This window comes from Succiniclasticum sp. (assembly GCF_056977735.1).
In genome coordinates, this window is sequence record NZ_DBMCWA010000002.1 from 172,397 (window position 1) to 230,067 (window position 57,671).

The window sequence follows — 57,671 nt, forward strand, 5'->3', positions numbered from 1 at the left end:
GCGTCCCGCAGTTCCTTCAGCTGCTGTTCATACTGCAGGCTTTTTACCGGATCCAGATCGTAGATCCAGGAATCCAGCACGCTCAGTCCGTAGATCAGTCCTTTCGGATAGGTTCCGAAATCCGCTTCCCGCAGTTTGAATTCCGCACTGTTCAGGGCGGCTTCCAGCAGTTCCTTGTCAATGCCTTCCATGGAAATCTTCTGCAGGTTATGGTACAGCGCTTTTACAAAAGCATCTTTCTGCCCCGGTTCGCTGCCACTGGCACGGACGGAGAAAATATTCTGTAACATGCTGCCGCTCATACTGCCGGAAATATCCTTGGCCACGCCTGCGTCCAGCAACGCACGACGCAACGGCGCCCCTTCCGATTCCAGCAGCACGTTTTCCAGCAGGCGCAGGGCCATGATGGTCTTCTGGTCCCGCATGTCCCCCGCCACGATCTGCACTTCATGGAACGTCATGGCTTCTGTGGGAGACCCTTCCGGCACCGGATAGGTCCCCTCAAACTCTGCCGTTTTGGCCAAAGGCTGCTGCAGCGGGATTTCGGAATGTACGTTTCCTGTTTTGGGGAAATCTTTGAGGTAGCTGTCCAGATGGGCCAGCGTTTCCTCGATATTCATATCGCCGTACAAATAAATATAGGAATTTTCCGGACTGTAATACGTCTTGTGGAAGTTGATAAAGCCTTCCTGGGTCAGTTCCGGGATGGCGGACGGCAGCCCGCCGGATTCAAACCGGTAGGTGGTATCCGGGAACAGGATCTTCTTCCCGTAGTATTCAAGATAAGAATCCGGAGCGGAATACACGCCTTTCATCTCATTGTAGACAACGCCGTTGTACTGTAGCGGGTCGCCGGCATTTTCCAGTTCGTAATGCCAGCCTTCCTGCTTCAGGGTAAATCTGTTTTCATAGATCAGCGGATAGAATACTGCGTCCAGATAAACGTCCATCAGGTTATGGAAATCTTTGTCGTTGCGGCTGGCCACCGGGTACACGGTCTTGTCCGGGTATGTCATGGCGTTCAGGAACGTATTGAGTGAACCTTTCACCAGTTCCACAAACGGCTCCTTCAGATGATACTTCCGGGAACCGCACAGGACGGAATGCTCCAGGATGTGGGCCACGCCGCTGTCATCGGAAGGCGGCGTGCGGAAGCCGATGGTAAATACCTTGTTATCGTCGTCATTCGCCAGATAGAAAAGACGGGCGCCGCTCACTACATGCTCCATGAGGTACGCCGTAGAGTTTACTTCTTTTATAAATTCTTTTTTACAAACGCGGAATCCGCTGTATTGTTTTCCTGTTTCCACTGTTCTTTGCTCCTAACTTTACAATTCATTTTTAAGGAAACACTGCTTAATCATTACCTGTCATGGACAATTGTTTCTGACTGATCAGTTCCTTCTATAACAATAACTAAATAAAATTCGAGTACCATTGTACCACACTTTGTACCGCAAAAACAAAAGGAAAACCATTCCCGCACACATTTTTTCAAAGAGTTCACAAAGAAGGCAGTTTTTCTGTTCTTTCTATTGATTTAACGCTGTTTCTCGTTTATAATAACAGTAAAAGTTGACATTGAACTGATGTCAGATTTATCAGGAGGTATCTGTTATGTCCGCTATGGAACAATATCGTTTTACGCTGCGCATCCACCCGCTGATCATGGAAAAGATGAAATATATTGCAGAAACAAACGGGCGCTCTGTGAATAAAGAAATTGAACAGATCCTGAAGTGGGTCATCGACGACTTTGAAAACAAACGGGGCCGCATCCATATCGATGAAGTGGACCAGCCCGGTTTCCGCGGCACCCGCACCAACCGGGAGGAGCTCCGCCGTCTGGAAGAGCAGGCCAAGATGCGGAACCGTCCCATCAGTTCGGCGTTGTTCAAGATAAAATAGCAGGGACTGACCCAGATTTTGGTATGAAAAAAGGCACACGTTGTGTGCCTTTTTTATTTGGCTTTCAGTCCGCAGGATTATTATCAGACCCCCACAGACAAAAATTAAGGGAAACCGCGGCTGCGCAGTTTCCCTTTTGTTTGCGAGGTGAGTGTTCAATAAGCCGAGTTCTGTTCCGACAAGCGGTGGCAATCATTTATCTATTCCTGCGATTACTCGCAAGATACAGCGACACAACCCGGAAGGTTCAGCGGGCCGCTTCATCCCTTCCCTATTTGGTCTTACTCCGAATGGGGTTTACCAAGCCAAGTAATTACTTACTTGCTGGTGCGCTCTTACCGCACCGTTCCACCCTTACCAGATAAATCTGGCGGTACACTTTTCTGTGGCACTATCCCTAAGGTTTCCCTCGCCGGACGTTATCCGGCATTCCGCCCTATGGAGCTCGGACTTTCCTCACCGTCTTAATTTCTTGCGAAATAGACGCCGCGATTGCCTTTCACACTCACGTGAGTATCGTAGCACAAGGTATTTTGCTTGTCAAGGCTGTTTGAATGATTTCAAAGTTTCGCCATTATTTTATTTCAGCATCAGGTAACGTTTCATCATGTTGTTATATTCCCAGGCCGACTTGCTGTCTTTCACATCAAACTGGTTCATGATGGAGTTCACTTCATCCGCATAATGAACGATGAACGCTTCTTTGGTAGCGCAGGCCATGGGCGATCCTTTTTCCTGATCCCCGTGGTGGGACAGGATCACATGCTCCAGCTGCTGCAGTGCCGTGGAGGGAATCTTTAATTCCAGAGCCGCTTCCCGTACCATCAGCACCGACATGGTGATGTGTCCCAGCAACCGGCCTTCCGTGGTATAGGGAAAGCCCAGGCCGGACGAAATCTCCTTCACCTTGCCGATGTCATGGAGCAAGGCCCCCGCCGCGATCAGGTCTCTGTCGGCGCCTCCGATTACGTCCGCCATGGCAATGGCCAGTTCGGTCACGTCCACAGAATGCTGCAACAGGCCGCCCAGATACGCATGGTGCATCTTCATCCCCGCCGGGTTTTTGCAGAATTCCTCATAAAACTTACCGCTGAAGATCTTTTTCAGCAATGTGCGAAGGCTGGGAGTCTTCACTCCGTTGACCAGCGTATCCAGTTTATTTTTGTACACTTCCATGTCAAACCCGCCCGTGGGCACCAGGTTGGATATGTCGTCCTCCGGCATGATGTTGTCCAGTTTCTGGATCACCACCTGCAGGGCCAGCGTGGAAGAATATTTCACAATATCCACCGGGCCGGAGATCATGAACGCTTTGGGCGCGTCCAAATCGCGCAGCCGGTTCACGATATCCCGTTCAAACGCGATGAACTGGATCTTGCCGCTGTTATCTTCAACCGTGCCTCGGGCGAACACGCCGCCGTTGGAAGAATTACCTACCTTTTGCAGGCGTAGCAGCACCGCCTGGGTGATCCGTTCCCCTGCCTTTATATTCTCAATCATTGGTATCGCCTCTTTACCTTTATAAAGTTAACGGCTTACGCAGGACGTTAAAGCCGGTTCTTGCAGATGTATCTTTGTATTCCCTTACCGCGAACGGTTCAATCAGATTAAACGATACTGATTAAAATATCTGCAGCAGCTTTGTTTCTTTCGCTACCAGCACCTTCGCGGTATACCCGTCCCGGCTCAGGCGCAGAGCCAGCCGATCGGCCAGTTCGTTCACCACAGGAAGTTCCGTTGCCTGGTGGGTCGCGTCAATCACGTTGATGCCTTTTCCCCGGGCATCCTGCGCGTCGTGATATTTTACATCGCCTGTCACGTACGTATCCGCCCCGGCCCGGACCGCATAATCCAGAAAATCCATGCCGCTGCCGCCACAGACGGCGACTTTCTGTACCGGACGCCCTGCCGGGATCACGGTAACATGCTGCAGTTTCAGTACACGCTTCACGGTTTCGGCAAACGCCTCCAACTCCATTTCTTCACTTAATACACCGATCCGGCCGATGCCTTCCAGTGTTTCTGCATCAGCAAGCCCTTCCACGTTTTCCAGCTCCAGCAGGTTTGCCAGCACATCGTTCACCCCGCCGGCCGCGCTGTCCAGATTGGTATGGGCGCTGTACACTGCAATGTCATGCCGGGCGGCTTCCAGCAGCAGTGCCGTACGCCAGTCCCGGTCAGTGAGCTGTTTCACACCGTGGAAGATAGCCGGATGGTGTGTTACGATAATATCCGCGTGAAGCTGCACCGCCTGTTCCAGCACTTCGGCGGAAAAGTCCAGCGCGCATAAAATAATCTTTACTTCTTTATCGTTATGCCCTACCTGCAGCCCCACGTTATCCCAGTCTTCCGCCAGCCGCGGAGGGGCCATTTCATTCAGTATCCTGACAATATCCTTAATCGCAATAAACATGGTTTCCCTTTCAAATTCCAGTCACGGGTCCCCGGCATCCGGCTCCGGGTTTTCCATCATTCCGAGAAGTTTTTCCAGTGTTTTATATTTTTCACTTTCCATGGCTGCCGGGCTGCGTCTCATCTGTTGTAAGAGAAAACGGTAACGGGATACTTTTTCCATGTAATATTCCTGCCAAAGCGCCGGCTTTTCATTTATCAGGCAGGGCCCCAGTTCCCGTTCCGGCAACGAAAGCGTCTGCTTCTCAACAGCATGCAGCGCTTTTATGATAACATAAATATGACCGTTCTCCTTGCAGAGGCGCTCCTCCGCAATCCGATAACCGTGGTCACACAACCACTGGCGCAACAGCCCTGCCGCGTTCATGGGCTGCAGGATAAAAGCATTTACCGTTTTGCAGATATCCGGGCTTTCATCCAGAATCGCAGCAATGGTTGCCCCGCCCATCCCGGCAATGACAATGGCCTCCGCTTCGTTGGCATTCAGTCCCTGCAACCCCGGCGCAGTGCGGACATCCATGACCTGCTGCAGTCCGTATTTATCTCTGGTTTCCCTTGCGGCCTCACAGGGGCCCTCAGCAATGTCCGAAGCAATCACGTATTTACACTGTTCTGTCAATAGCAGATACGCCGGCACATAGCCGTGGTCCGTACCGATATCTGCTGCCGTATGGCAGGGGGGCACCATGGACGCAACGGTTTTCAGGCGTTCACTGATCTGTAACATTTCTATCTCCATCTACCCTGCACTCAGTCATATAAATAATTATACCTGCATTCGTTTTGTGAGGCAAGGCTTATGCAAAGGCTTCACAAAGAATTTTCAGGTACGCTCTTTCCTGTTGTAAGCAGTGAAGGGTACGGTAAAAAAGGCAAAATTAAAACGGTCTGCCTGTATGGCAGACCGTTAAGGGCACAGAACTTATTTTTTCGCTTTTTTAGCTTTTGCTTTTTTAGCCGGTTTAACATTAACAGCATCTTTGAACGCTTTGCCAGCTTTGAAAGCAGGAACCGTAGCGGCAGCAATCTTGATTGCAGCGCCGGTACGCGGGTTTTTGCCGGTACGGGCAGCACGGTCGCGGGCTTCAAACGTACCAAAACCGATTAACTGTACTTTGCCTTTTTTGGCAACTTCTGCTACAACAGATTCTGTAATAGCCTTTAATGCTTTTTCAACATCTTTCTGAGATAATCCGGATGCTGCAGCAGCTGCTACGATAAGTTCTTTTTTGTTCATCGTAAAAACTCCTTTGCAAAAATATTTTTCAGATGCCGGATTTCTTTGCATCTATGTTAATAATAACAGTGTTTATCAGTGTTTGCAAGCCTTTAGACAAAAAAAATCCCATTTTTTAACATTTTTTCAAGATTTTTTTAGAAAAGACCTGTTATCAGGACGGATTCACCGGAAAAGGAAGCTTTTCGGATAAGAAAAAAAGCTAAAATCAGGATTATTATCATAATTTCTTGACACTGCCCTTAAGTTCGGGTAAAATAAATATTGTTGAAAAACAGGGGCCCGTAGCTCAGCTGGTCAGAGCCGGCGGCTCATAACCGCTTGGTCGGGGGTTCGAATCCCTCCGGGCCCACCAATCCGGATAACAAAACCCGCTTCCGAATCACTTCGGAAGCGGGTTGTTTTTTTATGCTGTTTATTCTGTTACGGCAACGGCCGGAATCAGTCTGCCACAAAATCACGCAGCTGGGTACAACGCTTGCTGCTGCTGCGCAGTCTGCGCAGGGCTTTGGCTTCGATCTGGCGGATGCGTTCGCGTGTTACGCCAAAATGCTGGCCTACCTCTTCCAGTGTCCGCTGCCGGCCGTCCTTCAGGCCGAACCGCAGTTCCAGCACTTCCCGTTCGCGGCTGCTTAACGTGCTTAACACTTCGTTCAGCTTTTCACGCAACAGGGCAAAGGACGCGGCGTCAGCCGGGGCCGGGGCGTCATGGTCTTCGATGAAGTCGCCCAGATGGGAATCTTCTTCTTCGCCGATGGGTGTCTCCAGGGAAACCGGTTCCTGGGCAATCTTCATGATTTCCCGTACCCGGTCTTCCGTGGTCTCCATCAGTTCCGCGATCTCCCGCGGAGTCGGTTCCCGTCCCAGTTCCTGCAGCAGCTGCCGGGATACACGGATCAGTTTGTTAATGGTCTCAACCATATGCACCGGAATGCGGATCGTCCGTGCCTGGTCCGCAATCGCGCGGGTGATCGCCTGACGGATCCACCAGGTTGCGTAGGTACTGAATTTAAAACCTTTATTATAATCAAATTTTTCAACCGCTTTAATCAGGCCCAGGTTTCCTTCCTGGATCAGATCCAGGAACAGCATGCCGCGGCCAACATAGCGTTTGGCAATACTCACCACCAGACGGAGGTTTGCTTCTGACAGGCACTTCTTCGCTTCATCTCCCTGGCGTTTGACCTCTTTCAGCAATTCAGCGAAAACGGTTTTGATTTCTTCCAGACGCTGCGCATTCTTTTTATCTGAACGGTACACTTTGCTTTTGGGACTGATCGTTTCCAGGCGTACTTTCAGCCACGCGGAAGACGCTTCGATCAGCTGGCTGATTTCTGCCAGGTTATGCGGTTCGGGTCCGTTGTCCTCTTCCCGTTCGGGGCATTCTTTATCCCAGTCTGTGCACTTCAGTTTTTCTTCTTCCAACAGACCCATCAGGCGGAGCCGTTCATTTTTTGTGAACTGGACAGTATCCGCTGCAAAATCGGCGACAGTATATTTTTCCCCGTTGTCGCGTTTATCCTCAAACTTCCGGAACGCAACAGGGATCGAACGCATGTCGGTAATCGCCTGTTCAGCAGCCAGCAGACCGTTCAGCTTTTCAAAGGACTCTTCAAATTCCTTTTTGGTCTTGAATCTTAACGGCTCCTCCGTATTTTTCCGGGCCGCTTCCATCCGTTCGATCTGTTTGCTCTTGTCCATACGCTTGGCAAGTTCCACTTCGTCTTCGCTCTGCAGCAGGGGAACACGCCCGATCTCTTTCAGGTACATGCGCACCGGGTCGTCGATGCTGATGCCGTCCGGTACGGTCATGGAAGAAGCAATCTCGGCTTCGGTAATTTCTTCGGATTCCTTTTCTACGTCTTCGTCTTCCGCCGGAGGCAGCAGATCGTCCTCTTCTTCATCCTGCGGATACAGAATGGTGATGCCTTTATTCTGCAAATACTCCATCATAAAGTCGATGGCTTCCGGGGTATTGACCGAAGCAGGCAATATATCATTCACTTCACTGTCCTGCAGGAAGTTCCCGTTGGCTTTGCCCCTGTTTTCCAGCTCCAGCAGTTTTTCCACAGGGAAACCCGCCGGCATCATGGCCAGCAGTTCTTCTCCGGCTTCTAATACCAGCTGCGACGTTTCCGGCGTCTCTTCTTTCGGTTTATCGCTCTTTGCCGCTTCTTTTTTTGTCTTATTTTTTGGCGTGCTCTTTTTGGACGTGCTTTTATCTTCCGAAGCACTCGTTTCGGGCGCACGAATCCCTGTATCGGCGTTAACCGTTTCTTTTGCAGAAGACTTCTTTGCGGCTTTCTTCTTTTCCGGCTTAGGTTCTGCAGCCTTCTCTTCCGGTTTCACTTCCGGCTCCGGCTCTTCGGCTTTCTTTTTCGCCTTTGCCTTCGGCTTGGGTTCTGCAGGCTTCTCTTCCGGTTTCACTTCCGGCTCAGGCTCTTCAGCTTTCTTTTTCGCCTTTGCCTTCGGCTTGGGTTCTGCGGCCTTCACTTCCGGTTTTACTTCCGGCTCCGGCTCTTCGGCTTTCTTTTTCGCCTTTGCCTTCGGCTTGGGTTCTGCAGCCTTTTCTTCCTGTTTTACTTCCTGCTCAGGCTCTTCGGCTTTCTTTTTCGCCTTTGCCTTCGGCTTAGGCTCTGCAGATTTTTTTTCAGGTTTTTCCTTCGGTTCAGGTTCTGCAGCCTTCACTTTTGGCTTTGCGTCCGCCTTTTCCTTGGTCTTTTTACCCTCTTCTTTTACAGCCGTCTTCTTACTGTCCTGTCTTTTCTTCTCCGGTACTGCGGTTTCTTTCTTCGCTGCTTTTTCCGGCTTCTTTTTGGATTTTACATCCGCTGCAGCGTTCTCAACAGCTGCCTTTTTCTTTTTGCCATCCTTCTTTACAGCGGTTTTCGGTTCCGCGGCCACCGTTTCTTCTGCCAGTTCCATATTCAGTTTTTTGTTTGATTTCTTTTTGTCAGCTGCCATACAGATTAGTAATCTTCCCTCTTAATTCATTACATATTTTCAACTCTTCCACGTACCTCGGATCGTTCATGCCTGCATAGGTTTCTGCAAGCCGCCGGTGGTCCTCATAGGCACGCTGCAGAAAACTCTGCTGCATCAAACGGACACAGTCATCCGCAATCCGCGTCCGGCTTTCTTCATCCGGTGCAAAATCTTCCCCGGATAAAATCCTTGCGGTTTCCGCATTGATCTCCGCATCCCCTGCTGCAAACAAGCTTTCTTTGACAGTGGAAAAATCTACATTTCCCAACTCGCAAATTTTTTCATAAATGCTCTGACGGACAGGTGATGCAAAACCAATCTCCTGTAGAACTTCCCTATAGGAATCTATCATGCCCGGATACCGGAAGAATAACAATAACAATTTACTTTCTGCCTGTTCTAATGCGCCGGACAGTTTCCGGACAGGCTGCTCAGGAATCCGGGGGGCCTCACCGTTACGGGAAAAGCGGTTTGCTCTTTTTCGGTATTCCCCCATGATCAGGCCTTCGTCGATGACCAGCTGTTGTGCCAGGAACCGGATATATCCGGCGGCCTCGATCTCGGTCCTGCATTCCTGCAGGTACGGGATTATATTCGACACACATTGTACTTTTCCTGCCAGCTCTGCAACATTATTTTTAGAAATCGTATAACGGATCTGGAATTCCGTACCGTCCCACGCGTTTGCAACAAGGTTTTCAAAAGCGTCCCTGCCAAACTTCCGGACAAAGGCATCCGGGTCCTTTCCCTCCGGTACATTCAGCACCCTGACGGAGAGACCTGCTTTTTTGGCAATGCTGACAGCCCGGACGGCATTGCGCCGGCCCGCGTCGTCGCTGTCGTAGGCGAACACTACGTTTTCCGTTATACGGTGGAGCAGTTTCGCGTGCTGCTCGCTGAAGGCGGTCCCCAAAGAAGCCACCGCCCGGTTGATTCCCGCAGCGTGAAGGCTGATGGCGTCCATATATCCTTCTACTATAATAGCTTCTTTCGCTTCCCGGATTGGTTTGATCGCCACATCCAGGCCGAACAGCGTTTCCCGTTTCTGGAACACGTCGGTTTCCCCGGTATTCAGATACTTGGGCAGGCCGTCGTCCATCACGCGGCCGCCAAACGCAATCACTTTACCCCGCGGATCCTTGATCGGTATCATCACCCGGTTAATGAACACGTCCCTGTATGTACCGTTCTTCACCTTGATCAGCCCGGCCGCTGCAAGCTGCTCCCTGGCACATCCCTTTTTGCTTAAATTGAACTCCAGCGCATGAAAAGACGGCAGGGCAAACCCAAGGGAAAAACGCTCAATGATGGCATCGGTAATACCCCGGTTATGAAAGTAGTCCAGCGCCACGGCGCCGGGCCGGGTCTTATGCAGGCAGGCGGAAAAATAACGGCAGGCCAGGTCATTGACCCGGTACATCTCCCTGCGTTGTTCTTCCCTTTGCACATCCGCCGCCGTCCGGTGCGATTCCGGAACCGGGATATTGGCCCGTCCGGCCAGTGTCTTTACGGCTTCCGGGAAGGTGCTGTTTTCCATCTTCTGTACAAAGGTAAACACATCCCCGCCGGTATGGCAGCCGTAACAGTAGAAGAACTGACGCTCCTTATCTACGCAGAAAGAAGGAGTCTTCTCCCCGTGGAACGGGCAGCATGCCCAGTAATATCGCCCCTTCTTTTGCAGTGATATATAACCGCCAATCACATCGACGATATCGGAGCTGTCTTTTACCTGTCTTTTAAAATCTTCATACTGCTGTTCCATCTCCGGCTCCTTATCATCGAACTTCATTAACTTATTCTCTGTTTCCGAAAAAAATCCTCTTTTTTGTAAAAAAAATACTTGACACTTTAGTTTGTAAAAAAACGGAAGCGACTGAACCTGTTCAGCCGCTTACTTTTTCACGTCCGTTGTCAAGTTACATTGAAGCAATCATGTCGCGCCGGAAACTGTATATGTTCCCTTACTCGCTTATCTTTGGCACAAAATGCTGGTTGAACATCCTGACGGCACTGAGATCTGTCAGGCCTGCCACATAATCCACAATCGCAGTCATTTTCCCGAACCGTTCAAAATTCAGCTTTACCGCCTCCGGCAGCAGATTAGGCTGCGTATCGTACAGATCCAGCAGGCTCAGGATCACATGTTCTGCTTTCTGGTGTTCCTTTTCCAGCGCCGGGCATTCATACACGTACGCAAACATGAAGTCACGGAATTCCTCCACCGCTTCGTCATAGTACGGGTCCAGCATGATCTTATCTTTTCCCGCGGAGCATTCCACGATATTATGCACCAGGATATCCAGGATCTGGGTGGGTTCCGTACCCAGACGCATAGCCACCATGCCCGGCAGCTTGTCCGGCCCCACAAGGCCAACCCGGATCCCGTCATCCAGATCGGAACACAAATAGCAGATACGGTCACACCGCCTGACAATGGCTCCTTCCGGCGTATCCGGCAGTTTTTCACCGGTATGGCATAAGATGGCGTCCTGTACTTCCGTGGTCAGGTTCAGGCCGCGCCCCTGCCGACCGTAATAGGTTACGACCCGGATGCTCTGCTCGTTATGGGCAAAGTGGCCCGTATACTTATTGATGGCCCGCTCCCCTGCATGGCCGAAGGGTGTATGTCCCAGATCATGCCCCAGCGCCGCGGCTTCAATCATGTCTTCATTCAGGCGCAGCGCCCTGCCGATGGTGCGGGAAAGCTGCGAAACTTCCATGCTGTGGGTCAGGCGGGTACGGTAATGATCCCCCGGCGACAGGTAGACCTGAGTCTTATGCTTCAGGGCCCGGAACGCCTTACTGTGGATGATACGGTCCCGGTCCCGCTGGAACGCGGTACGCAGATCATCCTGCGGTTCTTCAGTGAGACGGTGGGACGCTGCGCTCTTGCAGGCCCAGGGCATCAGGTTCTTCTGCTCCAGCCCTTCTGTATATTCACGAACATTCATAATCGGTATTTCTTTGCTCCTTACCGGCGGGCCGCATTGTTTTTATAATAATAGTCCAGAATGATGCCGGCGGTTTCTTCAATGGCACGGTTGGATACATTGATGATCATGCAGTGCACCCGCCGCATGATCCCTTTGGCATAATCCAGTTCTTCGTTGATGCGGTCCACATCCGCGTACTCGGCATCTTCGGAAAGCCCCATGGTCTTCAGGCGGGTCATGCGGATATCTGTCAGCTTGTACGGGTCAATGAGAAGCCCGATGATCTTATGGTGCGGAACCTTGAACAGTTCCGCCGGCGGAACGATCTCCGGCACCAGCGGAACGTTGGCCACCTTCAGCTGCTTATGGGCCAGGTACATGGACAGGGGCGTTTTAGAAGTGCGGGATACGCCGATGATCACAATATCCGCTTTCAGAAGTCCCAGCGGATTCTTGCCATCGTCATACTTAACGGCAAATTCAACTGCCTCCACACGTTTGAAATATTCATGGTCCAGCGCATGGATCAGTCCGGCCTGGTTCTTGGGAAGCAGACCGGAATTCTTCTGGATGGCGCGCAGCATGGGCCCCAGAACGTCAACCACCTGGATCTGCAGTTCCACAGCCCGGTCGGCCAGGTGTTCCCGCAGGCGGGGGTTCACAATGGTATAGCACACCACGGCCCGGTGCCGCGCCGCTTCTTCCAGTGCTTCGTCGATCTGGTCCTTGTTATTGATGTATGGAACCCGGACTATATCAAACTTCGTTTCCGTAAACTGGCTGGTTGTTGCTTTGATCACAGACTCTGCCGTTCCGCCGATAGAATCTGATAACGCATAGATAATCGGATTCGTGCTATCTATGATGACCCACTTCCCTTCCTTCTGCAATGTCTACAAACAGTTTTGTAAAGTTTGTTTTGGTAATACGGCCTACCACTTCATAGTCTTTTTTCTTTTCATCCACACATCTGACAACGGGAAGACTGTCGATCTGATTGTCAATGACTTTGCGTGCGGCGGCAGCGACTGTTGTATCCCCGAACACCATCACCATTTTCGACAGCGGTGTCATGGCCATGACCACAGGTATCGTCTTCATGTCGCCGTTATTATTGGTCGCCAGCTTCAGCAGGTCCTTACGGGAGACCACCCCCACCAGCAGGTTATTCTCATCCACTACGTATACGGAGCCTACATCTGCCACAAACATACTGATAACGGCTTCATATGCGCTTTTCGTGTTCTGGATCACGACCGGCTGGGACTGGATATCGGAAACCACAATATTAGTGACCTCTTCCGTCAGTAAGCCCAGCGTACTTTTGCCGGTAAAGTAATACCCCACTTTCGGACGGGCGTCAATCATACCGCTCATGATCAGGATCGCCAGATCGGAACGCAGCGCCGCCCGCGTTACACTTAACTTATCCGCAATACGCTGTCCGGTGATAGGTCCTTCAACCCGGACGATTTCTGCAATCTGTTTCTGTCTTGACGTTAAGCCCATTTCTTTGTCCTTTCAAGCGTAAACGCTACCCGGTCACTGTACTTCTGAAAACGTGGAATACTGTATATTTTTTGCGTTTCAGGCTACACCTGAAACAATATAGCTGTAATACATCAGACAATTATTATACACTGATTATATTTCTTTTTCCTAATTTTGTAAACTATTAAGATTCATTTCATCCTATATAGAGGATACGTCTAATAGATACGTCAAAACCAAAAACAGTCTGTCTTTAGATTCCCGCCTGTTCCCGTAATGCGGCGGCCTTGTCCGTATGTTCCCAGGGAACGTCAATATCCGTACGGCCCATGTGCCCGTATGCCGCCGTCTGTTTATAAATCGGACGGCGCAGATCCATGCTGCGGATGATGCCGGTGGGGCTCAGGGAGAAGTTTTTCCGTACCAGCTCCGCGATCCTGTCGTCCGCGATCACACCGGTACCAAATGTATCGACTAAAATGGAGACAGGCTGGGCCACGCCGATCGCATATGCCAGCTGGATCTCACAGCGTTTTGCCAGTCCTGCTGCCACAATATTTTTGGCTACATAACGGGCCGCATAGGCTGCAGAACGGTCTACCTTGGAAGGATCCTTACCGCTGAAGGCGCCGCCTCCGTGGCGGGCCATGCCGCCATACGTATCCACGATGATCTTGCGTCCGGTCAGGCCGCTGTCGCCCTGGGGCCCGCCGATTACAAAACGGCCGGTCGGATTAATGAAATATTTGGTGTTCTCGTCCAGCAGTTCCGCAGGCACAACTTCTTTGATAACTTTCTCGATCATGTCCTTGCGGATCTGCTCCTGGGTCGCATCGGGATCGTGCTGTGTGGAAATTACAATGGTATCCACCCGTACCGGTTTTTCATCTTCATACTCTACCGTAACCTGGGTTTTCCCGTCAGGACGGAGATAGGTCAGGGTTTTATTTTTGCGGACTTCGGTCAGACGGCGGGCCAGCTTATGGGCCAGTGAGATCGGAAGCGGCATCAGTTCCGGTGTTTCATCGCAGGCGTACCCGAACATCATGCCCTGGTCGCCGGCGCCGGTTTCATCTTCCGCAGCGGAGCCTTCTTTGGCTTCCAGTGATTTGTTCACACCCATGGCAATATCACCGGACTGTTCGTCAATGGAAATCAGGACGCCGCAGGTGGATCCGTCAAAACCGTATTTCGCCCGGTCATACCCGATGCCCAGCACGGTATCCCTGGCAATTTTGGGAATGTCTACAAAACAGGTAGTGGAAATTTCCCCTACAATATGGATCTGGCCGGTAGCTACTACCGTTTCACAGGCAACCCGCCCTTCCGGGTCTTTTTCTAAAATCGCATCCAGGATCGCGTCAGAGATCTGATCGGCAATCTTATCCGGATGTCCTTCCGTAACAGATTCAGAGGTAAATAATTTGCGCATGTTCGCTTCTCCTTTCAGGCTGTACCCCGGACTACTGGCCTGCCCGGGTATAAATCAACATTCTTTTCATCATTTTTTCTGTTAACAAAAAAAGATGCCCTCGCACACGTGAGAGCATCTGAATCTGCAGAACAGTTCTCATCTTGCGATTTCTCGTAAGGATTTAGCACCGTTTGACAAAGCAATGGTTGCTGCGGCTTCACTGGGCCAGTTCCCTCCGCCGCTCGTGATGAGCTTTATTCAATTATCGGTATTATTATAACAGAAAAATCCTGTAATGCAACCGGTTCACACGAATTTCACACCGTCAGCGGTTCCGTTTTTCCATAACCCGGTCTAACAGGATGGACGCCACTTCATCCTTGGAAAGGATCTGCAGCGCTTCCACCGTTCCATCCGGATATAAAAACTTGACAATGTTGGTGTCCGTATTAAAGCCGGCGCCTTTCAGGGATACATCATTGGCGACGATCATATCCAGATTCTTCTTTTTTACTTTATTGGCCGCATTTTCCAGCAGGTTTTGTGTTTCTGCCGCAAAGCCTACCAGGAACTGCTGTTTCTTCATACCGCCAAGGGTCTTTAAAATATCCGGATTCTGGTCCATCACAATGGTCATCCCGTCTTCCGGATGGATCTTCTTGATTTTCTGGTCCGCTACCGAGCGGGGTTTGAAATCGGCAACCGCCGCCGCTTTGATAACGATATCCGTATCCGGATACACGGCGAGACAGGCATCCAGCATCTGCTTCGTGGTTTCCACGCGCACCACCTTTGCATAGGGCGGCGGCGTCAAGGCGGAAGGCCCGGTGATCAGGGTCACGTCCGCGCCCCGCAGCAACGCCTGCCTGGCAATGGAATATCCCATCTTCCCGCTGCTCCGGTTTCCCACAAAGCGCACCGGGTCAATGGGCTCCCGCGTACCTGCTGCGGTGACCATCACCTTAAGGCCGCGCATATCTCCTTCACGCTGTGCAAGAAAACGTTCCAGATAGGCAATGATCTCCGGCACTTCCGGGAGCCTTCCCGCGCCAGTTGTGCCGCAGGCCAGTTCCCCGCTGCCCGGTTCCATGACCGCTATACCGCGGCCTGCCAGGGTCTTCAGGTTTTCCTGTGTCGCCACGTTTTCATACATACCTGTGTTCATAGCGGGACATACGATTTTCGGACACGGGGCTGCAAGGATCACCGTACTCAGCAGGTCATCCGCCAGCCCGCAGGCCATTTTGGCAAGAATGTTTGCCGTCGCCGGCGCTACCAGCAGCAAATCTCCCCAGTTGGCCAGCGCAATATGCTCTACATTAAATTCATCCCGGCCGTCCCACATGGAAACAGCGCATTTATGTCCGCTGATTTCGGCAAAAAGAAGAGGGGAAACAAATTTTGCCGCATGCTCTGTCATCACGACACGGACCTCTGCCCCCTGTTTACGCAGTTTGCTGACAAGATCGACCGCTTTATAGATAGCGATACCGCCGGTTACCCCAAGTACAATCTTTTTTCCTTTAAGCATATTATTTCTCCGTTATTTTTTGCGGGTGTAGGTTATTTTTCTCTCACCGACTTCTTTCAGCGCGATGCTGACTTCCTTTTCCCCGACTTCTTTTTCTCCCTGGGACTTCCCCGGCTTTGTCAGCTCACGTGCCCGTTTGGCTGCCAGAATCGCCAGGGTGTATTTACTGTCTACCATTTCCGCCAACTTATCGATAGAAGGATCTACCATGCTCATTGTTATCTGCCTCCTGTAAATAATTACTCCGCTTTACCCGGATTGATGATCTCGTCCACAATAAAATATGTCCGGCCGGCACGGTACCGTTCTGCTTCCAGCAGGGTCAGTACACGGGCAGCCGCTTTTTCCGCCACATCGTTTACGATAATATAATCATACTTGCTGGCATATTTCAGTTCGCTGCCTGCTTCTTTCAGCCGTTTCTCTATAACAGCCGGTTCGTCTTTGCCCCGCTTATAGATCCGCGCCCGCAGCTCCTCCAGCGACGGGGGCGTAACAAACACAAACACCCCGTCCGGGAACACTTTTTTGATCTGGAGCGCGCCCTGGATATCTATCTCCAGCAAAACGTCCCTGCCTTCGTTCAGTAAATTCATCACGTAAGGTTTCGGCGTCCCGTAATAATTCCCGTATACCTGGGCATACTCAAGCAATTCGCCCCGGAAGATCATGTTCTTGACTTCTTCAACGGTTTTAAAGAAATAGTCCCTGCCATCCACTTCCCCTTCCCGGGGCGCACGCGTCGTAACGGAAACCGAGTAGGCAAGTTCCGGCAGTTTTTCCCTTAATATACCGCAGATGGTCCCCTTCCCTGCACCGCTGGGACCGGACACCACCAGCAGCAGTCCCTGGGGCACTCTTGGCTTCTTCTCCGTCATGGCTCTGTTTCCTCCGTTTCGGAATCAAAACGATTCGCAACTGTTTCCGGCTGTATCGCAGACAATATTACATGGCTGCTGTCTGCTATGATAACGGCCCGGGTCTTTCTTCCGTATGTCGCATCGATCAGCAGCCCCCTGTCCCTCGCCTCGGAAATAATGCGTTTGACCGGCGCCGATTCCGGGCTGATCACCGCGACGATGCGATTGGCAGAAACGATATTGCCAAAACCGATATTGATCATCTTAATACCCATAACTGCTCCTGTTCATTATCATTCAATATTCTGGACCTGTTCCCGGACTTTTTCAATCTCGGCTTTCACATCCACCACGGTTTTTGCCAGTTCAAAGTCATTGGCTTTGGACGCAATCGTATTGGCTTCCCTGTTGAATTCCTGCACAAGGAAGTCAAGCTTGCGCCCCACCGGCTGTCCGCTTTCCAGAATCACACGGAACTGCCGGATATGGCTTTTCAGCCGTACGATTTCCTCTGTGATGGCTGTCCGGTCCGCAAAAATGGCAACCTCCTGCAGCACACGGTCCGGATCGGCTGTGATCTTTTTGTCAGCCAGCAATGCATCCAGCCTTTCGCTCAGTTTTGCCTGATATTCCGCCACTACCTGCGGAGAACGCTTTTCGATTTCCAATACGTTATTTTCAATTAACTCCAGCCGTTTGCGGAAGTCTGCTGCAATATGATTGCCTTCTGCCTCCCGCATGGCTACCAGCGCTTCCACCGCCTGATCCACAGCCTGTTTGATTTTGGGCCAGTAAGCGTCGCAGTCAAACAGCCCTTCTTTGGCTGTAATCACTTCCGGGCAACGGGCCAGATACAGGATCTCTGCCTGCTCGCTGATGGAAGGAGAAGCGATGCCGATCGCCTGCCCCACTTCCTGCAGCGCTGCATGGTACGCAGCGGCCAGCGATTTATCCACGGTAACATTCACTGCGCCCTGATCCGTATATCTGGCTGTTACGAAAACATCAATACGGCCTCTGGATACAGAAGACAGAATCGTTTTGCGGATCCTGTCTTCCAGCGGGTTCAGAAAATGGGGTAAACGGATTGCCGTTTCATTGTAACGGTGGTTGACAGATTTGATCTCCACCGTAACAGAAAAGTTTTCTTCTTCATAACATCCCCGGCCAAAACCGGTCATGCTTTTGAGCATTCTATTGGCCTCCTGTCTTAACGGATCGCCGCCGGGTCCACATCAAAGCGGCGCTCTCCGCAATATTTATCCGCAATCAGCACCGTATACGGCTGTGCCGGATTGAACTGGGAACTGTCGAAATAATACTGCATTTCAAGAACCGCGACCTTTTCCGTCTTTGCATCATTCCCCGGTTTCTTTTCGTTTACCGTCAGCTGCTTCCCGTCGTCCGGTTTCGCTGCCGGGCTTTCCTTTTTCTCGTACCGGTTGATCATTTCATGGTGCAGATAAATGGACGCGTAGGGCGCAAGGTTCGTTTGCCCCTGTACAAGCCTTACGGTATATTCGCCTTCCTGCAGTACAACGGGGGTATTCAGCCTGGCTCCGATCAGCGTGATACCGTCATATTCCTGAATTGCTTTCTTTATGTCTGCCAGTTCCGGGACACGTGATTCTTCCACCTTGTCCCTGGTATGGATTACGGCTAAAAGATACGGGGTATAGACAAAAATGCTTTCTTTTTGCCGGTAGGGGTTCTTCTGGTTCTTTTCCGCTACCAGCCAGGGATCTACCAGCTGGTACAGCGTACGGTTTTCCTGTTTGCCGTTTATTCCATACTGGATCGCCTGCTTCATATTTTCATCCGTCATGGGAGTGAGCGCAAAACATTGGGACAGAAAACAGCAAAACAGTATTGTTAAGAAAACTTTTTTCATTCTGATTCCTCCGAAAGATATTTTGTATGAAATATGATATACTTGAAAAGAAATACAGAAACCGTACCGATATTATAAACCATTGTGAAAGCGAAAGCAACCAAACCCCTTAAGAAAATAAGAGAAAAAGGAAGATAAACCATGAATCTGGAAGGTATAACCTTATATGCGCTGACAGAGTATCTGAAACAGGAAATTACCGGAAGCCGGATTTACAAAATCGGTATGCCTTCCGGCCGCTCCCTGTATTTTTCGCTGAAGCGGGAATATGATACGCTCCACCTGATCATTGACGTAAATGCCGCCGCCCCCTCAATCCGCCTTGCAGACAAAGCGCCAGACAATCCACCGGAACCGCCGGCTTTCTGTATGCTGTTGCGGAAACATCTGGAAGAAGGGATCATAACCCAGGTCCGCCAATACGGCCTGGACCGTGTCATCGAACTGGAAATCAGCCTGCTGGGACGGAACAGCCAGATTATCACAAAACAGGTCATCGTTGAACTCGCAGGCAAAAATTCCAATCTGGTTTTTGCGGAAAACGGGAAAATCCTGGACAGCATAAAACATGTCAGCCCTGTCATGAATTCCGTTCGCGTCATCCAGCCCGGATATGACTATAACCCGCCGCCGCCTCAGGCAGGCCTGGATATCCTGACCGCCTCAGCAGAAGCAATCGTGGCAGCCATTCCCGATGAAGTGACCTCTTCCCTGTGGAAACCACTGGTCAAAGAAACCACCGGGATCGGCAAAGCTTCGGCTTTACAACTGCTCTGTGCGGCAGAGATCCCGTTAAACGCCACCTACCTCACCCCCATGGACCGGAACCGTCTGGCCTCTGTGATTGGCGCGCTGCAAAAGATTGTATCAGAAGAACGGGCAGCACGTTCTTTTACTGCCATCATCGCCGCAGACAACCAGTGCCAGACTATCTTCCCCTATCCGGCCGCCTATGTACCGGAAGGATGCCGCAGCGAAACGTTTCCCGGTATTAATGAAGCCCTGGGTTACGCTGCCCGCTTACAGCCGGCAAAGCTCCCCGAGCAGGATCAGTTACGGAAGGCCGTGCAGTCTGAAATTCGAAAAACAGAAAAAAAGATCGGCGCGCTTACACAGGATCTGGCTCTGTCCAACGACGCGGACGCCTGCCGCATAATTGCCGACAGCCTGATGGCGGCCCTGTACCAGATCCAAAAGGGAGCGGTTTCCTGCACCGTATCCAATATTTATGACGGAACGCCCCTGCAGGTCACGTTGTCCCCTGTGCTGACCCCTGCCGAAAATGCGCAAAAATACTATAAAAAATATAATAAACTGAAACGGGCCCAGGAAGAAGTGGCCCATCAGTTAACGGAAGCGACAGATATGAAGACCTATCTGGAAAGCATAGAAGAAAGCCTGCATTTCGCCACCACCCGGCAGGAGACAGAAGAGATTAAAGAAGAACTGCAACATGCGGGTGTCCTTCCGGTTCCCAGACGGAAAATGAGACCCTCAGGGAAATCTTCTCCCCTTCATATTGTTTTCTCCGAATCTACTGAGATTTATATTGGTAAAAACAACCGACAGAATGACGAAGTGACTTTTAAAACCGGTACGGGAAATGACCTCTGGCTGCACGTGCAGAAAATCCCCGGCAGCCATGTTTTACTGAAAACCTCCCTGCCTGAACCCGAGCCGGAAGCATTGGATGCTGCGGTACAGCTGGCCGCCTGGTTCAGCAAAGCCCGTGGCGGCAGCCAGATACCCGTAGACTGCGTTCCCCGCCGGTTTGTTAAAAAGCCTTCCGGCGCCAAACCGGGTTTTGTCATTTTTACAAACCAGAAAACCTTTTATGCAACGCCTGATGAAGAATATATTAACAACCTCTTACAAAATTGCTCATCAAAATGACCGTAAAGGCGAATTGTCATAAGCGTATCTCACGGTTATGCAACTACAAGCCGGTCGTCTGGGCCCGTATGCAAAAGCCGCAGTATTCAGAATAAGCTCCCTGAATACTGCGGTTTTATTTATAAAAATACAACAATTAATGTTTGGCCACTATCAGCCGGCTCAGTTTTCCGTCCGTCAGTTGCATGAACTGATTGTAGGCATGTTTATGGTCCGGCGTAGGATCGAACCGCATGATGATGAACCGCGGATCGGTGTGATCGTCTAACGAAGCAAGCTTGCCTTTGTAGCATTCCAGCAATTCCGCTTTTGTCATGCCGATTTGTATGCCACTGGCCGTCTTATATCCGTTCCCTGTCATGTAATACGCGTCCGGTCCGTAGGAAGGAGGCAAAGGCTTCCCATACGTTTCCCCGTGGTCCCGGATCTCATTAAATACAAGGCCCGAATATTTAAACTCTTTTAACCCGGCTGTCTGTTTCCTTTCGATAGGCTCGCCCAGTATTTCTTCAATTTCTTCCCAGCGGCAGCCGATGCCGACCCCCATCACCGGATCTCCTTTGATTTTCGGGGCCACCGCGGCTTTCAGCCATTCGACATGGTCCTTGTTCAGCGTCTTCCGTATTTCTTCCGTATCTGCCTTAAATTTGGCATCTGCCTTTCCATACTTCTCGCCCAGTTCTTTCAGCTTCGCATCTACCTGTTGTATCGCCGCTTTGTGCCGGGGGGACAGTTCGGAAATAGCTTTATCCAGCGCTTCCCCTTCCAGCCCTTCCGGGATCCGGATCTGCTGCGCCAGCTTCAGTTCTTCCAATATCGCCGCTTTTTCTTTATTAAACTTTTCTTCTTCCCCGCAGCCTGCCGAAAGGAACGCTGCCAACAGTAAGAGTAACACGACCGGGAACAGCAGCCTGCGCCGGAATCTGATCGAACACTTCATGCGATCCAACCTTTCAAGGTGTTTTGAGAATTACAAACCGGAACCCTGTTCCCGGTTATACTTCTTCTCCTGACGGAGCCGCTTTATGAGGCATCAGGTTTACCCATTTCACAAACTCATCCTGGTCCAGCTGGACGACAAAGCGCAACCCGTTTTCCAATTGGGCGGCAACGACGTGTTTCGTCTTGCTGTCCCCACCGAGGATGGCGCCGGCCAACGCGCCTAATGGACCAAAGATCGCAAGTCCCACAATGCCCCAGCCAATGCTGAATTTCTTTTCGTTTTCCTGTGTCACTTCTTCATAAAACGAAATATTGTCTTTGATACCGATTTTTTCCGAAGAGAAAATACCGGTAGAAACATTTAACACAAAATCATTGCACAATAAACCCGGAGCAATCAGTTCCGCCTTCACTTCTTCCTGCTGGTTGTCGGTACCGCCTAAATATTTTGCCATATTGAGATATCCTCCTTTACTGCCTTACATTGTCAGGTTCATTAGTACGCTCTTTTATTATACGCCTGCTGTAACATGATTATTATAGCATCATCAGCCGTTTTATTTCTTGACTTTTATGTGAAAGATTTTTACGAACCGGATATTACACGCTGACATCTTCGTTATGCGAGAGGCGGAAGAATATTAACAGGGACACGATGGAAGTCAGGGTCAGGATCGTAGAGTATGCCGCGGCATTGCCGAAATTACTGCGGATGACCTCTGCGTAAATCGCAACTGTCAACGTACTGGTGCTGCTGGTATATAAAATGATGCTGGAACTTAATTCGCTGATCAGGGTGATCCAACTCATAATAGCGCCGGCCAGTACGCCCGGAAGCATCATGGGCACCATGATTTTACGGAAGGACTTAAACTCACTGGCGCCAAGGCTGATCGCCGCTTCTTCCACACTGGGCGAAATCTGTGAAATGATCGCCGTGCTGGACCGGATCGTATAAGGCATACGCCGGATCGTCAGGGAAATGATGATAATCAGAGCTGTACCGGACAAAACCAACACCCCTGAGTTAAAGCCGGACAGCAGCGCAATACCTAACACAGAGCCCGGAATAATATACGGGAACATGGTCAGCGTATCCAGGATGTTTGTCAGCAGGGACGGTTTCCGGGCTGTAAGATACGAGATCAGGATACCCAGAACTACCACGATGCCGATTGCGCACAACCCAAAAGCATAGGTATTGAAAATCGATATGTTATCCTTTGAGAACAGCGTGTTCTCGTAGTTCATCAACGAGAACTTCCCGGTATATACCGCGCCTCCCACTGTTTCCAGGAAAGATGTAAAGATAACGGTCAGCTGGGGAAGCATGGCGATAAACGCTACGCCGAACACAAACAGATAGGCAAAGAATTTCTGGCTGCCTTTCGCCTGTACCGGCTGCATGGGCTTTAATGCCGTCATCGCATAGGAATAACGTTTTGCTACCATGCGCTGCAGGAAGAACAGGAACAGGGTAATTACAACGACGATTACGCACAGGGCCGCCGCAAAATGGTCGTCCGTACTGACTTCGCCCATGAACTGGGTATAAATCAATACAGGGAACGTCTTAAACCCTTCCCCGATCAGCATGGGCGTACCGAAATCCGAGAACACCCGCATAAACACCAGCAGGGAACCTGCCAGCAGGGACGGCATGACCAGCGGAAGGATGATCTGCGTCACACGCTGGAACGCATTGCAGCCCAGGCTTTCCGCCGCTTCATTCAGGGAGCTGTCAAGATTCTTTAACGCGCCGGAAACATACATGTAAATCAAAGGAAATGACTGCAGCGAAAAGACAAGGACGATACCTGCAAACCCGTAAATGCCTCCGAACTGGATGCCGAACAGGCTGTTGATCAGCTGCGTGATAAACCCGTTGCGCCCCAGCAGCTGGATCCATGCATAAGCGCCGATGAAAGGAGGCGACAAATAAGAGATTACAATTAAAATATTGACATATTTGCTGTAAGGGATTTTAAAACTGCGCAACACATATGCCATGGGCAGACCGATAATGGCCGCCAGCAATGTCGCGCAAACGGTTACCTTGAAACTGTTGACCAATGTGCTCCAGTAGAATTTGCGCCCGAAAAACTTTGTAAAGTAATCAAAGGTCAGCGCGTGGGTCTCGGGATCGACCACACTCTGATACATGATCAGAAACAGCGGGTACACTACAAACAAAAGGAAAAAGCACAGTATCGCCAGCGTAAACCCGGTCCAGATGTTCGGCTTCTTCATGCGTCCTCACCACCAATTCGCCTGCCGTTTATATCTTCTGTCTGAATGATCAGCGACTGCATCCCGTCTTCCGTAAATACATTGATACGTTCCGGTTCAACCCGCAGTTTAACAGCTGTATGATTGGGAATGATCCGTCCCACATCCGAAGGTGTGATCACTTCCACCTCATGCCCGTCGGACATGGTCAGGAAGTAATGGGTCGATATCCCCAGGAATACGCTGTAATTGACCACTGCGTCCAGACCTTCCCCGTCCAAATGTACGGTAAATTCTTCCGGGCGGACGGCAACCGTTACTGGGATGTCTGCTGTTCCGGAGGCACCGGCATATTTTGCAACAGCAGCTGCGTCCAGCGTTTGCATGGGAACCTGGTATTTCCCAAAGGAAAGGATATGCTGCGCGCCGCTTTTCCTGACAACAGCCTTAAAAATATTTGACAGACCGATAAACGTCGAAACGAAACGGTTGGCAGGCCGCTGATAGATGTACTGGGGAGACCCTACCTGCTGGATGACGCCATCGTTCATGACGGCAATACGGTCGGAAACCGCCAGGGCTTCCTCCTGGTCATGGGTCACATATACGGTTGTGATCCCCACCTGCTGCTGGATGTTTTTAATGGCATTACGCATTTCCACCCGTAATTTCGCATCCAGATTGGATAACGGTTCGTCCATAAGCAGCACCTGGGGATGGATTACGATAGCCCTGGCCAGTGCAACGCGCTGCTGCTGGCCGCCGGACAGCTGTGTAGGCATCCGGTCTTTCAAATGCCCAATCTTGACTACATCCAAAATCTCAACAACAGACTTTTCAATTTCTGCTGCAGGAACATTCCGCTGCTTTAAACCAAAGGCCACATTATCGAAAACAGACATGTGGGGGAAGATTGCATAATTCTGAAACACCATGCCCATATTGCGTTTGTTGACCGGGATGTTGTTAATTACCTTATTGTCAACCTTTATCGCCCCGCCCTCAATGGAGTTAAAGCCGATGATCATACGCAGCAATGTAGTTTTGCCACAGCCGGACGGACCCAATAACGTAAAGAACTCCCCCGGATGGATTTTCAGGGACAGACCGTTGATAACCGTGGTATCCTCATATTTTTTTATGACATTATCTATATCAATGGAAACACTCATCAGAACTCTCCTTTGTATAACAAAATGGCGCCAATTCATCTATTGGCGCCATTCATAGCTTCAGCACAAATTGATTACGGAATGACCCCGCACTTCCTTATGCCGTTTTACAGTTACATAGATTTTTCCAGATGTTTGGTGAATTCTTTGGTAAATTTTTCTTTGTTTTCGGAAACCCATTTTTCGTTGAACTTCGGGGCAATTTTGATCTTGCTGGCCGGAGTCATATAATCCGCCAGTTTGGCATTTTTACGCAGCGGACGAACCGTTAACGTGGTGCCAACCAGGTTCTGGATCTTTTCGCTCAGCATATAATCCACAAACTTTTTCGCGTTTTCGGGATGCTTGCAGTTTTTGATGATCTGCACGGATTGCGGTGCATACAGAGCGCCTTCTTTCGGGAACACAACTTCAACCGGAGCACCGCTCTTGACCAGTGTCGCAGCCGGATCTTCCCAGGTCAGGCCGACAATATATTCGCCGCCTGCCACGCCTTTATAAACCTGGCTGGAGCTGTTCATCATCTTGCCGTTCAGCTGTTTCAGGAACTTGTCACAATAATCCCAGGCCTCTTCACTGAAGGGATCACCGTTACCCATATCATACAGCATAACAACCAGGGACTGGAATGCCGAAGAGGAGTTTACCGGATCGCCGAACGCGATTTTATCTTTCAGTGCCGGATTCAGCAGATCGCCAAAGCCTTCAATCTTCATATCGCCCTTCATCTTCTTATTTACGACCATAACCGTCGGATCGGAAAATGCAGGTGTGAAGAATTTTGTTGTGTTTCTGAATTCATCCATCATGTTCGGATCTTCTTTGGAAACATATTCCTGGAAGAGTTCTTTTTTAGATGCCAGCATGGCTTCGCTGCCAGCCCATAAAATATCGCCCAGCGGATTTGCTTTTTCCGATGCGACACGTTTCACAACTTCCCCTGTGCCTGCCACTACAACATTAACTTTTATGCCTGTATCTTTTTCGAAATTCTTGATTACCGCGTTGTTCAGGCTTTCACTGCGGGCAGTATATACAGTCAGTTCTTTGGCCGCATTATCTGCTTTCGGAGCCTCAGCCTTTTTGTCTCCGCCGCCGCAGCCGCTGAACAACATGGACAAGGACAATAATGCTGTTGCTAAAAATGCTACTGATTTTTTCATACTCTCTTCCTCCCATTTTTAACAAACATTGTAACTTGCATCTGTTACGAACCGCAAGTCCTGTATAATTCGATTATAACACTTCAACGCCAATATCTCAATTACTCATTCAAATAAAAAGCAGCCCGTATCTATGTAAAAGTACAGGCTGTTTTATATATTCTCTATTTTATTTATTCTTTGAACTCGCATTTCAGGTGCTGGCGTTCCGGCATCAGCTTATACTTAACCCGGGGGTATCCTACCATCATGCAGCCAACCAGTTTCTGTTTCGACGGGATCCCCACCAGATCCAGCAGCGGTTTGTATCCGGCAATACCGCAGGCCTGGATGAACCCGGCAATTGTCGTTCCCAGACCAATGGCCGGTGCAAACAGTTCCGCGTAGGCAAGGCACTGCTCGCTGTTGCTCACCCCTGTCACATTCAGGCGCCTCGTTGATACAAAAATGAGCATCGGCGCATTGCGACCAATAATATCAACGTTTTTTTCATGAAATGTATGCAATACGGCTTTGAAGTACCGTTTGTTTACCGTTTCCTTTTCCACTTCTTCCGCCATCCACTCCGCAGTCGTCCTGCGGATCGCAGCCAGCGTATCCGGATTGGAAATTACCGTAAAATACATGCTCTGACTGTTGCCCGCGGTGGGTGCGTACCGGCAGATATCCAACAGTTTTAACACCTCTTCCTGCTTCGGCGGCTGCGGTTTGAACAGGCGCACGCTGCGGCGGGACCGCAGAAAGTCATAGGCCTGCTTTTCCGAAATAATCGATTCAGGAGCCGGAACCATTTCTTCCCGCGGTGTATATTTATTATCCATAGCTCCCGTGGGACAGATGGCAACGCAATGACCGCAGCTCATGCAACCGCGGTCTACATTACATTCCGGGCCATTTTCCCCCATATCCAATATACATGCCGGGCAGTCTGCTACACACAGACCGCATTTTATGCACTTATCCCGGTCAACACGAAGTAAATCCAAAACAGGCACCTGAAAGAACCCCCAATACTGTTTGATAGTTTTCTGCTATCCAATAAAAGGCACAGTTGTAATTGACAATCGTTCCTATCGTAATTGTCCAAAAACAATACAGCGAAAAATATATTTTACATTATACCACAAATCAAAAGAAAAGATAGTCTTGAATTCTAATTTAAATATTATAATCGGGAACAGATTGCATCTGCAACCCCAACAGACCGGATTCGCCATTTCCTCTTCAGCAAAAAACTCAGGATTTCCGGTGAAAAATCCTGAGTTTTTAACCATGTTTAAACCTAAATTACCGCCTATTTGCCTGCTCGCTGGTCAGCTTGTACATCAGCGCATTGCAGATGGCCGCCGCAACATTGCTGCCGCCTTTGCGGCCCACAGCTACAATATACGGCACACCGCTGGCCATAATGATTTCTTTGGACTGGACCACGTTGACAAATCCTACCGGCACGCCGATGACCAACGCCGGTCTGATCTTGCCTTCCCTGACCAGTTCGTCCAGGCGTACCAGCGCCGTCGGCGCGTTGCCTACTGCAATGATTACCGGTCCTTCCAGCGTAGCTGCTTTCTCCATGCAGGCAGCCGCCCGTGTGCTTCCCGCCTCTTTTGCGCGGGCCGCCACATCCGGGTCGCTCATGAAGCAGACAGCATTGCCGTTCAGTTTGGCCAGCGCGGCTTTATTGATACCCGTCTGGGCCATCTTGGTATCTGTAACAATCGTAAAGCCGCCCTTCTTCATGATTGCCAGCGTATCTTCCACCACATTGTCACTGAACCGTAACGTACGCGCATAGTCAAAATCCGCTGCGGTGTGGATGCAGCGCTTGATAATGCTTTCCTTGTCCGGATCCAGTTTTAATTCGCCTAATTCTTCAGAAATAATTTCAAAACTGCGTTTTTCAATATCCATCGGTAGCACATTTTCCAGATTCATAACGATTCCTCCTTTACCTTACTTTTCAATGCCTTCCCGGGCCGGTATTCCTTTATCGAACGGATGCTTACGCTTGCAGACTTCGGAGACATAGTCAGCCAGTTCCAACAACTCCGGCGAAGGGTTACGGCCTGTCATGACCACTTCCAGATGTTCCGGTTTGTGTTTCAGAAAATCAATGAGCAACGCTTCATCCAGCAGGCGGGTACCGCAGGCGCCGATCACTTCATCCAGCACCAGAAGATCGGTTTCTTCTTTACTGCAGTATGATGCCAGTTCCCGGATAAAATCGTTATGGCTTTGCAGCACTTCTGCTTTTTCCTTCTCATTCATTTGGAACGAAAACTTTGTCAGCGGCTTGCCCCGGAACACTTTCACACCCGGCAGCAAAGCAAGGGTGTGCAGTTCTCCTGTTTCCCGGCCCTTCAGGAACTGTCCCAGAACGACCTTCAACCCTCTTCCGCTGGCCCGCAGGATCAGCCCAAGCGCAGCCGTAGTCTTTCCCTTTCCGTTGCCTGTATAAATATGGATCAGTCCCAGTTTACTTTTATCCATAGTAAACCTCTCTTTATTATACCATCAGGCGCGAAACTGCCAAAATGCTCACGCCTCTTATCCGTCAAGTCCGTTCTCCACAATCTCGTAAACTTTTTTCATATCCAGATGCTCACGTACGCTCTGTGCCAGCAGGTCGTACTGCTGTTGTTTATACTTCTGATAGTCGATCACTTTCACATCATCCATGCTCAGGCCTTTTCTGGCCAACAGGGCTTCCACAATTTTGGCAGCAATGCCTTCCCCATCGAATATACCGTGGATGTAGGTGCCATACACCTGCAGACCGCCGCGCACCGTCTGGCTTCCTTCGGCAAAAGCTTCTGCCTTTTCGTTGATCGGTTCTACGGTATTCAACGCTTTGACTGCTTCCAGCGAGGTTATGCCGCTGTGGATCTCATAGCCGTAGAATTCCATGCCGCTTAGGCCGGAAAATATGCCTTCCACCCTGTTAAAATGACCCTTCATCTGGATCGTGCGTTTGTTTTCAACAAATTCCGTTTCTGTGTTCAGCAGCCCCATGCCGGTCGTAACGCTTCCGGCATGACCGCTGTCATACCCAAAGGGGTCGGACAGGCTCCGGCCCAGCATCTGATACCCGCCGCAGATACCAAAGACAACCGTTCCGTTATTGGCCTTATGCAGTACCGCGGTTTCCAGTCCGTTTTGCCGCATCCATTTCAGGTCATCAATGGTATTTTTTGTTCCGGGCAGGATGATCATGTCCGGGTTGCCAAGCTCTTCCGTAGATTTGACATACCGCAACGATACGCCGTCAATCAGTTCAAACACATTGAAATCCGTAAAATTAGACATACGGGGCATCTTGATTACAGCAATATCAATCAGCGCATTTTTACTTTTCACCTGGGTCAGGCGTTCCGACAGGCTGTCCTCATCTTCTATGTCAACATGCAGCATGGGCAGTACACCGATCACCGGTATACCGGTTTTTTCTTCCAGCATATCCAGACCGGGTTTCAAGATGCTGACATCGCCGCGGAATTTATTGATGATGACACCCTTTACCATGGCACGTTCATCCGGTTCCAGCAGCATAAGGGTTCCGTAAATCGAGGCAAATACCCCGCCGCGGTCAATATCGGCAACCAGCAGTACCGGGGATTTTGCCATCCGGGCCATACCCATATTCACGATATCCTGTGCCTTCAGGTTGATTTCGGCAGGACTGCCTGCGCCTTCTATGACCATGATATCACTTTTGTCAGCCAGTGTATTGTAAGCCTTCATGATATCCGGGATAAGCTTGGTCTTAAATTTGTAATACTCTACTGCCGGCATCGTGCCGATGGCCACGCCGTTGACAATGACCTGGGAGCCGCTGTCGCTGGTAGGTTTCAGGAGGATCGGATTCATCAGTACGCTGGGTTTCACTCCCGCAGCTTCAGCCTGAACTACCTGCGCCCGTCCCATCTCGGCGCCTTCTTCCGTAATAAAAGAGTTTAAGGCCATGTTCTGGGATTTAAACGGATTCACCCGTTTCCCATCCTGATGGAAAATGCGGCATAACGCTGCCGTAACCAGACTTTTGCCGGCATTCGACATGGTCCCCTGTATCATGATTGCTTTAGCCATTATACTCACTCTCTTTCATTAAATAGTTAACTATATCTTTGTACGTCGCGATGCCGGAACTTGGCCGGTGCCCGGTTCTTGTTTCCGCGGCAATCACCGGTCCCCTGCCACGGGTATGTTTGCCCGTAACACTGCTTGTCACATGGTCACCGCAGATCACAATGCGTAACGGTTCTTCCGCCGTATCCAGCAGCGGTTCCAGAAATTCTTTATCAATACGGGCGATAAATTCGGCCTTTCCTTCATAATCATGACGGTGCGCCGCTTCGTCCGTCCCGTTAAAATGCGTCATCACAAACGGATATCGGTTGATCATCTTACGGGTAACCGCCAGTTTCTCCCTTATATTTGTGTCCGTATCCGCTGTACAGTAGGAAAGTTCTGGGACTTCCATCTTCAGTGCTTTGCCGATGCCCCGGACGATTTCCGTCTGGCATACCAGTGCGCCTTTCATCCCGTTCAGGGCCTCAAAGGAAGGCATCTCTGTCCGGCATGATGCGCCCCAGGGATACAGCTTATATGTCAGCTCATTACGGTTATACTGTTGCAGAATCTGATCCGTTTCCTGCATGAACACCTTCATGGCAAGGGAAGACTCTTTCAGTTCGGCCAGCAGTTCTTCCACCGGCAGTCCCATGCTTTCATGCGGCGGTGCAGTCTGGGTCCGCAATACATTTTCATTTCGGTCCATAACCAGCAAATTGCGGTAATCAGATAAATGGATAAATTCTATATCCGTCGTCAAAGAACTGAACTGCCGGGCCATAGCCACGATTTCCCTGGCTGACAGCCCCATTCCGTTGAACGAAACCAGACGGCCGCCGCTGTCCTGGGATACCACATTACAGCGCAATACCATCTCATATTCCGAGACATCCCGGTTTTGGGCCAGCAGTTCAAGATAAGCCCGGTTTGTGGGAAAAACTTCTTTGGGAACACCCAGAAGCCGCAGGATACAGGTCAGGCTTCCCGGCACCACATCCTCTTCACAGATGCTGACCTGCGAAAGACTCCCTTCCCTGATCAGTCTGTCCATCTGCGGATGCAAAGCACGGGAAAAAGGCGTCTGCCCATTCCAGGCAGGAATCGGATCGTCGCCCAGTCCGTCAATTAATATAATCAAAGAAGTCATGCTTTACCAGTTCCTTCATTATTTTTATCAGCCTGCGGTTATCACGGCGTGTCTTCACCGCTATCCTGTAAAATCCGGAAGACAGACCACGGTAATTGGAACAGTCCCGGATCAGGATATGGTGTTTCCTCAGCTTTTCCGGCCAGGGATAATTATGAAGCGATTTTATCAGAAGGTAATTGGCCGCACCTTCAAACACTTTCAGCCCGATTATGCGCAGCTGCGCTGCCAGATAGGCTTTTTCTGTGTCAATCAATTCACGGGTCTCAACCAGATAGTCCGTTTCCTCCAGGGCGGCAACGCCGGCAGCCTGTGCCAGCACGGAAACATTCCAGTCCTGTCCGCACGCATACAGCTTATCGATCAAAACCGTATCAGAAGTCAGGCAAAAACCAAGCCGCACTCCCGGTATGGCAAAGATTTTCGTAAAGGCTTTCAGGATGACCAGCCCGGGATGTGCAGCCAGCTGATCCTTCAGACTGTATTCTTCCTCATTCTGTACAAAATCCATGAAACATTCATCGATCAGTAACGGAATATGCAGCTCTTCACAATGTTTTAACACCGCTAAGAGCAATTCTTTATCCATCAGCTTACCGGTAGGATTATTAGGGTTGCAAAGCACAACCATCTGTGTCCGTTTGGTAATCGCTTTCAGGATCTCCGGGGTAACCGCAAAACCGTTTTCTTCATGTAATATAAAATAATCAATCTTACTGTCAACCGTCAGGGCAGCCTTTTCATAATCAGCAAAGGCAGGCGCTAATAACAGCGTACGTTTCGGCTGCAGTGCTGTCATGATCCGGAATAAAACATCAGCCGCCCCATTCCCGCAGTAAACCATCTCCGCAGGGACAGAAAATCTCCGGCCGATCCGGGCGCGTAGCTCCCTGCAAAAGGGATCCGGATAATTCACGCTGTCCGCAACCGCGGCCTTTATAGCGCTGCGGACACCGGAAGGTATGCCCAGGGGATTGATATTTGCGGAATAATCCAGCATCTCTTTGTTCTGTTTTAATGTCGGATCACTGTAAATGTCTCCGCCATGAACATATTGATACATATAAAACTCCTTATCCTGCCGTAAACAGGTAGACGGCCCGTAAGAGGCTGAAGCCGAGCAGGCCGGTAATGGATGTAAAGTACATCAGCAGGTTCATCTGCTTAATATGTTTGGAAGCAGGCTTCTGCAGATCATCCCCTATGGTCTCCTTGTGTACCAGCTTGCCAAAATAATAATGGTCCCCTCCCAGCATCAGATGGAGGGCGCCCGCCGCCACAGATTCCGTCTGGGCAGAATTGGGGCTCAGATGGTGATACCGGTCGCGCAAGAATATTTTCCACGCATTTTTAGTATCCAGCCCGGTAAAAAAACTGGCTGCCATCATACAGAAGGCACAGATACGGGCCGGAATAAAATTAGCTATGTCATCCAGTTTCGCAGCATACCGGCCAATATAGAGGAATTTCTCATCCTTATAGCCGATCATGCTGTCCATGGTATTGATGCCTTTATACAAAAACGCCAGCGGGGCGCCTCCAATGAACATATACAGCATCGGGGCGATAATACCGTCGGCAGTATTTTCTGCGACCGTTTCCACCGCGCCCTTGATCACTTCTTCTTCCGAAAGTTCAGCCGTGTCACGGCCCACGATCCAGGAAAGCATCTTCCGGCCCAGCGGCAGGTCCTGAGCCTCCAGCGCATCATAGACCTTCATGCTTTCATCCCGCAGGGAACGGGTACAGAAAATCTGGTAACACATCACCGTTTCCAGGGCAAACCGCAGCCAGGGATCCACTTTCCCTGCCGCAAACAAAATGAGATACGGCACGGAAAACGATAACAGGCATACAACAAGTACAATGACGAAACCGCCCCGCAGCAATTTATCTGGATCGGTACCGCAAACAGACCGGACCCGTTTTTCAAGCCAGCTGATCAGATTACCGATCAAAATAATCGGATGCGGCCAGCCGTGGGGATCGCCAATCGCCAGGTCTAACAGGAAACCGCAGACGATGGCTCCTAACAACATCATATAACATACACCTCTTCAAAAGGTATAACGAAACGTCAACTCATGTCAATTTAAAAACCACAACAGAAAACTTATTTCTCAGAATTATGTTTATGATACCGGATACAGGCCTGCACAAAGTTTTCAGCAAACCCGATATTGCCCCAAAGGTGCAGGTGCGGATACCCGGCATACAGTGTTCCGTTGGCCTGGGCTGCAGGCCAGGCAGTCGTTTTTCCCGCTTTCTGTACCGTAAAGGCAGTTCCGTTCTCATCGCTGTCCGAATAGTGGAACTCATGGGCGTGGATCGAATCACCGGCTTTGCACAGTACATTATCTGTATTCGCTGTCATATTCACATAGCCAAAACGAACCAGCTTGTCCGTCATCCAGCAGTGACCTTTTACAGCACCTACCCAGGGATATACAGTACCCTCTTCCCTGTAGCCTTCCATCAAATACATAAAACCGCCGCATTCCGCGTAACAGGGAAGCCCGGCTTCCAGTTTTTCACGCAGTTCCGTTAACAATAACGTGTTCTCACTTAACTGTCCGGCATATAATTCCGGGTAACCCCCGCCTAAAAACACGCCGTCACAGTCCGGCAGTTTCGTGTCCTGCAAAGGGCTGAAGGATACAATTTCTGCCCCCAGCATAGCCAGCAGGTCCAGCGAATCCTGATAATAAAAACAGAAGGCCTTATCCTGCGCAACCGCAATCGTAACTTTACCTGACGGTTTGATTTCCAGAGGTTCAAATTCCAGCGGTCCGGCATTCCCGGCCAGCGTCATCAGGCCTTCCAGATCCAAAGACTCATCCGCCTGTTTCGCCAGACGTTCCACGATGGTTTCCAGCGTTCCGATTTCTCCTGCAGTCACAAGTCCCAGATGACGGCTTTCCAGATTGCATTCCGGCAAATGCGGAAAATAACCGTAAACTTTAACGCCGGTCTCCTTTTCGATCACGTCTTTATAAAACTGGTATGTCATCTTTTTAACATTATTCAAGATCACACCCTGAACATTACTGTCTGCCCGAAATTCTTTAAAACCCTTCACAAGGGCTGCCATGGAAACGGCCGCGCCTTTCCCGTTTATTATCAGTACGACAGGCGCTTTAACCGTCCGCGCCAGATCGTAAGCGCTTGCTTCCGTGGTCTTTCCCATCCCGTCATAAAAGCCCATAGCGCCTTCCAGAACAGCTATATCACAGGACGAACTGTTTTTAGCCAGCAGACGTTTTACATTTTCCCGGCCTGTCAGAAACAGATCCAGGTTACGGGACTTTGCACCGATCACTTTTGAATGGAACATGGGGTCAATATAGTCAGGCCCGCTTTTGAAAGCCGCTACCTTCAGCTTTTTATTCAGCAGGGCCCGCAATACGCCACAAACCACCGTAGTCTTGCCGCTACCGCTCTGGGGCGCCGCAAAAAGCAGCCGGGGAATATCCATTGTTACCGTTTCAGCCATCCTGTTCACCCAATCTTTTTTACTGCCGTAATGATATAAATCGGATTCTGTGCCATCATCAGGTTGTATCGGCCCAGCTTTTTATTGTAAGCGGATGCAATATTCACCACATCGAGTACATAATCCGTTTTTTCCTTATAATATTCTACCACCGCGCACAGCGTTTCCAGCGCGATCACATTGATCACGATACGGCACGCAGGATTACGTGCATACAGGCTGTCCAGCATCTTGGCCATGTTGCCGCTGCTGCCGCCAATAAAGACGCAGTCAGGTACCGGGGTCTTTTCCATTTCTTCCGAGGCTTCCCCCGGCACGATTTCCATATTGTCACAATGGAACCGTTCCCTGTTCAGACGCAGCAGCTCCAGCGCCTCCTCTTTCATTTCAAAGGCATACAGTTTTCCCTGCGGCGCCTGCAAGGCAAGTTCTACGGAACAGGATCCCGTCCCGGCCCCGATGTCGTAAATGATGTCATCCGGACGGGGCTGCAATTTGGAAATGGAAACCGCGCGGATCTCCTGTTTGGTCATGGGCGCCTTCCCCCGCAGGAACAGGCTGTCGTCCAGACCGTGGACACACTGCCGCAGCGGATTTCCGGCATTTTCATTCAAGATCATCATAACCGAAAGAGAAGGAAATTCTCCCTGCGCGATTTCCGAAGCGGTCCCGGTTACTATTTTTTCTTCCGGATAGGACAGATCCGAACCCACATGTACCAGCACATCTTCCAGTCCCTGCCTGCACAGCTGCCGGCATAATACCTGCGGGGAATTCTCTCCGCCGGTCAGGGAAAAAACTTTTTTATATTGTAAAACAGCAGAAACCAGATTCTGCTGTCTTCCATGCATACTGATAATTTTAGCGTCATCCCAGGACATCTGCAGCCGGGAAGCAAAATAAACCAGGCTGCTAATCCCACAGTACCGCTTTACCTCACACTGAGGCAGCTTCCCTGCAATGGTTTTGGCCAGACTGAAAAAGCCCACATCACCGGATACGAGGATACCCAGAACATCTTTTTCCGCATCTGCGTTCGCCGCAATTTCCGCCAGCTCAGCCAGTTTTATCGTGGGATATACTTTCTTCCCTTCCCCAAACTGGCCTACCATCCGCCGGTCTCCTGCCAGAACCGTACTTTCGGCGATTGCCTGTCTTGCCGCTCCGGTCAGAAGATCGGGATTTCCCGGACCGATTCCGATCACATTCACTTTCAGCATGACCTGTCTCCTGTCTTACGTAACACACGTTCTAACATAAATTATATCTGACACCTTACTCAGGCACATTCAGTCAAATCTTTCTAAACACATGATGATTGCCGCAGCACACACGGAACGGATCCAACGCATCCAATCAGCAGCAAGTGCCGAACTGTTCTTTCAGTTCCGCCAGCACCTGCTCCAGGTTTTCGCCGGTCTCCGGATTCCTGTCGATCAGAATCAGTTTGGCCCCTACTTCGGCTGCCGCTTCCAGTTTGTCTTCAAAGCCGCCGGCCTTTCCGGAATCTTTTGAAACAATATATTTTGCGCCGGCGCGCCGGAACATGGCTATGTTCAGATCTTTGGCAAAGGGTCCCTGCATGCAGATGATCTGCGCCGGTTTGTAGCCAAGATTCAGCGCGTTGTCCAGCGAGTCACGCAAAGGCAGTATCCGGCAGGTAATGCGTTCCGCATAACCGGGAAGCTTTGTAAAATCAACCAGGTTCTTGCTGCCGGTGGTTAAAAACACCGGTCCTTCCGTACCGCTCAAAATTTCGATGGCTTCCCCGAAATCTTTCACCGTGATACAGCCGGGATGTTCGCTGGCCGGCCGCAGCATCCGTTTGTACGGAAACCCGGTTTCCCTGCAGGCCTTCTGTATCGTATCCGTAACCACTACCGCATAAGGGTGGGTGGAATCCAGCACCAGATCCGGGTGCACCTCACGCAAAAACGTGCACATATCCTCAAACGTCATGCGCTTTGTCTGTACATGGATGTACGGATTGTCAGGATATAAAGACGCACCGTATGCCGTAGCGACAGAGACATAGACATCTACCTGCATGGCAGCCAATGCGTCAGCGATTTTTCTTCCTTCTATGGTTCCGGCAATCAGCCAGACTTTTCGTTTCATAAATGATATCCTCTGGGTGTTACGATCCGTCCGTTAATTACCTTGCTCTGGGAATTCCCGATGATAACCGTAGAAAACATATCCACATTTTCATTATCGCCCAGTTCTTTCAGCGTGGTCAGTTCGTAAGATTCACCTTCCCGTCCGATATTATGCACAATACCGCAGGGAACGTCGCCGTTCTGATGCTTCAGCATGATATCGCAGGCTTTTTTCAGATAATCTTGCCGTTTATGGCTTCTGGGATTGTAAATGGCAACACAGAAATCTCCCTGTGCAGCACAGTCCAGCCGTTTTTCAATCTTCTCCCAGGGGGTCAGCAGATCGCTTAAGGAAATCAGACAAAAATCACAGATCAGGGGCGCCCCAAGCAACGCAGCCCCCGAGCAGGCAGCCGTAACACCGGGAATCACTTCAATATCAATTTCAGGATGATCGGCAGCCACCTGGCACATGATACCGGCCATACCGTACACACCGGCGTCCCCGCTGCTGATGATCGCTACCGTCTGCCCCTTTAGCGCTTCTTCCAGCGTCGCTTTGCAACGGTCCACTTCTTTACGCATCCCGTTGGACACGAATGTTTTTCCGGGGAACTCGTCTTTGATCAGATTCACATATACATTATATCCTGTAATCACGTCACAGGATTCCAGCGCTTTGATGGCACGTGCGGTCATCTGTTCCCTGCCGCCCGGTCCCAGGCTTACCACATAAATTTTAGCAGCCATTTTCTACTCCTTTTGCAATCATTATCCTCTTTATCATGAATTAAAATCTACAACAAAATTTTCAGCAGCCACAGCCAGCGTCACGCCGTTTCTTCCGGTCTTGCGCAACAGCAGTTTCCCACCATGACTGTCCAGCACAGCCGCCCTTTCACAGACATTATCTACGCCTACGGTTTTCGCCACAAAAGCAGAAGGCGTAAAATCCCCTTCCACAGCATTCAGTTCTTCCGCAGAATAAAACCGTACGGGCAGTGCATTGCTTTCAGCGAAGGCCAATAATCCCTGCTCGTCCTTCTTTACATCAATGGAAGCGATTCCTTTTACCACGCTCATTGTAACTTTAAGCTTTGCCAGTTCCTGAATAACCAGTTCTTCGATTTTATCCTCCGGCGTGCCTCTGCGGCAGCCAATTCCCAGATGAAGAACGCGGGGGCGCAATACAACCGTTTCTACGAAAGGCTGTACTGTTTTGCGCAGGGAAATCGCCATGCCGACAGTTCCTTCGTTAGCCAGGACCAATCCTTTGGGAAGAGGACCTTTGATAGGAAAATCGCTTTTCACTCCCACTTTTTTACAGTCAACCAGATACGAAGCAAAGGTTTTGGCGGCATCCATGTTAAATATGGACATATTATGCCGTGCAGCCCATTCGTCCACAGCAAACAGGTCATTCACATCCGTCGCCGTGGTAATTACGGGAACCGCCCTCAAAAAACCGGCAATTCCCAGCGCCAGGCCATTGGCGCCACCGATATGCCCGGAAAGCAGAGGAATCACAAACTTTCCCTGTTCGTCAATCGAAACGACGGCCGGATCCTTTGTCTTGCTGCGGATATAAGGGGCAATACTGCGAATCGCAATCCCCGTGGCGCCGATAAAAACCATGAGACGGCACCGGGAAAAAGCTTCCCTGCACATTTCCTGTAAAGAAGGGCTGATTTCCTTTAAGGCAGGATCCACATCCTTATACCGCCGTGTAGTAAATATCCCACTCTCAAATCCGCGGGACTCAAGATACTTTTTCAGTTTCAGGCTGATCCTTGCCCCGTTGCGGGTAAAAGAGAAAATTATCGCATTCATGTTATTTTACAGGTTTGTGATGTGTCCTGCTTACCGGTTTAATCTGCAACTTGCTTGCATCGGCTTTACGGAATCCGGTTTCGAATGTAGGATTGTACAGCTCGCTGCGCTCATAAGCCGAACCCAGAAAACCACCGACAGTGATCAGGGCCAGATTCCTGATGTTATTGGCCGCTGCGGTTTCTGCAATCGTACCAACGGTACAGTGCAGCACTTTTTCATCCGGCCAGGAAGCTTTGTAAACAATAGCCGCCGGTTCATCAGCTCCATAACCGCCGCTGATCAGTTCCTTCTGGAGCTTCTCCAGCATACCGGCACTGAGGAAGATGACCATGGTGGCATGATGCTTCGCATAATCTTTGATCTTCTGTTTCGGAGGAACCCCTGTCCGCCCTTCCATACGGGTAATGATAACGGACTGGCTGACCTCCGGAAGGGTATACTCTGCTTTCAGGGAAGCAGCCGCCGCGCAGAAGGAACTGACTCCCGGCACAACTTCAAAATCAAGATTATAACTCTTCAGCAGATCCATCTGTTCCCTGTGGGCGCCGTAGACGCTGGGATCGCCTGTATGGAGGCGCACTACCAGTTTGCCTTCCTGGGCAGCCGGAACCATAGCCGCAATGACTTCTTCCAGCGTCATGACCGCGCTGTTCATAATTACGCACTCCGGTTTTGCATAGTCAAGCAAAGCCGGATTAACCAGAGAACCTGCATAAATGATCAGGTCTGCCTTTTCCAGCAGTTCTTTCCCGCGAACCGTGATCAGATCCGCTGCTCCGGGACCTGCGCCAATAAAATAGATCATTCCTGTTCAAACTCCTTTTCTTTTACCAATATCACTGAAAAATAACTGCTTTTATCGTCAACTTTGCTCAGATCTTTGTATATCTTTTCTCCGGGCAGGCCGCAATTCTCCACCATCTGGGCATGTTTCAAAAGCCCGCGCCCGGTCAGCTCATCCCGGACCCTGCCGATCTCACTGGCGGATTTCATCAGGATCTTATTTCCGGGCATGTCCAGGAACCGGCTTGATTCTTTATAGCTGCCCGGCAGAATCGTCAGCGGTTCCGCTTTTTCGCACAGGGAAACATTTAATTTTGCCGCTACTGCACAGAAGCTCGTCACGCCGGGAACCAGTTCCGCTTCATATCCTGCTTTCAGTACAAGTTTATGAACGTAGATGCAGGTCGCATAAACCGTTGGGCACCCTAACGTAATAAAAACCACGTTTTTACCCTGATCCAGATAGTTAATAATATCATCCGCGCCTTTCTGATGCGCTTTGGAAATAATATCATGATCTTTGACCATCGGCATATAAACCAGAAGCTGTTCTTTATCCTTCAGGTCTACGATTCCTTCCACGATATTTTTAGCTACCAGCACATCACTGTCGCCCTGCGGAATTGCCAGCACATCGCATTCCTTAATCAGACGGACTGCTTTCAGCGTCATCAGTTCCGGATCCCCGGGGCCTACGCCAATACTGTACAGTTTACCCTTCATACTTCGTTTCTCCTTTATCTTTTCAAAAATTTATAGCAATTTATTGTTTCCGGATCAAATACCCCTGTTATTTTTTGCCGCGTCATTTTGATGCAGTTTCAGCAATTGGTCTGCATTGGCAGTTTTTCCTAATAATCCGTAAACATTGGAAAACAGGATGGCGCCGGTCTTTACTTTCCCATGTACCCGTTTCTGCATGTAGAAATCAATTTTTTTAACCGCCTCTTCCATCACCGTTTCAAACAGGCCTTCCCGCTTCAGGATCTTTGTCATTTCATCTGTTGTCAGCGCCTGATAAATCTCTTTACCTATCTCCGGAGCAGCGCCGTGGAAAAGAGCCTGCAGGGCCAGAAACTCCGAACGGCAGTCGGCATATTTGGAATGGGTATTCATAACCCCCTGGGCCAGTTTGATCAGTTTACCGGAATGGCCGATGATCAGAACACTCTCAAAGCCTTTCAGTACTGCATAATCCAACAGTTCTCCTACAAAATTGCTGCAGGTCACTGCCGTGCTGATATCAATTTTCATCTCATCCCGGGTAAAATCGGCTCCGTAATTACCAAAGAATACCAGCAGATCCTTGCAGCCGGCCGCCTTACGGGAATTCATTTCCGTATACATGGTATCGATCAGGGCCCGGTCGCTCATGGGTTCTACGATTCCGCTTGTGCCCAGAACGGAAATACCGCCCTCAATCCCCAACCGCGGATTGAATGTTTTAGGAGCAATGGCTGCGCCGTCCGGAATTGAGATTACGACACGCAGGGTTCCTTCAAACCCGTACCGGTCCATTGCTGCCAGAACTTCCTGCGTTATCATTTTGCGCGGCACCGGATTGATTGCGGGGCCGCCTACCTTACAGGCCAGTCCCGGCTTCGTCACCTTTCCTACGCCGATCCCGCCCCAGATTTCCACTTTTTCATCCATCTGTTCAACCGAAGGGGTCTGAGGCTGCATCACAGGCTCTTCCCCCGGGATCTTACTGTTTTTGTCAGATACCGTGGCATAAATCAGCGTTCCGTTTGTATCGTCCGGATCATCCCCGCTGTCTTTGCGGATCGCACAACGGACAAACCCGGGTCCCCGCAGGATATCCAGCACGTCCAGCGTCAGCGTAATTCCTTTCGGAGTATCCAGCCGGATCGAATCAGTTTCTTCCCCGGAAAGGAGCATCACCGCGGCAGCCTTGGAAGCAGCTGCGGCACAGCTGCCGGTCGTATAGCCGCGACGCATCAGTTTACCCTGAGAAACAACAACATCCTGTTCCATAATTCTGTCATACACCTTCTCACGAATCACCGGTAAATACCCCTGTTTATTGCAGGCAGCCTGGCCGGCGGTTCCTTACATAACAAAAAAGACTTCCGCATCCACAGGCAGAAATCTTCATAGTTAACCCAGGACGCAGCATCCTATACAATGCTCTCGCGCCTCTGCGTTACGCCATTTCCATCACTCGTGGATTACGGTGCATTAAATCCGGGCAGGTTGCTGACTGTAAGCAGTGTTTACAGAAAAGCTGCATAACAGCGACGGGATCGTGACGGAATTGCACCGTCTTCCCTTTTAAACGGACTGTACCCGGATATATTCATTTGTCGCTGATATTGAATTATACCATAGTTGGAGCCCCGACACAATATTTTCAGTGAGGAATTCCTACAATATATTAAGTTTTTTCTAAATTTTTTGTATGACGGACAAAATCCTTGCTTCCCTGCCGTTCCGTATATTAAAATTATACCATAGATCGAAGTACTGCTAATCTGCCGAAAGAAGTGTTATATATGCTGGATATCCGTTATGAAGACGAGGCGCTTCTGATTGTGAACAAGCCGCCCGGTATCCTTGTCCATCCCACAACAAAAGAAGATTGCAATACCCTCTCAGCCAGTATCAGCCGTTACTACCGGCAGAATGGCTGGAATCTTACCCTGCACCCGGTCTCCCGGCTGGACCGGCAGACCTCCGGCCTGGTCGTTTTTGCCAAACTTCCTGAAATCCAGGGGCAGCTGATTAAGCAGGGCATGCAGAAAGAATATTTTGCCCTGGTTACCGGAGTTCTGCCCGCAAGACACGGAATCATTGATTTCCCGATCGCCCGAAAACCAGGCAGCATCATCGAACGGGAGATACATCCCGAAGGCAAGCCCTGTAAAACGGAATACCGGCTTATATCCGCCGGCCCCATTTCCCTGGTCCGGTGCCGTCTTTACACAGGAAGGACACATCAGATCCGCGTGCATTTCGCCGGTATAGGCTGTCCCCTCTGGCATGATAATTTATACGGAAACATTCCGGGGCCTCCCCTGCGTCACGGGCTCCACGCCTGTAAAATCGCTTTTGTACATCCCTGGACCCGTGTATTTCTGGAAGTAACTTCCGCATTGCCGGAAGACTTACGCCTGGCGTGGCAGAACAATCTAAACTAGTGTATACTGCCTGTCCCATTATGTGCTATAATATATGCACAGAAGTAAATCACGGAAAAGCTGACTAATTTTCAAGGAGGTTTATTTTATGCCATTAGTTGATACAAAAAAAATGTTCAGGAAAGCCTATGAAGGACATTATGCCGTAGGCGCTTTCAACGTAAACAACATGGAGATCATCCAGGGTATCGTGGAAGCCGCCATCCAGGAAAAGGCCCCGTTGATCCTCCAGGTCTCCGCCGGTGCCCGTAAGTATGCCAAGCATATTTATCTGACCAAACTGGTAGAGGCAGCGGTCGAAGACACCGGTCTACCCATCTGCCTGCATCTGGATCACGGTGCAGATTTTGAAATCTGCAAAGACTGTGTGGACGGCGGTTTCACTTCCGTTATGATCGACGGTTCCAAGTATCCTTTTGAAGAAAACATTGAACTGACAAAACGTGTGGTAGATTATGCCCACAGCAAAGGCGTGGTCGTGGAAGCAGAATTAGGCAAGCTGGCCGGTGTGGAAGATGCCGTAAAGGTTGCTTCCCAGGACGCCACTTACACAGATCCTGACCAGGCAGTAGAATTTGTGGAACGTACCGGCTGCGACAGTCTGGCTATCGCCATCGGTACCAGCCACGGCGCCTATAAGTTTAAAGGCAAACCCCAGCTTGACTTTGCCCGGCTGGAAAAGATCACCAGCCTCCTGCCCGGTTATCCGCTGGTACTCCATGGCGCCTCTACCGTCATTCCTTCCTTTGTAGAAGAATGCAACAAATACGGCGGGAAGATCGACGGGGCCCAGGGCGTTCCGGAAGATATGCTGCTGAAAGCAGGTACCTTCGGGGTCTGCAAGATCAATATCGACACCGATCTGCGCCTCGCAATGACTGCATCCATCCGTAAATACTTCACGGAACATCCCGGCGATTTCGATCCCCGTCAGTATCTGGGGCCTGCCCGGGAAGCCATCAAAGCCATGGTCGCCCATAAGATGCGCGATGTGCTCAACTGTTCCGGTAAAGCATAACCATTACACACCAACAGCAAAACAGGCAGCCGGCCAAAGCCGGGCTGCCTGTTTTTTAATGTGCACTATCCTGTTTCAAAAAAGATTACATCGATCCTGTTCCCGATAGCTTTCCTGAAGAACGAACTATCCGGAACGATCCTGCCTCAAATATGCCCCGGATACTGTTTTACAGCTTCCGCCAGAAGCGCCAGCGCCTTTTCAAGGTCTTCGCAATTTAACACATAGGCCAGCCGGGCTTCGTCCACGCCTTTGCCCGGGGTTGCGTAAAATCCGTTGCCGGGGGCGATCATAACCGTCTCGCCGTTTACATCAAAGTCCTGCAACATCCAGATGGCAAACTTTTCTGCATCATCAACCGGGAATTTGACCATAACATAGAAAGCCCCTTTCGGCTGGGAAGAAACCAGTCCCGGAATCTTCGCCAGACCGGCCGCAATGGTATCACGGCGTTTCTTATACTCTTTGTTTACCTCTTCCAGATACGAAGCCGGGGTATCATACAAGGCTGCCGCACCGACCTGTTCTACCGCCGGAGCACACAGACGGGCCTGGCACAGTTTCATAAACTGTGCACACAGCTCATTGTTTTTGGTAATGACGCAGCCGATACGGGCGCCGCAGGCACTGTAGCGCTTGGAAACGGAATCGACCATGATCAGGTTCTGTTCCAGTTCTTCGTACGTGCCAAAGCTGGTATAAGTTCCGTCGTAAACGAATTCCCGGTACACTTCGTCCGCAATCAGCGCAATATTATATTTTTTTACAATGGCAGCAATCATATCCATTTCCTGTTTGGTATAAACCACGCCGGTAGGGTTACCGGGATTTGTCAGCAGGATCGCCCGGGTCTTGCTGTTAATGTACTTTTCAATCGTTGCCTGATCCGGCAGGCGGTAGCCCTCTTCAGCGTAGGTAGGCACCGCCGTTACCTTAGCGCTGGCCAGTTTGGCAAAAGTTGTATAGTTGGCATAATACGGTTCAAACACCAGAATTTCGTCGCCGGGGTCGCACAGGCTGAAAATCGCCATTTCCAGTGCTTCGCTGCCGCCGTTGGTGATGAAGATATTTTTTGTTTCATAGTGGATGCCCCAGGCGTCATAATACTTCTGGATTGCTTTGATCAGGTTCATGTCGCCCTGAGAATTCCCATACGCCACTACTTCCGGGGCAAAATTACGGATGGCTTCCATGAATTTGGGCGAAGTCGCAATATCCGGCTGCCCGATGTTCAGATGATACACCTTTTTACCTTTCTTTTTGGCCGCATCTGCATAAGGCACCAGTTTGCGGATCGGAGAAGCAGTCATGCCCAGCGCGCGTTCTGAAATTTTCATTTTTTTCCTCCTCTTTAACGAGATACTATAAGATTATCCTGTTTTCCCATATCCTCAGGGGGACGCTGATTAAAAACCAAAAACCTTACAGCTATAAATTATATAGTAATCAGGAAAAAGCCGCAAAAAAAATAGTGTAAAAGAATTTACACTATTTTTAAAACGGGACCTGAATTTCCAAAAGTATATTGTACACAGAATACGGGTCTTTCACCCCTGTTTCCGGCCCGGTAACGGAATCTGCACCAGGACAATGGCAGCAAACATTACTACGCAGCCCAGCATTTCCCGGGAGCTCATCTGTTCCCCGAGTAATACCGCCCCGGCCATGACCGCAAAAACGGATTCCAGACTCATCAGCAATGAGGCAATGGTGGGGTCCGTATATTTCTGGGCAACGATCTGCAGCGTGTAACCGATACCGCCCGAAACGACACCGCAATACAAAATCGGAACTGCGGCAGACACAATACCAGCCCAGGACGGCGTTTCGACTGCAGCCGCAACCAGCGCGGAACAAAGAGCTGCCGTAGTAAACTGAACAGCCGCCAGTTCAATGGGACTGGCAACCTTTACAAAGTAATCGCAGCATAAAATGTGACCGCTGAACATCAGGGCGCAGATACAGACCAGAATATCCCCCCGCGTAAGGCCGAAATCTTCTTTTACGCATAACAGATACATGCCGCCGATGCCAATGAAGACCGCCAGCCATACAAGCCACGTGTTTTTCTTTTTAAACAGGAGAAAATTCAGTATAGGCACAAGAAGCATATACATGGCCGTGATAAATCCGGCCTTGCCTGCAGTCGTATACACCACGCCCATCTGCTGGAAGACACTGCCCGCTGTCAGGAACAGGCCGCAGCAGACACCGCCTTTCAGTGTACTCTTCCATTGTACCGCTTCCTCTTTTGTTCTTTGATTACACTCCGCTCCCGTCTCAGTGAACGATTGCGGAGCGGCAGCATGGCGCTGCAATTTCTCTTTGCTTTTTCTCCGTAAAACACTGGCAAGTCCGCCCACCATCACCGCCGCCAGCGCCATACGGGCCGCATTGAACGTAATCGGTTCAATGCTGTCCATGCCCACGCGCTGAAACACGAAGGCAGTACCCCAGATTAATGCAGTCAGCAGCAACAGCAGGTTGCCTAACATTTTCGTATTATTCATTGGTTATTTAATAATTCTCAACTAAAAAACTGCAGTCTCAATCAAAAAAACGTCTGGCTCCGCCCTATCGCAATGTAATCACAACGATTTCCGGCGTACTGCCAATCCGGACGGGAGAACCCCACAGACCGTAACCGCAGGAAGTCACGCCCAGCATATTACCGAATTTTTTACTGCCGTAATCCAGCAGGTACATACGCCGTGTCACCAGATTCAACGGTGCCTGCTGCCCGCCATGGGTATGGCCGGCCATGTACAGGTCATACCCGGCCCGTTCCGCTTCCCAAAAGCGCCGGGGCTGGTGCTCCAGCAGTAAATTTGCTTTTCCGGGATCACGGCCGGCCAGCTGTTCAAGACAGGGGTTTTGTGGCCTTGTACGATAATCCTCCAGTCCCACAAGGTGAATGTGGCAGGGCAGATCGACCGCCTCATCCACAAGCATACGGAACCCGACGGAACGGAACAGTTCCACTTCCCTCTGTATCCGCCCGTCAAAATGATCATGATTGCCTAAAATACTATACACACCGTAACGGCTGCGGATATTCTTCAGGGGTTCATAGCTTTTTTCCCGCAGCAGGTAATTAAGGCTGTTATCCACCTGATCGCCGCCAAACAGGACAACGTCGGCATTCTGCCGGTTTATCCTCTCTGCCAGCTCTTCTGCATACTGTCTTCCGAACAGGGAACCCAGGTGGATATCTGTCACCAGCACGATTCTCACCGGCTGCGGCAGTTTTTTCCCCGTATCGTGTTCCACTTCCCTCACAACAGGATGCAATGCATTCCAGCCGCCATAAATTATAACCGCCATCACAACGATAAAGGCGCTTTTGGCATACATTGTATAAGTGTTTTGCCATGCAGCTCCATTCCCCGCGATAAAGCCGGCGATCCGCAGCAAAACATACAGAATCCCCGCATAAACGGAATAATGGAAAAAAGCCAGCCAGTACCCGCTCAGGAAGGCAAAGGGACGTAACAGCCCCGGCGCGATATCAAGCCCCGGGCCCCACACATTGACTGCGCAAAAAAGTACCGGTAAAAATAAAAAAAAACATAAAACAAAAGCGTGGTTTAAAAATGTAAAACCACGCCGGTACATCAGCCAATATAGACCGGTCAGCAGCACTCCGGCCACCGACCAAAAATAGAAAAAACTTCTCATAGTTTACTGGTTGTTTCCCCTGTGCTTTAAAAACAATTAAAAAAGTTTACATCAATCATTCTGATTCCGGATCTCATCCAGCAAAAACTCATTTTTAACCTTAATGTACGTACCCTTCATCCCCAGCGATTTGGTCTCAATCAGGTTGGCGCTTTCAAACTTACGCATGGCGTTGACGATCACGGAACGGGTTATGCCGACCCTGTCCGCAATTTTTGACGCGATCAGGATCCCTTCCGTACCTTTCAGCTCTGCCAGGATATTGACGATCGCTTCCCATTCGGAGAAGGAAAGAGTGGAAAACGCGATCTGTACCATAGCCTTTTTACGCGCGTTTTCCTGGACCTGTACCTCGCGTTCCCGCAAAATTTCCACACCGATAACCGCCGCCGCATATTCAGCCAGCAGCAGATCATCGTCATTAAAATCCCTGTCGTAACGAGCCAGAATCAGGGTCGCAATGCGATCGCCACTCCCGTTAACCGGCACGATCGTAGTCCGTTTCTCTCCATACATACACTTTTTGTCATCAACAAAGGAACATTTCTGCTCCTTATGGCTGATGTTGGAATTGGTTTCCGTCGTTTCACTGACAAATTCCATATACGTTTCCGGAAAACGCTGGCCGGCCAGCACCAGATCACGCATAATATCACATTCAAATTCATCCAGCAGACTATAACCCAAAATAGATCCGTCTACATCGATCACATAAACATTGCTGTCAATCAGATTTTTCAGCAATGACGCAACTTCTTTGTATTTGACACGTTCCCCGTTCTGCATCAGTTTGTTCAGTTTACGGGCCTTTTCAAGCAATTTCATTCGCGCACCTCCATTTGTAATACCTTTGTTGCTTACGCTCTCGGGAAATTATTCTGATATACTTTATTGATTCGTTCATTCGTAATATGGGTATAGATCTGGGTCGTGGACAGGCTTGCGTGTCCTAACAGTTCCTGGACCGCCCTCAAATCGGCCCCATGCTCCAGCAGATGTGTTGCAAAGGTATGCCGGATCGTATGGGGACTGACATTTTTCTGAAATGCCAGTTTCTGCACATATTTATCCAGAATCCGGCGTACACTGCGGTCTGTCAATACCCCGCCCCGGTTATTTACAAAAACATACTGATGCTCTTTTTCATGGTATTTCTCCATCAGGGGCGAGCGGCTTTTGGCATAATAACGAAGAAAAGCCTCTTTACAGGTATGCCCGATAGGAACGATACGGTCTTTATTCCCCTTACCGTGCAGCAGGACAAACAGTCCGCTCAGATCAACATCCGATAACCGGAGACCCGCCAGTTCCGAAACACGGCACCCGGTCGCATACAACATTTCCAATACAGCCTGATCGCGTAACCCTAACGGCGTCGTATCGGGCAGCTCCAGGAGGGAATCAATCTCCGTTTCCTCCAGAAAAACCGGAAGCCGTTTATCCAGCTTCGGCGTACGTACCTTTGTAAAGGGATTCTGCCCTACATACTCTTCACGCAATAAAAATTTATAAAAAGAACGCAGGGAAGAAATGCGCCTGGCGATGGTCCGTCTGGCATAATTTTCGTGGTTGAGCCAGGCAAGATACGAACGGATATGAATGACCTGAACCTCATTCCAGTTGAAATCTTTTCCGGCTTTACCGGCCATAAACTGTTCAAAATCAGAAATATCCCTCCGGTAATTTTCCCCGGTCAGCCTGGAACCATTCTTCTCAACCAGCAGATAATTATAGAATTTTTCAGCCCACTCACTTCGCAGCTCTGCCTGTGACAATTGCTTCACTCCTCAACAATGCTGCCAATCCTCTGACTCTCATAACACCATTGATATACGGTTTATATTCTATATCTGTGAAATTGAGTCAATTTATACTATCATGAATTTAGAAAATAAGCAAACTTATTTTTTTAAAACAATAATAAATTTTTTGAAAATTTAAATTTGAAGTTTAAATTTGTATATTTTGTCCTGTAGTTGCCGAAACGTTCCAATATACTCTAATGGCAGATAATTACAGTGTGGAACAACGGATACTAACCTGCTCCAACGCCTGCAGCGCCCGCTGGGACAACAGTTCATTCCGGAATCTTCTTTTGCGTACCCGTTTCTCCAGGGCTGGCATAATACCGTAATTCACATTCATCGGCTGGAAATCCGTTATGGCCGGATTGCTGATATAATGGGCCAGGGCTCCCATGGCCGTAATGTCAGGAAAATCAACAGGCGGCAGCCCTTTCAGCGCACAGACAGCCTGAATTCCCGTCATCAGGCCGGAAGCTGCCGACTCCACATACCCTTCCACCCCGGTCATCTGTCCGGCAAAAAAGAATCTCGGGTCTGTCCGGAGCCGGAAATCTGCATTCAGCAATCGGGGGGAATTCAGATATGTATTTTTGTGCATCACGCCGTAACGCACAAACTCCGCATTCTCCAGGCCGGGAATCATCCGGAATACGCGTTTCTGTTCAGGCCATTTCAGATGGGTCTGGAAACCCACCAGATTGTACAGGGTACCCGCTGCGTTATCCTGTCGCAGTTGCACCACCGCATACGCCTCTTTTCCGTTGCGGGGATCCCGCAGCCCGATTGGCTTCAGCGGGCCGAACCGCATGGTATCTTCGCCCCGGTATGCCATCTCTTCAATCGGCATGCATCCTTCAAACACGTTGTGCTCAAAATCTTTGATTTCAGCCGTTTCCGCGGACTTCATCGCTTCATAAAACGCAAGATACTCTTCTTTTGTATAGAAAGGACAGTTAAGATACGCTGCCTCCCCCTTATCATAACGGGATGCACGGTAAATGATATCGTAATCCAGGGAATCACTTTCCACAATGGGAGCTGCCGCATCAAAGAAATGCAGATATTCTGCCCTGATGATGCGTTGAATGGCCTCGCTCAGCGCAGGAGAAGTCAGCGGGCCGCTGGCAAAGATCACCAGCCCCTCCAGATTCTCCGGCTCTGTCACTTCTTCTTCCACTACCGTAACCAGAGGATGTTCCCGGATAAAACCGGTCACGGCCCTGGCAAACAGTTCCCTGTCTACTGCCAGGGCGCCGCCCGCCGGCACCTGGTTGGCGTCAGCCGCCTTCATAATAAGTGAATCGAGCCGCCGCATTTCCTCTTTCAGAAGACCCACAGCATTTTCCACGTTACCGGCCCGAAAGGAATTGCTGCAGACCAGTTCCGCAAAATATTCGGTTTTATGGGCAGGACTTGATTTTCCCGGACGCATTTCATGCAGAATGACCGGGATGCCCCGCTTTACAATCTGCCAGGTTGCTTCACTGCCGGCAAGTCCTGCGCCGATCACATGTACCGGCAGGCTCGGATAAATTGCTTCTGTCATCACGTTCTCCTGTCAACGTATTTGTACTATACAGACACGTTACGCTTCCGTCTTTTTAACGGCTGGCTTTCTGCCCCTTTTCTTTGTTCCGGTCGTTTTGGCTTTAGCCTTCCTGCCGGCTTTCTTTTTGGCCGCCGGTTTTTCTGTTTCTTCAGCAGCATCTCCTGCCAGCAACGAAGCAGTCGTCACCTTTTTCCTGCGTCCGACCCGTTTCGGAGCGGCATTCGTGCATTCCGGATCAGAGCAGAAGTATTTCACTTTCCCATTCCCTTCTATCCGTTCCAGCAGCTGTTTGCCGCAGACCGGGCAGGGTTTGTCGGTAGGCTTATCCCAGGAGGTAAACTCGCAGACAGGATAATGTTCACAACCATAGAACACACGGCCTGTCTTTGTTCTGCGCTGTGTTACCTCGCCCCCGCAGTTCGGGCAGGGTACGCCTATCTTTACCAGCAGCGGTTTGGTATTATGGCACTGGGGGAAACCGGAGCAGGCCTGGAACTTGCCAAAGCGGCCTTCGCGGATGACCATATCCTTGCCGCACAACTCACATTTTTCACCGCTTAACTCCAACGGAGGCGGATCTTTCGGGATCACCCTGTCCGCTTCTTCCAGCAGCTGTTCAAAAGGTTTATAGAAATCCGCCAGCGTCTTTTCCTTATCGACCTGATGGGCTGCAATGGCATCCAGTTCATTTTCCATACGGGCAGAATACGGAATATTGATGATATCGCCGAAATGGCCTGTCAGCATATCTGCCACTTTGACACCCAGTTCTGTAGCCATCAGTTTTTTGCCTTCCCGCGCTACATAGCCCCGGGTCTGGATCGTCTGGATAATAGGAGAATACGTAGAAGGACGTCCGATGCCTTCTTCTTCCATTTTCTTAACCAGGGATGCTTCTGTATAATGCGCCGGCGGTTCGGTGAAATGCTGTTCACCGGGCAGCACTTTATATAAGGTCAGTACGGTACCGGATTTAATAAACGGAACCTCTGCCTGCTTCTCTGCATTCATTTCTTTCTTATCCGCCAGACGCAGATGACCGTCAAAAGTCATGACCGAGCCGGTGGCTTTCAATTCATAAGCCCCGGCCGCAATGGTCAGCGTTGTCTGTTCGTACACCGCCGGTGTCATCTGGCTTGCTATGGTACGGTCCCAGATCAGTTTGTAAAGCCGGAACTGCTCTTTTGTCAGGTATGGTTCCACTTCGGAGGGAGTCCGTGTAACGGACGTAGGACGGATTGCTTCGTGGGCATCCTGCGCGTTGCTCTTGTTACTGAAAACATTCGGTTTTTCCGGGCAGTATTCCCCGCCGAAAAGCTGCGTGACCAGTTCGCGGGTTGCTGTCACAGCCTCGTCCGCCAGCCTGGTGGAGTCTGTTCTCATGTAAGTAATAAGACCGGCAGAGCTTTTGCCGACGCTAACGCCTTCATACAGCTGCTGGGCCACCATCATCGTACGACGGGTCGTGAAATTCAGCTTATGGGACGCTTCCTGCTGCAACGTGCTGGTGGTAAAAGGCGGTAACGCCCGGCGGGAAACCGTTTTACGGAACGCTGCTTCCACCTTATAGCTCGCCTGTTTCAGATCATTTTCTACTGCCAATGCTTCCTGGGCGTTATGAACTTCCAGTTTCACGCCGTTCTTCTTGCTTGCTTCTGCTTCAAAAAGAGGAGCTTTCGCCTCTTCACGCAGTTTTGTTTTGATGGTCCAGAACTCTTCCGGTACGAATTCGGCAATGGCCTTATCCCTGTCTGCAATAATCTTGACCGCTACAGACTGCACGCGGCCCGCGCTTAATCCTTTACGTACTTTGCGCCACAGCAGCGGGCTCAGTTTGTAACCGACAAGGCGGTCGATGATGCGGCGGGTCTGCTGGGCATCTACCATTGCCATATTGATGGAACGGGGATGCTTTAACGCTTCCTTCACCGCACCGGATGTAATTTCATGAAACTCGATCCGGCAGGGGGATTTATCATCCAGACCCAGAATATGGGCCAGATGCCAGCTGATGGCTTCCCCTTCCCGGTCAGGGTCAGTTGCCAGATACACTTTATCCGCCTTGGCTGCTTCCGCCTTTAACTCGCGGATCAGGTCTCCCTTGCCACGGATATTGATATACTTTGGTGTGAAATCATGCTCCACATCCACGCCCAGCGTGCTCTTGGGCAGGTCACGCAAATGACCCATGGACGCCTTTACCGCATAATTTTTTCCCAAAAATTTAGTGATCGTCTTTGACTTGGTCGGTGATTCCACAATGATAAGATTCTTTTTCATATATCCTCCCGTAAAAAATTTGGGTAATGACCATTTTATACAGAATCAGCCTGACGGCTGAAACAGCTAACTCGCACGTGCTTTATACTCACGTTTTATTTAAGGAAAACACGGATTGATCCGCAGGCACGCTGTCCGGCGCTTTTCGCGGGCCGTCAGGTGCAAAGATAGCGTTGACCGGAATCCATCTGTACTAACCCCATCAGCTGCAGTTCCAGCAGCAGGACGCTGGCCTCTCCAACGCCAAAACCGGTGGCTTCCACCAGTTGTTCCAGCGTCTGCGGCCCCCGGGTCAGCAGGTCCAGTATCTTTTGCTGCTCTTCGGAGCATTTGCCCAGCGGCGCACCGCTGTTAAGTCCCGCAAACAGATTGGAATGGGCACTTCCGCATAATTCCGGGAAAACCTCCTCCAGAATATCCTCTGGGGAATCAACCAGACGCGCCCCCGCCTTGATCAGCCTGTGGGGGCCGGCGCTTTTATCCGTAAAGATGTTGCCGGGAATGCAGAACACCTCGCGTCCCTCATCCATGGCAAACTCTGCCGTGATCAGCGCCCCACTCCGCTTCGCAGCCTGTACCAGCACAATACCCTGGCAGATTCCGCTGATGATCCGGTTGCGTTCCGGAAAACGAAACCGATCCGGCTGTGTTCCGGGCGGATACTCTGAGATAAGCGCGCCGTTTGCTTCGATTTCCTCAAACAGCTTACGGTTCTCAGGCGGATAAACAATATCCGGACCGCAGCCCAATACTGCTACCGTCTTTCCCCCGCCCTGCAGCGCCCCTTCATGGGAAGCTGTATCGATTCCTTTCGCGCCCCCGCTGACAACCGCCACACTGGCCGTTGCCAGCGCCCTGCCAAAACAGGCCGCTGCCTTTTTTCCGTAGGCGTCGGCCATACGGGAGCCTACCATACCTATACTGTACCGGCAGTCCGGCAGTGTTCCTTTCACATACAAAACGGCCGGCGGGCGCAGAATCCGCTTTAAGCGCTCCGGATAAGCGGAACTGCCAACAGGAACAACCGAAATATGCAACTTCTCACACTGCTCCTGCAACAGTTCCGGAAGCTTTCTGTTCTTCCTGTTGCATTCAACAAATTTTACAGTACGTTCCGGTGAAAGGATTCCCGTAGCGAGAATGTCCGCTTCCTCCGCCTCATACAGATCCTGTGGGCTGCCAAAAGACCTGACCAGCGCAAGCAAATGCGCCGTATCAATTCCTTTGGCAGCTCCCAGTGCAGCCCAGTAAAAACGTTCCATTAAACCGCCTCTTTTCTTAAATTTGGGTGCCCTTACATGCCCTGTTCAATTTTCAGTGTTACTTTATATACATAGCACAACGGATGTCATAAAGTCAATGTGTTTTTCATTTTTTCTTCATTAAAATAGTAAAAAAACTGTAAAATATCCGGAATAAAAAAAGCATCAGCAAAACAGCGGGAATACGGGCGGGAATCAGCTGTTCCGCAGTTTGTCAGTGAGCTCCGCAACCCGTCCCGCCGCAGCACGGCATCCGTAACGCTGTTTCCGTGTGTTCTGCCTTTGCAACCGCTCCGGAAGGGAAACCTTCCTCTCACGTTCCAGATAATCATCCAACTGCCGGATATCCGTTACTGCCGCAGCTCCATACTCCTGTTGGAAAAATGCCGTGTTTCCCTGCTCCTGCCCGGGAAGAGGATGATAGATCAAAATATTTGCTCCGCACTCCAGGCATTCCGCAAGAGAGACCCCGCCGGCTTTGGTAATGACCACATCCGCCGCCTGCATGAGCTGCGGCATTTCGTCGGTAAAGCCAAGTACCGTCAGACGGGAGATATATTTTTGATTTTGAAGTGGATCGCCATTTGCAGGAACCTCAGCGGCCCCGGTCGCTTCCGTTCCCCCCTGCGTGCCGGGAAAAGCCTCCCGCATCGCTTCCAGTTTCTTACGCAATCCTTCGTTGTGCCCGGTAACCGCCACTACATAAATATCTTTAAACTTTTCGTTTTGCAGGCTCCACACAATCTCTTCCATGGGCAGCATACCGCCACCTCCGCCTGCCAGCAGGCAGACAAAGGCATCGGCAGGCCAGCCGTACCTGTTGCGCGTTTCCTGACGTACTGCCGCAATTTCCTGTTTTTCCGTAAACCTGCCGCGCACCGGAATGCCCCAGCCATAAAGTGCCGGCAGCGTGTTAGAATGTCCTGCTGCAGAATCAATCTGTCCGAACAGTTTTTCATCCGCCACAAAATACGCGTCCACCCCCGGACACACAAGCCAGCGGTGCACGGTGAAATCCGTCACCACAACCCCCAGCCACAGGCTGGTGTCATATTTCTGTTTATACATTGAAAGAATTCCCGTAGGCGTAGCATGGGTACTGAATACGGCATCGGGTTTTACCTCTTCGATAAATGGTTTGCCCAGACGCAGCAACATTCCGTTGATCAGGTTGCGCATCCATAAAGAACCGCCTCCCTGATTGCTCCAGCGGTAGGATAAAGCGTACAGCCAGGGACAAACAGCCAGGACTGTTTCATAAAATTTCAGAAACGCCTTCCCGATGAATGACGGGAAAAAATCAAATACGTTCCCCTGCACCACTTCCACGTTTTCCAGGCAAAGCAACGCTTCCTCCAGCGCAGCGGCAGCCATCCGGTGACCACTGCCAATAGGGGCGGAAAGGATCAGTATCTTCAGTTTTTTATTTCTGTTTACGTTATTGTCCATACGCTGTCACACTCTGTTGCCGGTTTGTCATCTCATGGTATAATAATTGAAGCAAACACGCTATACTATACAATATCCTGAAAAATAATGCAATATGCCTTTCGTATTAAATACATCAGACATTATTGTTTTCACCGACTCTTCAAAACCATAACGCAAAGGAAAAGGAGACTTTCATGAGCAGTTTAAATGCAACCCCGGCAGGGGAACGGGTCCATATCGGTTTATTCGGGAAACGCAACGCAGGCAAATCCAGCCTCATCAACGCTCTGACCGGGCAGAAGCTGGCCGTGGTGGCCGACGTGCCGGGCACCACCACCGACCCGGTTTTAAAAGCCATGGAGCTGTTGCCCTTAGGCCCGGTTCTGATGATGGACACCGCCGGCATCGACGACACCGGGGAACTGGGACAGCTCCGCGTTCAGAAATCACTGCAGGTGTTAAACAAAACCGACATCGCCATCCTCGTCATCGACAGCACAACAGGTATTACAGACGAGGATTTGAAACTGTTGCAACGCATCGAGGACAAAGAACTGTCCTGTATCGTGGTGTTTACGAAAGCGGATGCAGTTGACCCAAAAGCGGCAACCGTTTCAAAAAGAGATGCGGCAAAAGGCCCTGCACATAACGGCGCAGCATCATATAAGCAACCGGCAACAAAACAAAACGTCATCCCTTCCACAGTACCGCAGATTTCCGTCAGCTCCACCACAGGGCAAAACATCCGGGAACTGAAAGAACTGTTGGCCCACCTGGTTCCCCAAAAGAAAGCGCCTTTTCCCATCTGCGCCGACCTTATCAGACCGGAGGACACTGTGTTGCTGGTGACCCCCATTGACAGCGCCGCGCCCAAAGGCCGTCTCATCCTGCCCCAGCAGCAGACCATCCGCGACATCATTGACAGAGACGCTGTGGCTGTCATCACAAAGGAAAATAATGTGCGCAACGCATTGGAAAACATGAAAAAGCCGCCGGTAATGGTCATTACCGACAGTCAGGCATTCGGGAAGGTCAATCAGGCGGTACCGGAAGAAATCAAGCTTACCTCTTTTTCCATTCTGATGGCCCGTCACAAAGGCAACCTGAAGCAGGCCGTTTTGGGCGTGGCAGCACTGAAGCAGCTTCAGGAGGGAGACAATGTACTGATCTCCGAAGGCTGCACCCACCACCGCCAATGCGGGGACATCGGCACCGAAAAGCTGCCAAAATGGATTCAGGACTTTACCGGAAAACAGTTTCACTTCTCCTGGACCAGCGGCACAGAATTCCCTGCAGACCTGTCCATGTACAAACTGATCATCCACTGCGGCGGCTGCATGCTGAACGAGCGGGAAATGCAGTACCGGTACCGCTGCGCCGCCGACCAGAACGTGCCTATGACTAATTACGGGCTGTGTATCGCTTACACCCACGGAATCTTAAAACGGTCGCTGAGTGTGTTCCCTGATTTGGCTGAAAAATTGTAAAGATTTGAAACAATATAACTGCAAAAAAGGACACCGCAAAACCGGGGACGGTTGTTATTCCATGGATTCATTCGTCTGTGGCTTCGAAACTCGAGGCTTCGCCTCTCAATGGCTCGTGCGCAACGCATCACGCTATGCCTTCGGCTTGCGTTCTGCGGCGCACTGCAAGTAGATAAAAGCATCCAATCAGCTTCGCCCTATGGGCTTGCTTCTTGGGCTTTTATCGTAACAGTCTCGCCACGACGACGAATTTCATCTCATGGAATTACACAACCGCCCCCAACGTTTTGCTTTTGTCTTTTTTTTGCAGTATTTGTTGTTGAAATTGCTTACATCCGATCACCCCGATGTAACCTTATTATATTACTTTGCCAGTTTTGCTTCTAACGCTGCCAGTCTTGCTTCCAGAGTCTGAATTTTTTCTTCCTGTTCCGCAATCTTCTTCGCCATGGCCACCTTGCTGGTGGTCACGCCTTTATCCAATGCGAAGCTCACACCGACATTCAGCAGGTTTTC

52 protein-coding genes, 1 tRNA gene, 1 other RNA gene, 1 pseudogene and 2 riboswitches (2 of these 57 running past the window's edge) are annotated in these 57,671 nt (G+C 50.2%); of the genes and pseudogenes, 6 read left to right on the forward strand and 49 right to left on the reverse strand.

The genetic code is table 11. From position 1 onward, the window contains the following. On the reverse strand, positions 1–1,229 hold the start of the coding sequence (locus ACZOWY_RS01925; protein WP_484392481.1) for an insulinase family protein. The gene continues 1,609 nt to the left of window position 1, outside the view; 1,229 of the gene's 2,838 nt are visible here — the first part of the coding sequence; the start codon lies at positions 1,227–1,229; its stop codon lies off the left edge, out of view. Between the two features lie 388 nt (positions 1,230–1,617). On the opposite strand from ACZOWY_RS01925, the gene ACZOWY_RS01930 reads away from it, so the two are divergent. After that, positions 1,618–1,908, forward strand: coding sequence for an Arc family DNA-binding protein (locus tag ACZOWY_RS01930; RefSeq protein ID WP_484392482.1), 291 nt, complete (start codon positions 1,618–1,620; stop codon positions 1,906–1,908). A gap of 144 nt (positions 1,909–2,052) precedes the next feature. Here ACZOWY_RS01930 and rnpB read toward each other — a convergent pair. From rnpB to ACZOWY_RS01955, 5 genes are all read right to left on the reverse strand, one after another. After that, positions 2,053–2,416, reverse strand: an RNA gene (gene rnpB / locus ACZOWY_RS01935) — RNase P RNA component class A. 71 nt (positions 2,417–2,487) lie between these two features. Next, positions 2,488–3,408, reverse strand: coding sequence for a 3'-5' exoribonuclease YhaM family protein (locus tag ACZOWY_RS01940; protein WP_484392483.1), 921 nt, complete (start codon positions 3,406–3,408; stop codon positions 2,488–2,490). A 121-nt stretch (positions 3,409–3,529) separates the two neighbouring features. Further along, positions 3,530–4,321, reverse strand: coding sequence for a Nif3-like dinuclear metal center hexameric protein (locus ACZOWY_RS01945; protein ID WP_484392484.1), 792 nt, complete (start codon positions 4,319–4,321; stop codon positions 3,530–3,532). Between the two features lie 21 nt (positions 4,322–4,342). Then, the gene (locus tag ACZOWY_RS01950; RefSeq protein ID WP_484392485.1) at positions 4,343–5,047 is read right to left on the reverse strand and encodes a tRNA (adenine(22)-N(1))-methyltransferase; all 705 of its coding nucleotides are present in this window, start codon (positions 5,045–5,047) and stop codon (positions 4,343–4,345) included. 195 nt (positions 5,048–5,242) lie between these two features. After that, positions 5,243–5,557: an HU family DNA-binding protein gene (locus tag ACZOWY_RS01955; protein ID WP_484392486.1), complete on the reverse strand. Its 315-nt coding sequence runs from the start codon at positions 5,555–5,557 to the stop codon at positions 5,243–5,245. Positions 5,558–5,835: 278 nt separating this feature from the next. On the opposite strand from ACZOWY_RS01955, the gene ACZOWY_RS01960 reads away from it, so the two are divergent. Beyond that, positions 5,836–5,912, forward strand: a tRNA-Ile gene (locus ACZOWY_RS01960). An 86-nt stretch (positions 5,913–5,998) separates the two neighbouring features. On the opposite strand, the gene rpoD is transcribed toward ACZOWY_RS01960, so the two are convergent. The 13 genes and pseudogenes from rpoD to ACZOWY_RS02025 all read right to left on the reverse strand — a co-directional run bounded on the left by rpoD (position 5,999) and on the right by ACZOWY_RS02025 (position 18,662). Continuing rightward, positions 5,999–7,231, reverse strand: a complete 1,233-nt coding sequence (gene rpoD / locus ACZOWY_RS01965) for an RNA polymerase sigma factor RpoD (RefSeq protein WP_484392548.1) — start codon at positions 7,229–7,231, stop codon at positions 5,999–6,001. Between the two features lie 33 nt (positions 7,232–7,264). Continuing rightward, positions 7,265–8,521, reverse strand: a pseudogene (locus ACZOWY_RS01970) (sigma-70 factor domain-containing protein); the annotation flags it as partial. After that, a complete protein-coding gene (gene dnaG, locus ACZOWY_RS01975) occupies positions 8,511–10,331 on the reverse strand; it encodes a DNA primase (RefSeq protein WP_484392487.1) in 1,821 nt (606 codons plus the stop codon). The pseudogene ACZOWY_RS01970 and the gene dnaG, both read right to left, overlap by 11 nt. A gap of 172 nt (positions 10,332–10,503) precedes the next feature. Then, the gene (locus tag ACZOWY_RS01980) at positions 10,504–11,493 is read right to left on the reverse strand and encodes an HD domain-containing protein (RefSeq protein ID WP_484392488.1); all 990 of its coding nucleotides are present in this window, start codon (positions 11,491–11,493) and stop codon (positions 10,504–10,506) included. 20 nt (positions 11,494–11,513) lie between these two features. Further along, complete coding sequence (locus ACZOWY_RS01985) at positions 11,514–12,365, reverse strand: pyruvate, water dikinase regulatory protein (RefSeq protein WP_484392489.1); 852 nt, start codon at positions 12,363–12,365, stop codon at positions 11,514–11,516. Continuing rightward, the gene (ccpN, locus tag ACZOWY_RS01990; protein ID WP_484392490.1) at positions 12,331–12,984 is read right to left on the reverse strand and encodes a transcriptional regulator CcpN; all 654 of its coding nucleotides are present in this window, start codon (positions 12,982–12,984) and stop codon (positions 12,331–12,333) included. The genes ACZOWY_RS01985 and ccpN overlap by 35 nt, the downstream gene beginning before the upstream one ends. Positions 12,985–13,219: 235 nt before the next feature. Further along, positions 13,220–14,398 (reverse strand): methionine adenosyltransferase, encoded by a 1,179-nt coding sequence (metK, locus tag ACZOWY_RS01995; protein WP_484392491.1) that lies wholly within the window; start codon positions 14,396–14,398, stop codon positions 13,220–13,222. Positions 14,399–14,533: 135 nt separating this feature from the next. Further along, positions 14,534–14,634: riboswitch (SAM riboswitch) on the reverse strand. A gap of 71 nt (positions 14,635–14,705) precedes the next feature. Then, on the reverse strand, positions 14,706–15,911 hold the full coding sequence (gene coaBC / locus ACZOWY_RS02000; protein WP_484392492.1) for a bifunctional phosphopantothenoylcysteine decarboxylase/phosphopantothenate--cysteine ligase CoaBC: 1,206 nt from the start codon (positions 15,909–15,911) through the stop codon (positions 14,706–14,708). 12 nt (positions 15,912–15,923) lie between these two features. After that, entirely contained in the window at positions 15,924–16,121 is a 198-nt protein-coding gene (gene rpoZ / locus ACZOWY_RS02005) for a DNA-directed RNA polymerase subunit omega (protein ID WP_484392549.1), read from the reverse strand. A gap of 29 nt (positions 16,122–16,150) precedes the next feature. After that, the gene (gene gmk, locus ACZOWY_RS02010; protein WP_484392493.1) at positions 16,151–16,789 is read right to left on the reverse strand and encodes a guanylate kinase; all 639 of its coding nucleotides are present in this window, start codon (positions 16,787–16,789) and stop codon (positions 16,151–16,153) included. Beyond that, entirely contained in the window at positions 16,786–17,046 is a 261-nt protein-coding gene (remA, locus tag ACZOWY_RS02015; RefSeq protein ID WP_484392494.1) for an extracellular matrix/biofilm regulator RemA, read from the reverse strand. Before remA ends, gmk begins: the two co-directional genes overlap by 4 nt. Positions 17,047–17,064: 18 nt before the next feature. Then, complete coding sequence (locus ACZOWY_RS02020; RefSeq protein ID WP_484392495.1) at positions 17,065–17,964, reverse strand: YicC/YloC family endoribonuclease; 900 nt, start codon at positions 17,962–17,964, stop codon at positions 17,065–17,067. A 17-nt stretch (positions 17,965–17,981) separates the two neighbouring features. After that, positions 17,982–18,662 carry a hypothetical protein gene (locus ACZOWY_RS02025; RefSeq protein ID WP_484392496.1) on the reverse strand — a complete coding sequence of 227 codons (681 nt, stop codon included), beginning with the start codon at positions 18,660–18,662 and terminating at the stop codon, positions 17,982–17,984. Positions 18,663–18,803: 141 nt separating this feature from the next. On the opposite strand from ACZOWY_RS02025, the gene ACZOWY_RS02030 reads away from it, so the two are divergent. Next, positions 18,804–20,555: an Rqc2 family fibronectin-binding protein gene (locus tag ACZOWY_RS02030; protein WP_484392497.1), complete on the forward strand. Its 1,752-nt coding sequence runs from the start codon at positions 18,804–18,806 to the stop codon at positions 20,553–20,555. 136 nt (positions 20,556–20,691) lie between these two features. Here ACZOWY_RS02030 and ACZOWY_RS02035 read toward each other — a convergent pair whose 3' ends face one another. The 20 genes from ACZOWY_RS02035 to cbiD all read right to left on the reverse strand — a co-directional run bounded on the left by ACZOWY_RS02035 (position 20,692) and on the right by cbiD (position 41,512). Continuing rightward, positions 20,692–21,495, reverse strand: a complete 804-nt coding sequence (locus ACZOWY_RS02035; RefSeq protein ID WP_484392498.1) for a hypothetical protein — start codon at positions 21,493–21,495, stop codon at positions 20,692–20,694. A gap of 55 nt (positions 21,496–21,550) precedes the next feature. Then, complete coding sequence (locus ACZOWY_RS02040) at positions 21,551–21,952, reverse strand: hypothetical protein (protein WP_484392499.1); 402 nt, start codon at positions 21,950–21,952, stop codon at positions 21,551–21,553. 145 nt (positions 21,953–22,097) lie between these two features. After that, positions 22,098–23,747, reverse strand: a complete 1,650-nt coding sequence (locus ACZOWY_RS02045) for an ABC transporter permease (RefSeq protein WP_484392500.1) — start codon at positions 23,745–23,747, stop codon at positions 22,098–22,100. Continuing rightward, positions 23,744–24,898, reverse strand: coding sequence for an ABC transporter ATP-binding protein (locus ACZOWY_RS02050; RefSeq protein ID WP_484392501.1), 1,155 nt, complete (start codon positions 24,896–24,898; stop codon positions 23,744–23,746). The genes ACZOWY_RS02045 and ACZOWY_RS02050 overlap by 4 nt, the downstream gene beginning before the upstream one ends. 113 nt (positions 24,899–25,011) lie before the next feature. Continuing rightward, positions 25,012–26,013, reverse strand: a complete 1,002-nt coding sequence (locus ACZOWY_RS02055; RefSeq protein ID WP_484392550.1) for an extracellular solute-binding protein — start codon at positions 26,011–26,013, stop codon at positions 25,012–25,014. Between the two features lie 221 nt (positions 26,014–26,234). After that, complete coding sequence (locus ACZOWY_RS02060; RefSeq protein ID WP_484392502.1) at positions 26,235–27,056, reverse strand: nitroreductase family protein; 822 nt, start codon at positions 27,054–27,056, stop codon at positions 26,235–26,237. 292 nt (positions 27,057–27,348) lie between these two features. Beyond that, the gene (locus ACZOWY_RS02065) at positions 27,349–28,002 is read right to left on the reverse strand and encodes a precorrin-8X methylmutase (RefSeq protein ID WP_484392551.1); all 654 of its coding nucleotides are present in this window, start codon (positions 28,000–28,002) and stop codon (positions 27,349–27,351) included. Positions 28,003–28,014: 12 nt separating this feature from the next. Beyond that, positions 28,015–28,551, reverse strand: a complete 537-nt coding sequence (locus ACZOWY_RS02070) for a cob(I)yrinic acid a,c-diamide adenosyltransferase (RefSeq protein ID WP_484392503.1) — start codon at positions 28,549–28,551, stop codon at positions 28,015–28,017. Between the two features lie 57 nt (positions 28,552–28,608). Beyond that, positions 28,609–30,147, reverse strand: coding sequence for a cobyric acid synthase (locus ACZOWY_RS02075; protein WP_484392504.1), 1,539 nt, complete (start codon positions 30,145–30,147; stop codon positions 28,609–28,611). Then, a complete protein-coding gene (locus ACZOWY_RS02080; RefSeq protein ID WP_484392505.1) occupies positions 30,140–31,279 on the reverse strand; it encodes a hypothetical protein in 1,140 nt (379 codons plus the stop codon). Before ACZOWY_RS02080 ends, ACZOWY_RS02075 begins: the two co-directional genes overlap by 8 nt. Then, positions 31,254–32,342 (reverse strand): pyridoxal phosphate-dependent aminotransferase, encoded by a 1,089-nt coding sequence (locus tag ACZOWY_RS02085; protein ID WP_484392506.1) that lies wholly within the window; start codon positions 32,340–32,342, stop codon positions 31,254–31,256. The genes ACZOWY_RS02080 and ACZOWY_RS02085 overlap by 26 nt, the downstream gene beginning before the upstream one ends. A 10-nt stretch (positions 32,343–32,352) precedes the next feature. After that, positions 32,353–33,321 carry an adenosylcobinamide-phosphate synthase CbiB gene (gene cbiB, locus ACZOWY_RS02090; protein ID WP_484392507.1) on the reverse strand — a complete coding sequence of 323 codons (969 nt, stop codon included), beginning with the start codon at positions 33,319–33,321 and terminating at the stop codon, positions 32,353–32,355. A gap of 71 nt (positions 33,322–33,392) precedes the next feature. Then, on the reverse strand, positions 33,393–34,772 hold the full coding sequence (locus tag ACZOWY_RS02095; protein WP_484392508.1) for a cobyrinic acid a,c-diamide synthase CobB: 1,380 nt from the start codon (positions 34,770–34,772) through the stop codon (positions 33,393–33,395). A gap of 5 nt (positions 34,773–34,777) precedes the next feature. After that, complete coding sequence (gene cbiE, locus ACZOWY_RS02100; protein ID WP_484392509.1) at positions 34,778–35,992, reverse strand: precorrin-6y C5,15-methyltransferase (decarboxylating) subunit CbiE; 1,215 nt, start codon at positions 35,990–35,992, stop codon at positions 34,778–34,780. A gap of 136 nt (positions 35,993–36,128) precedes the next feature. Continuing rightward, the gene (gene cobK / locus ACZOWY_RS02105) at positions 36,129–36,890 is read right to left on the reverse strand and encodes a precorrin-6A reductase (protein ID WP_484392510.1); all 762 of its coding nucleotides are present in this window, start codon (positions 36,888–36,890) and stop codon (positions 36,129–36,131) included. Further along, positions 36,887–37,621, reverse strand: coding sequence for a precorrin-3B C(17)-methyltransferase (gene cobJ, locus ACZOWY_RS02110; protein ID WP_484392511.1), 735 nt, complete (start codon positions 37,619–37,621; stop codon positions 36,887–36,889). The genes cobK and cobJ overlap by 4 nt, the downstream gene beginning before the upstream one ends. A 33-nt stretch (positions 37,622–37,654) precedes the next feature. Next, the gene (locus ACZOWY_RS02115; protein WP_484392512.1) at positions 37,655–38,701 is read right to left on the reverse strand and encodes a cobalt-precorrin 5A hydrolase; all 1,047 of its coding nucleotides are present in this window, start codon (positions 38,699–38,701) and stop codon (positions 37,655–37,657) included. Position 38,702: 1 nt separating this feature from the next. Further along, on the reverse strand, positions 38,703–39,509 hold the full coding sequence (gene cobM, locus ACZOWY_RS02120) for a precorrin-4 C(11)-methyltransferase (RefSeq protein ID WP_484392513.1): 807 nt from the start codon (positions 39,507–39,509) through the stop codon (positions 38,703–38,705). Continuing rightward, the gene (cobI, locus tag ACZOWY_RS02125) at positions 39,506–40,210 is read right to left on the reverse strand and encodes a precorrin-2 C(20)-methyltransferase (protein ID WP_484392514.1); all 705 of its coding nucleotides are present in this window, start codon (positions 40,208–40,210) and stop codon (positions 39,506–39,508) included. The genes cobM and cobI overlap by 4 nt, the downstream gene beginning before the upstream one ends. 54 nt (positions 40,211–40,264) lie before the next feature. Then, positions 40,265–41,512, reverse strand: coding sequence for a cobalt-precorrin-5B (C(1))-methyltransferase CbiD (cbiD, locus tag ACZOWY_RS02130; RefSeq protein WP_484392515.1), 1,248 nt, complete (start codon positions 41,510–41,512; stop codon positions 40,265–40,267). Between the two features lie 166 nt (positions 41,513–41,678). Beyond that, a riboswitch (cobalamin riboswitch) is annotated at positions 41,679–41,813 on the reverse strand. 187 nt (positions 41,814–42,000) lie between these two features. On the opposite strand from cbiD, the gene ACZOWY_RS02135 reads away from it, so the two are divergent. After that, positions 42,001–42,645: an RluA family pseudouridine synthase gene (locus ACZOWY_RS02135; RefSeq protein WP_484392516.1), complete on the forward strand. Its 645-nt coding sequence runs from the start codon at positions 42,001–42,003 to the stop codon at positions 42,643–42,645. Positions 42,646–42,733: 88 nt separating this feature from the next. Then, positions 42,734–43,663 carry a class II fructose-1,6-bisphosphate aldolase gene (fba, locus tag ACZOWY_RS02140; protein ID WP_484392517.1) on the forward strand — a complete coding sequence of 310 codons (930 nt, stop codon included), beginning with the start codon at positions 42,734–42,736 and terminating at the stop codon, positions 43,661–43,663. Positions 43,664–43,809: 146 nt separating this feature from the next. Here the strand turns inward: fba and ACZOWY_RS02145 are convergent, their stop codons facing one another. The 9 genes from ACZOWY_RS02145 to ACZOWY_RS02185 form a co-directional block, all read right to left on the reverse strand. Beyond that, entirely contained in the window at positions 43,810–45,000 is a 1,191-nt protein-coding gene (locus ACZOWY_RS02145; RefSeq protein ID WP_484392518.1) for a pyridoxal phosphate-dependent aminotransferase, read from the reverse strand. A 210-nt stretch (positions 45,001–45,210) separates the two neighbouring features. After that, positions 45,211–46,173 carry a DMT family transporter gene (locus tag ACZOWY_RS02150; RefSeq protein WP_484392519.1) on the reverse strand — a complete coding sequence of 321 codons (963 nt, stop codon included), beginning with the start codon at positions 46,171–46,173 and terminating at the stop codon, positions 45,211–45,213. 64 nt (positions 46,174–46,237) lie between these two features. Continuing rightward, positions 46,238–47,191, reverse strand: a complete 954-nt coding sequence (locus tag ACZOWY_RS02155) for a metallophosphoesterase (protein WP_484392520.1) — start codon at positions 47,189–47,191, stop codon at positions 46,238–46,240. 201 nt (positions 47,192–47,392) lie between these two features. Further along, positions 47,393–48,166 carry a GTP-sensing pleiotropic transcriptional regulator CodY gene (gene codY, locus ACZOWY_RS02160; RefSeq protein WP_484392521.1) on the reverse strand — a complete coding sequence of 258 codons (774 nt, stop codon included), beginning with the start codon at positions 48,164–48,166 and terminating at the stop codon, positions 47,393–47,395. 32 nt (positions 48,167–48,198) lie between these two features. Next, positions 48,199–49,116, reverse strand: a complete 918-nt coding sequence (gene xerC, locus ACZOWY_RS02165; protein WP_484392552.1) for a tyrosine recombinase XerC — start codon at positions 49,114–49,116, stop codon at positions 48,199–48,201. A 238-nt stretch (positions 49,117–49,354) separates the two neighbouring features. Continuing rightward, the gene (trmFO, locus tag ACZOWY_RS02170) at positions 49,355–50,692 is read right to left on the reverse strand and encodes a methylenetetrahydrofolate--tRNA-(uracil(54)-C(5))-methyltransferase (FADH(2)-oxidizing) TrmFO (RefSeq protein ID WP_484392522.1); all 1,338 of its coding nucleotides are present in this window, start codon (positions 50,690–50,692) and stop codon (positions 49,355–49,357) included. Between the two features lie 39 nt (positions 50,693–50,731). Further along, positions 50,732–52,975, reverse strand: coding sequence for a type I DNA topoisomerase (gene topA, locus ACZOWY_RS02175; protein ID WP_484392523.1), 2,244 nt, complete (start codon positions 52,973–52,975; stop codon positions 50,732–50,734). A gap of 155 nt (positions 52,976–53,130) precedes the next feature. After that, entirely contained in the window at positions 53,131–54,237 is a 1,107-nt protein-coding gene (dprA, locus tag ACZOWY_RS02180) for a DNA-processing protein DprA (protein ID WP_484392524.1), read from the reverse strand. A 195-nt stretch (positions 54,238–54,432) separates the two neighbouring features. After that, positions 54,433–55,686 (reverse strand): MGDG synthase family glycosyltransferase, encoded by a 1,254-nt coding sequence (locus tag ACZOWY_RS02185; RefSeq protein WP_484392525.1) that lies wholly within the window; start codon positions 55,684–55,686, stop codon positions 54,433–54,435. A gap of 176 nt (positions 55,687–55,862) precedes the next feature. Between ACZOWY_RS02185 and hydF the strand changes: the two genes are divergently transcribed. Beyond that, the gene (gene hydF / locus ACZOWY_RS02190; protein WP_484392526.1) at positions 55,863–57,155 is read left to right on the forward strand and encodes a [FeFe] hydrogenase H-cluster maturation GTPase HydF; all 1,293 of its coding nucleotides are present in this window, start codon (positions 55,863–55,865) and stop codon (positions 57,153–57,155) included. Between the two features lie 363 nt (positions 57,156–57,518). Here the strand turns inward: hydF and ACZOWY_RS02195 are convergent, their stop codons facing one another. Next, positions 57,519–57,671 carry the final stretch of a YadA C-terminal domain-containing protein gene (locus ACZOWY_RS02195; protein WP_484392527.1) on the reverse strand. 282 nt of this gene lie beyond the right edge of the window, so the window shows 153 of its 435 coding nt (coding positions 283–435); its start codon lies off the right edge, out of view; its stop codon occupies positions 57,519–57,521.

Excerpts from the sequence above, each read along its gene's own strand:
- fba (WP_484392517.1), top strand. The coding sequence starts at position 42,734 with ATGCCATTAGTTGATACAAAAAAAATGTTCAGGAAAGCCTATGAAGGA.
- hydF (WP_484392526.1), top strand. The coding sequence starts at position 55,863 with ATGAGCAGTTTAAATGCAACCCCGGCAGGGGAACGGGTCCATATCGGT.
- ACZOWY_RS02150 (WP_484392519.1), bottom strand. The coding sequence starts at position 46,173 with ATGAATAATACGAAAATGTTAGGCAACCTGCTGTTGCTGCTGACTGCA.
- ACZOWY_RS01950 (WP_484392485.1), bottom strand. The coding sequence starts at position 5,047 with ATGTTACAGATCAGTGAACGCCTGAAAACCGTTGCGTCCATGGTGCCC.
- ACZOWY_RS01980 (WP_484392488.1), bottom strand. The coding sequence starts at position 11,493 with ATGAATGTTCGTGAATATACAGAAGGGCTGGAGCAGAAGAACCTGATG.
- cobK (WP_484392510.1), bottom strand. The coding sequence starts at position 36,890 with ATGAAACGAAAAGTCTGGCTGATTGCCGGAACCATAGAAGGAAGAAAA.
- dnaG (WP_484392487.1), bottom strand. The coding sequence starts at position 10,331 with ATGAAGTTCGATGATAAGGAGCCGGAGATGGAACAGCAGTATGAAGAT.
- trmFO (WP_484392522.1), bottom strand. The coding sequence starts at position 50,692 with ATGACAGAAGCAATTTATCCGAGCCTGCCGGTACATGTGATCGGCGCA.
- ACZOWY_RS02075 (WP_484392504.1), bottom strand. The coding sequence starts at position 30,147 with ATGGCTAAAGCAATCATGATACAGGGGACCATGTCGAATGCCGGCAAA.
- ACZOWY_RS02135 (WP_484392516.1), top strand. The coding sequence starts at position 42,001 with ATGCTGGATATCCGTTATGAAGACGAGGCGCTTCTGATTGTGAACAAG.
- rpoZ (WP_484392549.1), bottom strand. The coding sequence starts at position 16,121 with ATGGTAGATCCTTCTATCGATAAGTTGGCGGAAATGGTAGACAGTAAA.
- cobI (WP_484392514.1), bottom strand. The coding sequence starts at position 40,210 with ATGAAGGGTAAACTGTACAGTATTGGCGTAGGCCCCGGGGATCCGGAA.
- ACZOWY_RS01955 (WP_484392486.1), bottom strand. The coding sequence starts at position 5,557 with ATGAACAAAAAAGAACTTATCGTAGCAGCTGCTGCAGCATCCGGATTA.
- dprA (WP_484392524.1), bottom strand. The coding sequence starts at position 54,237 with ATGGAACGTTTTTACTGGGCTGCACTGGGAGCTGCCAAAGGAATTGAT.
- ACZOWY_RS02095 (WP_484392508.1), bottom strand. The coding sequence starts at position 34,772 with ATGGCTGAAACGGTAACAATGGATATTCCCCGGCTGCTTTTTGCGGCG.
- rpoD (WP_484392548.1), bottom strand. The coding sequence starts at position 7,231 with ATGGAAGCGGCCCGGAAAAATACGGAGGAGCCGTTAAGATTCAAGACC.
- remA (WP_484392494.1), bottom strand. The coding sequence starts at position 17,046 with ATGGGTATTAAGATGATCAATATCGGTTTTGGCAATATCGTTTCTGCC.
- ACZOWY_RS02025 (WP_484392496.1), bottom strand. The coding sequence starts at position 18,662 with ATGAAAAAAGTTTTCTTAACAATACTGTTTTGCTGTTTTCTGTCCCAA.
- ACZOWY_RS02080 (WP_484392505.1), bottom strand. The coding sequence starts at position 31,279 with ATGACTTCTTTGATTATATTAATTGACGGACTGGGCGACGATCCGATT.
- ACZOWY_RS02050 (WP_484392501.1), bottom strand. The coding sequence starts at position 24,898 with ATGAGTGTTTCCATTGATATAGATAATGTCATAAAAAAATATGAGGAT.
- ACZOWY_RS02030 (WP_484392497.1), top strand. The coding sequence starts at position 18,804 with ATGAATCTGGAAGGTATAACCTTATATGCGCTGACAGAGTATCTGAAA.
- ACZOWY_RS02115 (WP_484392512.1), bottom strand. The coding sequence starts at position 38,701 with ATGAATGCGATAATTTTCTCTTTTACCCGCAACGGGGCAAGGATCAGC.
- cobJ (WP_484392511.1), bottom strand. The coding sequence starts at position 37,621 with ATGGCTGCTAAAATTTATGTGGTAAGCCTGGGACCGGGCGGCAGGGAA.
- ACZOWY_RS01930 (WP_484392482.1), top strand. The coding sequence starts at position 1,618 with ATGTCCGCTATGGAACAATATCGTTTTACGCTGCGCATCCACCCGCTG.
- ACZOWY_RS02040 (WP_484392499.1), bottom strand. The coding sequence starts at position 21,952 with ATGGCAAAATATTTAGGCGGTACCGACAACCAGCAGGAAGAAGTGAAG.
- ACZOWY_RS02020 (WP_484392495.1), bottom strand. The coding sequence starts at position 17,964 with ATGCTCAAAAGCATGACCGGTTTTGGCCGGGGATGTTATGAAGAAGAA.
- gmk (WP_484392493.1), bottom strand. The coding sequence starts at position 16,789 with ATGACGGAGAAGAAGCCAAGAGTGCCCCAGGGACTGCTGCTGGTGGTG.
- coaBC (WP_484392492.1), bottom strand. The coding sequence starts at position 15,911 with ATGCTTAAAGGAAAAAAGATTGTACTTGGGGTAACCGGCGGTATCGCT.
- topA (WP_484392523.1), bottom strand. The coding sequence starts at position 52,975 with ATGAAAAAGAATCTTATCATTGTGGAATCACCGACCAAGTCAAAGACG.
- ACZOWY_RS02055 (WP_484392550.1), bottom strand. The coding sequence starts at position 26,013 with ATGTTGTTCAGCGGCTGCGGCGGCGGAGACAAAAAGGCTGAGGCTCCG.
- ccpN (WP_484392490.1), bottom strand. The coding sequence starts at position 12,984 with ATGGGCTTAACGTCAAGACAGAAACAGATTGCAGAAATCGTCCGGGTT.
- ACZOWY_RS02045 (WP_484392500.1), bottom strand. The coding sequence starts at position 23,747 with ATGAAGAAGCCGAACATCTGGACCGGGTTTACGCTGGCGATACTGTGC.
- ACZOWY_RS02070 (WP_484392503.1), bottom strand. The coding sequence starts at position 28,551 with ATGGATAAAAGTAAACTGGGACTGATCCATATTTATACAGGCAACGGA.
- ACZOWY_RS01940 (WP_484392483.1), bottom strand. The coding sequence starts at position 3,408 with ATGATTGAGAATATAAAGGCAGGGGAACGGATCACCCAGGCGGTGCTG.
- cbiB (WP_484392507.1), bottom strand. The coding sequence starts at position 33,321 with ATGATGTTGTTAGGAGCCATCGTCTGCGGTTTCCTGTTAGACCTGGCG.
- cbiE (WP_484392509.1), bottom strand. The coding sequence starts at position 35,992 with ATGCTGAAAGTGAATGTGATCGGAATCGGTCCGGGAAATCCCGATCTT.
- ACZOWY_RS02035 (WP_484392498.1), bottom strand. The coding sequence starts at position 21,495 with ATGAAGTGTTCGATCAGATTCCGGCGCAGGCTGCTGTTCCCGGTCGTG.
- codY (WP_484392521.1), bottom strand. The coding sequence starts at position 48,166 with ATGAAATTGCTTGAAAAGGCCCGTAAACTGAACAAACTGATGCAGAAC.
- ACZOWY_RS02145 (WP_484392518.1), bottom strand. The coding sequence starts at position 45,000 with ATGAAAATTTCAGAACGCGCGCTGGGCATGACTGCTTCTCCGATCCGC.
- ACZOWY_RS02185 (WP_484392525.1), bottom strand. The coding sequence starts at position 55,686 with ATGGACAATAACGTAAACAGAAATAAAAAACTGAAGATACTGATCCTT.
- cobM (WP_484392513.1), bottom strand. The coding sequence starts at position 39,509 with ATGATCTATTTTATTGGCGCAGGTCCCGGAGCAGCGGATCTGATCACG.
- ACZOWY_RS02085 (WP_484392506.1), bottom strand. The coding sequence starts at position 32,342 with ATGTATCAATATGTTCATGGCGGAGACATTTACAGTGATCCGACATTA.
- ACZOWY_RS01945 (WP_484392484.1), bottom strand. The coding sequence starts at position 4,321 with ATGTTTATTGCGATTAAGGATATTGTCAGGATACTGAATGAAATGGCC.
- metK (WP_484392491.1), bottom strand. The coding sequence starts at position 14,398 with ATGCGCAAATTATTTACCTCTGAATCTGTTACGGAAGGACATCCGGAT.